At 28.7% G+C, this 57,671-nt stretch carries 63 protein-coding genes and 1 riboswitch; of the genes, 62 read left to right on the top strand and 1 reads right to left on the bottom strand.

The genetic code is table 11. The features are described from left to right. Positions 1 to 546: 546 nt before the first annotated feature. Positions 547 to 792, bottom strand: coding sequence for a nitroreductase family protein (locus tag KGF39_RS04220; protein WP_413927065.1), 246 nt, complete (start codon positions 790 to 792; stop codon positions 547 to 549). A 305-nt stretch (positions 793 to 1,097) separates the two neighbouring features. On the opposite strand from KGF39_RS04220, the gene purE reads away from it, so the two are divergent. The 62 genes from purE (at position 1,098) to KGF39_RS03910 (ending at position 57,572) form a co-directional block, all read left to right on the top strand. Continuing rightward, a complete protein-coding gene (gene purE / locus KGF39_RS04215) occupies positions 1,098 to 1,574 on the top strand; it encodes a 5-(carboxyamino)imidazole ribonucleotide mutase (RefSeq protein WP_003425290.1) in 477 nt (158 codons plus the stop codon). 5 nt (positions 1,575 to 1,579) lie between these two features. Continuing rightward, on the top strand, positions 1,580 to 2,278 hold the full coding sequence (gene purC / locus KGF39_RS04210; RefSeq protein WP_227821322.1) for a phosphoribosylaminoimidazolesuccinocarboxamide synthase: 699 nt from the start codon (positions 1,580 to 1,582) through the stop codon (positions 2,276 to 2,278). Between the two features lie 11 nt (positions 2,279 to 2,289). Further along, the gene (gene purF, locus KGF39_RS04205) at positions 2,290 to 3,657 is read left to right on the top strand and encodes an amidophosphoribosyltransferase (RefSeq protein WP_227821321.1); all 1,368 of its coding nucleotides are present in this window, start codon (positions 2,290 to 2,292) and stop codon (positions 3,655 to 3,657) included. Then, entirely contained in the window at positions 3,651 to 4,727 is a 1,077-nt protein-coding gene (gene purM / locus KGF39_RS04200; protein ID WP_227821320.1) for a phosphoribosylformylglycinamidine cyclo-ligase, read from the top strand. Before purF ends, purM begins: the two co-directional genes overlap by 7 nt. Beyond that, positions 4,721 to 5,314, top strand: a complete 594-nt coding sequence (gene purN, locus KGF39_RS04195) for a phosphoribosylglycinamide formyltransferase (protein ID WP_227821319.1) — start codon at positions 4,721 to 4,723, stop codon at positions 5,312 to 5,314. Before purM ends, purN begins: the two co-directional genes overlap by 7 nt. Then, the gene (gene purH / locus KGF39_RS04190; RefSeq protein ID WP_227821318.1) at positions 5,307 to 6,839 is read left to right on the top strand and encodes a bifunctional phosphoribosylaminoimidazolecarboxamide formyltransferase/IMP cyclohydrolase; all 1,533 of its coding nucleotides are present in this window, start codon (positions 5,307 to 5,309) and stop codon (positions 6,837 to 6,839) included. Before purN ends, purH begins: the two co-directional genes overlap by 8 nt. A 10-nt stretch (positions 6,840 to 6,849) precedes the next feature. Beyond that, on the top strand, positions 6,850 to 8,100 hold the full coding sequence (gene purD, locus KGF39_RS04185; protein ID WP_227821317.1) for a phosphoribosylamine--glycine ligase: 1,251 nt from the start codon (positions 6,850 to 6,852) through the stop codon (positions 8,098 to 8,100). 24 nt (positions 8,101 to 8,124) lie between these two features. Further along, positions 8,125 to 11,931 carry a phosphoribosylformylglycinamidine synthase gene (locus tag KGF39_RS04180; RefSeq protein WP_227821316.1) on the top strand — a complete coding sequence of 1,269 codons (3,807 nt, stop codon included), beginning with the start codon at positions 8,125 to 8,127 and terminating at the stop codon, positions 11,929 to 11,931. Between the two features lie 448 nt (positions 11,932 to 12,379). Further along, positions 12,380 to 13,048 (top strand): transglycosylase SLT domain-containing protein, encoded by a 669-nt coding sequence (locus KGF39_RS04175; protein WP_227821315.1) that lies wholly within the window; start codon positions 12,380 to 12,382, stop codon positions 13,046 to 13,048. A gap of 8 nt (positions 13,049 to 13,056) precedes the next feature. After that, positions 13,057 to 13,485, top strand: coding sequence for a YaaR family protein (locus tag KGF39_RS04170; protein ID WP_227821314.1), 429 nt, complete (start codon positions 13,057 to 13,059; stop codon positions 13,483 to 13,485). A 23-nt stretch (positions 13,486 to 13,508) separates the two neighbouring features. Beyond that, positions 13,509 to 13,823 (top strand): FliM/FliN family flagellar motor switch protein, encoded by a 315-nt coding sequence (locus KGF39_RS04165; RefSeq protein WP_227821313.1) that lies wholly within the window; start codon positions 13,509 to 13,511, stop codon positions 13,821 to 13,823. A 150-nt stretch (positions 13,824 to 13,973) separates the two neighbouring features. Continuing rightward, a complete protein-coding gene (gene flgM, locus KGF39_RS04160; protein ID WP_227821312.1) occupies positions 13,974 to 14,249 on the top strand; it encodes a flagellar biosynthesis anti-sigma factor FlgM in 276 nt (91 codons plus the stop codon). A 4-nt stretch (positions 14,250 to 14,253) separates the two neighbouring features. Further along, complete coding sequence (locus KGF39_RS04155; RefSeq protein WP_227821311.1) at positions 14,254 to 14,670, top strand: flagellar protein FlgN; 417 nt, start codon at positions 14,254 to 14,256, stop codon at positions 14,668 to 14,670. Positions 14,671 to 14,687: 17 nt separating this feature from the next. After that, a complete protein-coding gene (gene flgK / locus KGF39_RS04150; protein WP_227821310.1) occupies positions 14,688 to 15,998 on the top strand; it encodes a flagellar hook-associated protein FlgK in 1,311 nt (436 codons plus the stop codon). A gap of 18 nt (positions 15,999 to 16,016) precedes the next feature. Next, entirely contained in the window at positions 16,017 to 16,949 is a 933-nt protein-coding gene (gene flgL, locus KGF39_RS04145) for a flagellar hook-associated protein FlgL (protein WP_227821309.1), read from the top strand. A gap of 15 nt (positions 16,950 to 16,964) precedes the next feature. Next, a complete protein-coding gene (gene fliW, locus KGF39_RS04140; RefSeq protein WP_227821308.1) occupies positions 16,965 to 17,357 on the top strand; it encodes a flagellar assembly protein FliW in 393 nt (130 codons plus the stop codon). Further along, the gene (gene csrA, locus KGF39_RS04135; RefSeq protein ID WP_227821307.1) at positions 17,351 to 17,563 is read left to right on the top strand and encodes a carbon storage regulator CsrA; all 213 of its coding nucleotides are present in this window, start codon (positions 17,351 to 17,353) and stop codon (positions 17,561 to 17,563) included. The genes fliW and csrA overlap by 7 nt, the downstream gene beginning before the upstream one ends. A 21-nt stretch (positions 17,564 to 17,584) precedes the next feature. Next, the gene (gene fliS / locus KGF39_RS04130; RefSeq protein ID WP_227821306.1) at positions 17,585 to 17,980 is read left to right on the top strand and encodes a flagellar export chaperone FliS; all 396 of its coding nucleotides are present in this window, start codon (positions 17,585 to 17,587) and stop codon (positions 17,978 to 17,980) included. After that, positions 17,980 to 18,330, top strand: coding sequence for a flagellar export chaperone FliS (gene fliS / locus KGF39_RS04125; protein WP_227821305.1), 351 nt, complete (start codon positions 17,980 to 17,982; stop codon positions 18,328 to 18,330). The genes fliS (KGF39_RS04130) and fliS (KGF39_RS04125) overlap by 1 nt, the downstream gene beginning before the upstream one ends. A gap of 27 nt (positions 18,331 to 18,357) precedes the next feature. After that, complete coding sequence (fliD, locus tag KGF39_RS04120; RefSeq protein WP_227821304.1) at positions 18,358 to 19,881, top strand: flagellar filament capping protein FliD; 1,524 nt, start codon at positions 18,358 to 18,360, stop codon at positions 19,879 to 19,881. Positions 19,882 to 19,883: 2 nt separating this feature from the next. After that, a complete protein-coding gene (locus KGF39_RS04115) occupies positions 19,884 to 20,219 on the top strand; it encodes a flagellar protein FliT (protein ID WP_227821303.1) in 336 nt (111 codons plus the stop codon). A 101-nt stretch (positions 20,220 to 20,320) separates the two neighbouring features. Then, positions 20,321 to 21,193 carry a flagellin gene (locus tag KGF39_RS04110; RefSeq protein ID WP_227821302.1) on the top strand — a complete coding sequence of 291 codons (873 nt, stop codon included), beginning with the start codon at positions 20,321 to 20,323 and terminating at the stop codon, positions 21,191 to 21,193. 90 nt (positions 21,194 to 21,283) lie between these two features. Then, complete coding sequence (locus tag KGF39_RS04105; RefSeq protein WP_227821301.1) at positions 21,284 to 23,425, top strand: glycosyltransferase; 2,142 nt, start codon at positions 21,284 to 21,286, stop codon at positions 23,423 to 23,425. A 624-nt stretch (positions 23,426 to 24,049) separates the two neighbouring features. After that, a complete protein-coding gene (locus KGF39_RS04100) occupies positions 24,050 to 24,475 on the top strand; it encodes an HAD-IB family phosphatase (RefSeq protein ID WP_227821300.1) in 426 nt (141 codons plus the stop codon). Continuing rightward, a complete protein-coding gene (locus tag KGF39_RS04095; RefSeq protein ID WP_227821299.1) occupies positions 24,472 to 24,651 on the top strand; it encodes an HAD hydrolase family protein in 180 nt (59 codons plus the stop codon). The genes KGF39_RS04100 and KGF39_RS04095 overlap by 4 nt, the downstream gene beginning before the upstream one ends. After that, complete coding sequence (locus tag KGF39_RS04090) at positions 24,624 to 25,268, top strand: NTP transferase domain-containing protein (RefSeq protein WP_227821298.1); 645 nt, start codon at positions 24,624 to 24,626, stop codon at positions 25,266 to 25,268. The genes KGF39_RS04095 and KGF39_RS04090 overlap by 28 nt, the downstream gene beginning before the upstream one ends. 12 nt (positions 25,269 to 25,280) lie before the next feature. Continuing rightward, positions 25,281 to 26,021 (top strand): class I SAM-dependent methyltransferase, encoded by a 741-nt coding sequence (locus tag KGF39_RS04085; protein WP_227821297.1) that lies wholly within the window; start codon positions 25,281 to 25,283, stop codon positions 26,019 to 26,021. Positions 26,022 to 26,058: 37 nt separating this feature from the next. Next, positions 26,059 to 27,534, top strand: a complete 1,476-nt coding sequence (locus KGF39_RS04080) for a CDP-glycerol glycerophosphotransferase family protein (RefSeq protein WP_227821296.1) — start codon at positions 26,059 to 26,061, stop codon at positions 27,532 to 27,534. Between the two features lie 522 nt (positions 27,535 to 28,056). Further along, positions 28,057 to 28,147, top strand: a riboswitch (cyclic di-GMP riboswitch). Positions 28,148 to 28,553: 406 nt separating this feature from the next. Further along, complete coding sequence (gene flgB / locus KGF39_RS04075; protein ID WP_227821295.1) at positions 28,554 to 28,871, top strand: flagellar basal body rod protein FlgB; 318 nt, start codon at positions 28,554 to 28,556, stop codon at positions 28,869 to 28,871. 7 nt (positions 28,872 to 28,878) lie between these two features. After that, on the top strand, positions 28,879 to 29,283 hold the full coding sequence (gene flgC, locus KGF39_RS04070; RefSeq protein ID WP_227821294.1) for a flagellar basal body rod protein FlgC: 405 nt from the start codon (positions 28,879 to 28,881) through the stop codon (positions 29,281 to 29,283). 9 nt (positions 29,284 to 29,292) lie between these two features. Further along, complete coding sequence (fliE, locus tag KGF39_RS04065) at positions 29,293 to 29,610, top strand: flagellar hook-basal body complex protein FliE (protein ID WP_227821293.1); 318 nt, start codon at positions 29,293 to 29,295, stop codon at positions 29,608 to 29,610. A gap of 24 nt (positions 29,611 to 29,634) precedes the next feature. Continuing rightward, a complete protein-coding gene (fliF, locus tag KGF39_RS04060) occupies positions 29,635 to 31,185 on the top strand; it encodes a flagellar basal-body MS-ring/collar protein FliF (protein WP_227821292.1) in 1,551 nt (516 codons plus the stop codon). Positions 31,186 to 31,197: 12 nt separating this feature from the next. Beyond that, complete coding sequence (gene fliG / locus KGF39_RS04055; protein ID WP_227821291.1) at positions 31,198 to 32,268, top strand: flagellar motor switch protein FliG; 1,071 nt, start codon at positions 31,198 to 31,200, stop codon at positions 32,266 to 32,268. Then, positions 32,252 to 32,992 carry a FliH/SctL family protein gene (locus tag KGF39_RS04050; protein ID WP_227821337.1) on the top strand — a complete coding sequence of 247 codons (741 nt, stop codon included), beginning with the start codon at positions 32,252 to 32,254 and terminating at the stop codon, positions 32,990 to 32,992. The genes fliG and KGF39_RS04050 overlap by 17 nt, the downstream gene beginning before the upstream one ends. Positions 32,993 to 32,995: 3 nt before the next feature. Beyond that, positions 32,996 to 34,318 carry a flagellar protein export ATPase FliI gene (gene fliI, locus KGF39_RS04045; protein ID WP_227821290.1) on the top strand — a complete coding sequence of 441 codons (1,323 nt, stop codon included), beginning with the start codon at positions 32,996 to 32,998 and terminating at the stop codon, positions 34,316 to 34,318. A 28-nt stretch (positions 34,319 to 34,346) separates the two neighbouring features. Further along, entirely contained in the window at positions 34,347 to 34,796 is a 450-nt protein-coding gene (gene fliJ, locus KGF39_RS04040) for a flagellar export protein FliJ (RefSeq protein WP_227821289.1), read from the top strand. Between the two features lie 28 nt (positions 34,797 to 34,824). Continuing rightward, positions 34,825 to 36,021: a flagellar hook-length control protein FliK gene (locus tag KGF39_RS04035; protein WP_227821288.1), complete on the top strand. Its 1,197-nt coding sequence runs from the start codon at positions 34,825 to 34,827 to the stop codon at positions 36,019 to 36,021. Positions 36,022 to 36,039: 18 nt separating this feature from the next. Continuing rightward, the gene (locus KGF39_RS04030; RefSeq protein WP_227821287.1) at positions 36,040 to 36,627 is read left to right on the top strand and encodes a flagellar hook capping FlgD N-terminal domain-containing protein; all 588 of its coding nucleotides are present in this window, start codon (positions 36,040 to 36,042) and stop codon (positions 36,625 to 36,627) included. Between the two features lie 26 nt (positions 36,628 to 36,653). Then, positions 36,654 to 37,634, top strand: a complete 981-nt coding sequence (locus KGF39_RS04025; protein ID WP_227821286.1) for a flagellar hook-basal body complex protein — start codon at positions 36,654 to 36,656, stop codon at positions 37,632 to 37,634. A gap of 12 nt (positions 37,635 to 37,646) precedes the next feature. Next, complete coding sequence (locus tag KGF39_RS04020; protein ID WP_227821285.1) at positions 37,647 to 37,850, top strand: flagellar FlbD family protein; 204 nt, start codon at positions 37,647 to 37,649, stop codon at positions 37,848 to 37,850. After that, positions 37,850 to 38,668, top strand: a complete 819-nt coding sequence (locus tag KGF39_RS04015) for a MotA/TolQ/ExbB proton channel family protein (RefSeq protein WP_227821284.1) — start codon at positions 37,850 to 37,852, stop codon at positions 38,666 to 38,668. Before KGF39_RS04020 ends, KGF39_RS04015 begins: the two co-directional genes overlap by 1 nt. Continuing rightward, entirely contained in the window at positions 38,658 to 39,353 is a 696-nt protein-coding gene (locus KGF39_RS04010) for an OmpA family protein (protein WP_227821283.1), read from the top strand. Before KGF39_RS04015 ends, KGF39_RS04010 begins: the two co-directional genes overlap by 11 nt. Positions 39,354 to 39,364: 11 nt before the next feature. Continuing rightward, positions 39,365 to 39,808: a flagellar basal body-associated protein FliL gene (gene fliL / locus KGF39_RS04005; protein WP_054272265.1), complete on the top strand. Its 444-nt coding sequence runs from the start codon at positions 39,365 to 39,367 to the stop codon at positions 39,806 to 39,808. 14 nt (positions 39,809 to 39,822) lie between these two features. Then, positions 39,823 to 40,197 (top strand): flagellar biosynthetic protein FliO, encoded by a 375-nt coding sequence (locus KGF39_RS04000; RefSeq protein ID WP_227821282.1) that lies wholly within the window; start codon positions 39,823 to 39,825, stop codon positions 40,195 to 40,197. After that, a complete protein-coding gene (gene fliP, locus KGF39_RS03995) occupies positions 40,198 to 40,863 on the top strand; it encodes a flagellar type III secretion system pore protein FliP (protein ID WP_227821281.1) in 666 nt (221 codons plus the stop codon). 12 nt (positions 40,864 to 40,875) lie between these two features. Next, entirely contained in the window at positions 40,876 to 41,145 is a 270-nt protein-coding gene (gene fliQ / locus KGF39_RS03990; RefSeq protein ID WP_054272268.1) for a flagellar biosynthesis protein FliQ, read from the top strand. An 11-nt stretch (positions 41,146 to 41,156) separates the two neighbouring features. Further along, positions 41,157 to 42,971 (top strand): fused FliR family export protein/FlhB family type III secretion system protein, encoded by a 1,815-nt coding sequence (locus KGF39_RS03985; RefSeq protein WP_227821280.1) that lies wholly within the window; start codon positions 41,157 to 41,159, stop codon positions 42,969 to 42,971. Positions 42,972 to 42,979: 8 nt separating this feature from the next. Beyond that, positions 42,980 to 45,055: a flagellar biosynthesis protein FlhA gene (gene flhA, locus KGF39_RS03980; protein WP_227821279.1), complete on the top strand. Its 2,076-nt coding sequence runs from the start codon at positions 42,980 to 42,982 to the stop codon at positions 45,053 to 45,055. Beyond that, positions 45,030 to 46,046 (top strand): flagellar biosynthesis protein FlhF, encoded by a 1,017-nt coding sequence (flhF, locus tag KGF39_RS03975; protein WP_227821278.1) that lies wholly within the window; start codon positions 45,030 to 45,032, stop codon positions 46,044 to 46,046. The genes flhA and flhF overlap by 26 nt, the downstream gene beginning before the upstream one ends. Beyond that, positions 46,043 to 46,921 (top strand): MinD/ParA family protein, encoded by an 879-nt coding sequence (locus KGF39_RS03970; protein ID WP_227821277.1) that lies wholly within the window; start codon positions 46,043 to 46,045, stop codon positions 46,919 to 46,921. The genes flhF and KGF39_RS03970 overlap by 4 nt, the downstream gene beginning before the upstream one ends. 13 nt (positions 46,922 to 46,934) lie before the next feature. Then, complete coding sequence (locus KGF39_RS03965) at positions 46,935 to 47,636, top strand: FliA/WhiG family RNA polymerase sigma factor (protein WP_227821276.1); 702 nt, start codon at positions 46,935 to 46,937, stop codon at positions 47,634 to 47,636. Between the two features lie 15 nt (positions 47,637 to 47,651). After that, the gene (locus KGF39_RS03960) at positions 47,652 to 48,074 is read left to right on the top strand and encodes a flagellar protein (protein ID WP_227821275.1); all 423 of its coding nucleotides are present in this window, start codon (positions 47,652 to 47,654) and stop codon (positions 48,072 to 48,074) included. After that, entirely contained in the window at positions 48,059 to 48,244 is a 186-nt protein-coding gene (locus KGF39_RS03955; protein ID WP_227821274.1) for a flagellar protein, read from the top strand. Before KGF39_RS03960 ends, KGF39_RS03955 begins: the two co-directional genes overlap by 16 nt. A gap of 41 nt (positions 48,245 to 48,285) precedes the next feature. Further along, the gene (locus tag KGF39_RS20115) at positions 48,286 to 49,059 is read left to right on the top strand and encodes a flagellar hook-basal body complex protein (protein ID WP_227821273.1); all 774 of its coding nucleotides are present in this window, start codon (positions 48,286 to 48,288) and stop codon (positions 49,057 to 49,059) included. A gap of 20 nt (positions 49,060 to 49,079) precedes the next feature. Further along, a complete protein-coding gene (locus KGF39_RS03945; protein WP_054272277.1) occupies positions 49,080 to 49,841 on the top strand; it encodes a flagellar hook-basal body complex protein in 762 nt (253 codons plus the stop codon). Positions 49,842 to 49,863: 22 nt separating this feature from the next. Next, a complete protein-coding gene (locus KGF39_RS03940; protein ID WP_227821272.1) occupies positions 49,864 to 50,745 on the top strand; it encodes a FliM/FliN family flagellar motor switch protein in 882 nt (293 codons plus the stop codon). A 2-nt stretch (positions 50,746 to 50,747) separates the two neighbouring features. Then, positions 50,748 to 51,122, top strand: a complete 375-nt coding sequence (locus KGF39_RS03935) for a FliM/FliN family flagellar motor switch protein (protein WP_227821271.1) — start codon at positions 50,748 to 50,750, stop codon at positions 51,120 to 51,122. A gap of 31 nt (positions 51,123 to 51,153) precedes the next feature. Further along, the gene (locus KGF39_RS20035) at positions 51,154 to 52,560 is read left to right on the top strand and encodes a tetratricopeptide repeat protein (protein WP_227821270.1); all 1,407 of its coding nucleotides are present in this window, start codon (positions 51,154 to 51,156) and stop codon (positions 52,558 to 52,560) included. A gap of 114 nt (positions 52,561 to 52,674) precedes the next feature. Next, positions 52,675 to 54,615 (top strand): molecular chaperone HtpG, encoded by a 1,941-nt coding sequence (gene htpG, locus KGF39_RS03925; protein WP_227821269.1) that lies wholly within the window; start codon positions 52,675 to 52,677, stop codon positions 54,613 to 54,615. Between the two features lie 410 nt (positions 54,616 to 55,025). After that, positions 55,026 to 56,048 carry a spore photoproduct lyase gene (gene splB / locus KGF39_RS03920; protein ID WP_227821268.1) on the top strand — a complete coding sequence of 341 codons (1,023 nt, stop codon included), beginning with the start codon at positions 55,026 to 55,028 and terminating at the stop codon, positions 56,046 to 56,048. A 181-nt stretch (positions 56,049 to 56,229) separates the two neighbouring features. Then, positions 56,230 to 57,141 (top strand): helix-turn-helix domain-containing protein, encoded by a 912-nt coding sequence (locus tag KGF39_RS03915; protein WP_227821267.1) that lies wholly within the window; start codon positions 56,230 to 56,232, stop codon positions 57,139 to 57,141. A 14-nt stretch (positions 57,142 to 57,155) separates the two neighbouring features. Then, positions 57,156 to 57,572 (top strand): DUF3788 domain-containing protein, encoded by a 417-nt coding sequence (locus KGF39_RS03910; RefSeq protein WP_227821266.1) that lies wholly within the window; start codon positions 57,156 to 57,158, stop codon positions 57,570 to 57,572. Positions 57,573 to 57,671 lie beyond the last annotated feature (99 nt).

The following is a 57,671-nucleotide window of genomic DNA, read 5'->3' as shown; positions in this document are numbered from 1 at the left end:
TCATCTCCTATATTGTAATTTATGCTTTAATAGTATGTCTTTCTTTTTAACGAAATAACCATAACACTTTTTTACAGTATTTTATATTCTCTTTATATCAAAGTTTAGTTAACTTATATACTAATAAAATTTTGTAGGAGAGTTATCATTAAATATCTATCAGATAAATTATTTAAATATTCATTAAACAAAATTTACTTGTATGTACTTCTTCAAGAGTCAATATGAATTTTTGTACAAAGATTAATTTTAATGATAATCATTAAATGGTATATTTTTCTTTAAGTTTTGACGGGAAGTATTAACTTATTAAAATACTTTAAGGAAAAATGGCTAATTTTAGGATATTATCAACAAATTTAAAATACTTAACTGCTATACTTTCTATATCTTAAATTTTATAGGGAGATAAAATGAATTTTAAAAATAAAACCAAGGTTTTAAGTCTTGTTTAATATCAATTTCAAAATAAAGAAAAGTCCCCTAATACAGCATTAGTAGATACAGGAGATTTTTATGACCCAGATGGTCTATGGAAATAGAACTTTATCTATTTTTATATGCATTTCTATGTATTTTATTTTCATCAAATTGGTCTATAAATTCATTTTTTTCTTCACTATATCCTATAGATATAAGGGCATATGGTATTAATTTTACTGGTAAGTCTAAAGCTTGTCTAACCTTATTTACCACTTTATTTTTAGGAAATACTCCTGCCCAACAAGTAGCTAGACCTTGATTAGTAGCTTCTAACAATAAATTTTGTGTGCAAGCACCTAAATCTTGTATCCATTTACCAGGCTTTAAGAATTTATCTCTATTTCCAAGTACGACTATACATAATGGTGCGAATTCTATATGCTTTGCTCTATGCTGTGATTTTGAGACAGCTCCTTTTTTATTTTTACAAAAAAATATGAATAATGTTCGACAGGTGGCGAATGAAAAAATTACAAGTAATATTTTTTTTAAAAAATTTCAAAAAAGAGTTGATAATATATGTATATTAATATAAAATTTAATATATATAATTCGTATAATTATACGAATGATTTAGAGTGTAAAATAACTTATAAACGGAGAGGGGAAGTCTAATGAAAGTAGCAGTAGTTATGGGTTCAAAATCAGATTATCCAAAATTAGAAGAAGGGATAAAACTGCTTGAAAAATATGGAATAGAAGTTGTAGCAAGAGCATTATCTGCTCATAGAACACCAGAACAACTTTCAATATTCCTAAAAGAAATAGAAGATGATACAGATGTAATAATAGCAGCAGCAGGAAAAGCAGCACACCTTCCAGGTGTAATAGCTTCACAAACATTAATTCCTGTAATAGGATTACCTATTAAATCATCAACTATGGATGGACTAGACTCACTTTTATCAATAGTTCAAATGCCAAAAGGAATACCAGTTGCAACAGTTACAATAGACTTAGGTTTAAACGCAGCTTTATTGGCATTACAAATAATGACTTTAAAATACCCAAAATTAAAAGAGGATTTGAAATCATATAGAGAAGAGATGGCACAAAAGGTGCTAGAAGACGACAAGAATTTAAGGGGGTAACAGAAATGTTATTATATGAAGGAAAAGCAAAACAAGTATATTCTACAGATAATGAAAATGAATATGTTGTTTATTATAAAGATGATGCGACAGCATTTAATGGAGAAAAAAAAGCAGAAATATCTTCAAAAGGTATACTAAATAATAAGATATCAACAATAATCTTTGAAATGTTAAAAGAAAATAATATAAATACACACTTTATAAAAAGTTTATCAGATAGAGAAATGTTAGTTAAAAAGGTAGACATTTTACCATTAGAAGTAATAGTAAGAAATATTGCTGCTGGTTCTATTTGTAAAAGAGTTGGTCTTGAAGAAGGTGTGGTTTTCGACGAGCCAATTTTTGAGATAAGCTACAAAAATGATGCTTATGGTGACCCAATGCTAAATGACGATTATGCAGTAGCAATGAAGTTAGCAACTAGGGAAGAATTAAAATTCTTAAGAGAAGAAACTTTAAAAATAAATGAGTTACTAAAATCATTTTTCTTAAAATTAAACCTAAAGTTAGTTGACTTTAAAATAGAATTTGGTAAAGATTCTCAAGGAAATATAATATTGGCAGATGAAGTATCACCAGACACTTGTAGACTTTGGGATGTAAATACAAATGAAAAGTTAGATAAGGACAGATTTAGAAAAGACCTTGGAGACCTTGTAGAAGGTTATACGGAAGTACTTTCAAGAATGAATAATAAATAGGAGGCAAATGTATGTGTGGAGTTTTAGGGATTTACTCTAATAAAGATGTAACTAAAGAACTGTATTATTCTTTATATTCTATGCAACACAGGGGGCAAGAAAGCTGTGGTTTAGCTCTTTTAGATGATGGAGAAATTAAGTATAAAAAAGATATGGGATTAGTTGGAGATGTTTTTAAGGAAAGTGAATTATCTAAGTTAAAAGGAAATATAGGGATTGGACATGTTAGATATTCAACAGCTGGAGGAAGCCATGTTTCTAACTGTCAACCTTTAGTTGGAAGCTGTAGAAAAAGACAATTAGCCATAGCTCATAATGGAAATCTAGTCAATGCAAATTATTTAAAAGACATGCTAGAAGAAGATGGATATATGTTCCAAACTAATTCAGATACAGAAGTGATTTTATATATACTTGCAAGATATTACAAAGGGGATATAGTAGAAAGCTTAAAAGTGACAATGGATTATATAAAAGGTGCATATGCTCTTGTAATAATGAGTCAAGAAGAATTGGTTGCAGTTAGAGACCCACATGGATTCAGACCTCTTGTACTTGGTAAAAAGGGTGATGAATATATATTTGCATCAGAGAATTGTGCAATAGATATACTTGGCGGAGAAGTTATAAGAGATGTAGAGCCAGGAGAAATAATAGTAATTAAAGATGGAGAATTAAAATCATATTTTTATTCAGAAAATTATAAGCCAGTTAAGAAGAGTTGTATATTTGAACACATATACTTTGCAAGAAATGATGCAACTATAGACAATGTAAATGCGTATGAATTCAGAATTAAATGTGGTGAAAGATTAGCTCAGAATGAAACTGTAAAAGCAGATATGGTAGTTCCAGTTCCAGATTCAGGTTGGCCAGGAGCTATTGGTTATGCAAATGCTAGTGGATTAAAAATAAGTGAAGGCTTAGTTAAAAATAGATATGTAGGAAGAACATTTATAAAACCTACACAAGAAGAAAGAGAAATAGCAGTAAAAATAAAATTAAATCCTCTTTCAACAATAATAAAAGGAAAGTCTATAATTTTAGTAGATGACTCAATTGTAAGAGGAACTACATCTAAACAATTAGTAAAATCTTTAAGAGAAGCAGGAGCAAAAGAAATTCATCTTAGAATAACATCTCCTCCAGTAGCTTACTCTTGTTACTATGGAATAGATACTCCAAATCGCTCTAAGTTAATTGCATCAAGTAACAACGTAGAAGAAATGAGAGAATATATTGGATGTGATAGTTTAAAATTCCTAGATATAGAAGGAATGTTAGATGCAACAGAACATAAGTCTACTTTCTGTAAAGCTTGTTTTGATGGGGAATACCCAGTTAAGAAAATTGATAAGGAGGAACTACTTTCATGTTAACATATAAAGAATCAGGTGTAGATATAGATGAAGGAAATAGAGCAGTAGACCTTATAAAAGGTAAAATAAAAGGAACTTATGATGGAAATGTAGTTGGAGATTTAGGTAACTTCAGTGGGCTATACAGTTTAAAAGATTTTGTAGGTATGAAAGAACCAGTTTTGCTTGCATCTACAGATGGTGTTGGGACTAAATTAAAAATAGCTCAAATGATGGACAAGCATGATACTGTTGGAATAGATTTAGTTGCAATGTGTGTAAATGATTTGATTTGTCAAGGAGCAAAACCATTATTTTTCCTTGATTATATAGCTCTTGGGAAATTAGTTCCTGAGCATATAGAAAAAATAGTTGGTGGAATTGCAGATGGTTGTAAAATATCTGGTTGTGCACTAATTGGTGGAGAAACTGCTGAAATGCCTGGAATGTATGGAGAAGATGACTATGATTTAGCAGGATTCTCTGTAGGAATAGCAGACAAAGAAAAGATTGTTTCTGGAAACAATGTTAAATCAGGAGACGTATTGGTTGGTATATCTTCAAGTGGAGTACACAGTAATGGTTTTTCTTTTATAAGAAAGATATTTTTGGAAACTTACAATTATAAAATGGAACAATATGTTGAAGAACTAGGAATGACAGTTGGAGAAGCACTTTTAACACCAACTAAAATATATGTTAAATTAGCTTTAGATGTACTAGCGAAACATGACATAAAAGCTATAGCTCACATAACTGGTGGAGGGCTTATAGAAAACATAACAAGAGTTATACCTAAAGGGTTAGGATTAGATATCAATAAAAAATCTTGGGAGAAGCCTCCTATATTCAAAATGATAGAAGGTTTTAATGCTGTTGATGAGAGAGAACTTCATAAGAGTTTCAACATGGGTATTGGATTAGTTTTAATAGTAGATAAAGAAAATGCTGACAATGTTGTAAACTTTATAAATAATAGAGAAAATGACAATGCTGCTTATGTAGATAAAAAATACAGTGAATTACTAGAAGATAAAGCTTATATAATTGGTGAAGTAGTAGATAGTCATGAAGGTGTAGAATTATGCTAAATATAGGAGTTTTAATATCTGGTGGAGGAACAAATTTACAAGCAGTTATAGATGGCACTGAGTCTGGAGAAATCAAAGGTCAGGTTAAAGTAGTTATCTCAAGTAAGCAAGATGCTTATGGATTAGAGAGAGCTAAAAATCATAACATAAAGGCAATTTGTGAAACTAATGAAGACAAGATAATAGAAATTCTTAAAGAAAATAAAATAGATTTAGTAGTATTGGCTGGTTATTTAAAAATAATCAGCCCAAAGCTGGTTAATAAGTTTAGAAACAAAATGATAAACATACATCCATCATTAATTCCTTCATTCTGTGGAGCTGGATTCTATGGAGAAAAAGTTCATCAAGGTGTGATAGATTATGGAGCTAAAGTAACTGGTGCTACAGTTCATTTTGTTGATGAAGGTGCTGATACTGGACCAATCATAATGCAAGATGTAGTTAAAGTGAATCAAGATGATGATGCAAAAACACTTGCAAAAAGAGTGTTAGAAGTTGAACATAGGATTTTAAAAGAAAGTATAAGTCTTTTTTGTGAAAATAAATTAAAACTTCAAGGTAGGAGAGTGTTTATAAATGAGTAAGAGAGCTTTAATAAGTGTAACTGACAAGACAGGTGTAGTGGAATTTGCTAAAGAGTTAAATAAGCTAGATTATGAAATTATATCTACAGGAAATACTTTTAAGATATTAAAAGAAAATGGAGTTAATGTAATGCAAGTTGAAGATGTTACAAACTTTCCAGAAATATTAGATGGAAGAGTAAAAACATTAAATCCATATATACATGGTGGTATACTTTATAAAAGAGATAAAGAATCTCATGTAGAAACTGTAAATGAACACAAAATATGTTCAATAGATTTAGTAGCTGTAAATCTATATGATTTTGAAGGAACTTTAAAAGCTGGAAAAAGCCATGATGAAATGATAGAAAATATAGATATTGGTGGACCATCTATGATACGTTCTGCTGCTAAAAACTATAAAGATGTAATAGTAGTAGTAGATATAAAAGATTATGATTCTATAATAGAAAAATTAAAAACAGACACAATGACATTAGAAGACCGAAAAAAATTATCATATAAAGCTTTCTCAACTACAGGAAGATATGATGCGTTAATATCTAGTTATTTTGCTGGAGAAGTTGGAGATACGTATCCTGACATATTAAATTTAACTTTCCAAAAAGAACAAACTTTAAGATATGGAGAAAATCCACATCAAAATGGTTTCTTATATTCACAATCAAATGCAAAAAATCCAATCTTAAATTATGAGCAATTAGGCGGTAAAGAACTTTCTTTTAACAACTTAAACGATTTACATGGATGTTTAGAAGTAATGAGAGAATTTAAAGATAGTGAAGAAGTAGTTTCAGTAGCTATAAAACATGCTAATTCATGTGGAGTAGGGCTAGGAAAAGATGCTTTTGAAGCATATACAAAATGTTATGAAGCAGATAAAGTTTCAATATTTGGTGGAATAGTAGGAATAACTTCTACTATAGATAAAGCTACAGCAGAGAAATTAAATGAAATATTCCTAGAAATAGTAGTAGCATATGATTTTGAACCAGAAGCTTTAGAGATACTTAAGCAAAAGAAAAATCTAAGAATATTAAAATTAGCTAAGATAGAAAATAGTTTACAACCATATGAAATGAAATATTTAGATGGAAAATTATTAATACAAGATAGAAATAATATATTAGCAGAAAAAAGTGAAAATGTAACAAAAGCAAAACCAACAGATGAACAACTTAAGGACATGGAATTTGGTATGAGAGTAGTAAAAAATATGAAATCAAATGCAATTGCAATAGTAAAAAATGGACAAACTCTAGCTTTAGGTTGTGGACAAACATCAAGAATTTGGGCATTAAAAAATGCTCTTGAAAATAACAAAGATAAAGATTTTAAAGGAGCTGTTTTAGCATCAGATGCATTTTTCCCATTTGATGATTGTGTAACATTAGCTCATGAATATGGAATATCAGCAGTAGTTCAACCAGGTGGTTCTATAAAAGATAAAGATTCAATAGAAGCTTGTGATAAGTATGATATGGTTATGGTATTTACAGGAATAAGACACTTCAAACACTAAGGAGGATATTATGAAGATATTGGTTGTAGGCGGTGGCGGAAGAGAGCATGCTATATGTTGGAAACTAAGCAAAGAAAAGAATGTAGAAAAAATTTATTGCGCGCCAGGTAATGCAGGAATTGCAAATGTAGCAGAATGTTTAAATATAGGTGATACTAATATAGAAGAACTTTTAAAATTTGCCAAAGAAAATAAAATAGGTCTGACAATAGTAGGACCAGAAGTACCACTAGTTATGGGAATAGTAGATGAGTTTGAAAAAGAAGGGTTAAGAGTATTTGGACCTAATAAAAAATGTGCTCAACTTGAAGGGAGTAAAGCTTTTTCAAAAGATTTTATGATAAAACATAACATACCTACTGCAAAATATAAAGAATATACAAACTTAGAAGAAGCTATATCAGAAATAGATAGCTTTGGATATCCGGTAGTAATAAAAGCAGACGGATTAGCTGCTGGAAAAGGTGTTGTAATACCTGAAAATAGAGAAGATGCTATAGCAACTTTAAAAGAAATGATGTCAGATAAGAAGTTTGGAACTGCTGGAGATAAAATAGTAATTGAAGAGTTTTTAAAAGGAATAGAAACTTCAATTTTGGCATTTGTAGATAATGATACAATAGTTCCTATGGCAAGTGCAAAAGACCATAAGAAGGTAAACAACTATGAACAAGGGCCAAACACTGGTGGAATGGGGACTTTTTCACCTAGTGAAATATATACAGAAGAATTAGCAAATAAAGTAAAAGAGACAGTATTAGAAAAAACTTTAGAAGGATTCAAAAAAGATGGACTTAACTTTAAAGGTATTTTATTTGTTGGTCTTATGATAACTGAAGATGGAGAAAAAGTACTTGAATATAATGTAAGATTTGGAGACCCTGAGACACAATCTGTTTTATTTAGATTAGAAACAGATTTACATGAGATAATGGAAGCTATATTGGATAATAAATTAAAAGATATAGAAATAAATTATAGTGATGATGAAGCTGTATGTGTTATGCTTACATCAGGAGGGTATCCAGACAGTTATGAAAAAGGGAAAATTATAACTGGTCTTGAAAACTTGGATGATGATATAGTAGTATTCCATAGTGGCACTAAGATGCTTGATGGTAATTTAGTTACCAATGGAGGAAGAGTAATTGGTATAACTGCAAAGTCAGCTACAGTTAAGGATGCAGCAGAAAAAGTTTATGAAAACATAAAGAAGATAAACTTTGAAGGAATGCACTATAGAACAGACATAGGAAGATAATTTTTCTAAAATGGAGGATAAGGTATGTTGAATACTGAAAATAAAGACTCAATGGTTAGAAGAGTACTAGTTGAAAAAAGAGAAGGTTTTGACCTTGAGGCTAAAGCTTTAAAAAAAGACTTGGTGGAAAGTTTACACATAAGTAATATAGAAAATTTAAGAATATTAAATAGATATGATGTAGAAGGAATATCAGAAGAAGTTTATGAAAATGCAGCAAAGACAATATTCTCTGAACCAAATCTAGATGTAGTATATTATGAAGAAATACCAGAATTAAATGGTGAAAGAGTGTTTGCAATAGAATTTCTTCCTGGTCAATATGACCAAAGAGGTGACTGGGCAGCTCAATGTGTCCAAATCGTAAATCAAGGGATAAGACCTGCCATTAATACAGCAAAAGTCTATATATTATCAGGTAAAATAACTGATGAAGAGTTTTCTAAAATAAAAGATTACTGTATAAATCCAGTAGATAGTAGAGAAGCATCTTTAGAAAAACCAGAAACATTAAAAATGGAAACGGAGATACCAACAACAGTTGAAGTATTAGATGGATTTATAGATTTAGATGAAGATGGATTAAGAACATTTGTAAGTGAAAAAGGGTTAGCAATGACTTTAGGAGATTTACAACACGTTCAAAAATATTTTAAAGATACAGAAAAGAGAAATCCAACTATAACAGAAATAAAAGTTCTAGATACTTATTGGTCTGATCATTGTAGACATACTACTTTTATGACTGAAATAGAAAATGTAAAAATAGAAGATGGTAAATTTAATAATATAGTAAAAGAAGCGTATCAAATGTATCTTAACTCAAGAGACAATGTATATGTAAATAGACACAAAGATATATGTTTAATGGATATAGCTACAGTTGCAGTAAAAGAATTAAAGAAAAACGGAAAATTAAATGACCTAGATGAAAGTGAAGAAATAAATGCATGTAGTATAAATGTAGATGTTGAAGTTGATGGTAAGATGGAAAAATATTTAGTAATGTTTAAAAATGAAACTCACAACCATCCAACTGAAATAGAGCCATTTGGTGGGGCAGCTACTTGTTTAGGTGGAGCTATAAGAGACCCACTATCAGGAAGAAGTTATGTTTATCAAGCAATGCGTGTTACAGGAAGTGCTGACCCAAGAACAACTTTAGAGGATACTTTGCCTGGAAAACTTATGCAAAGAAAAATAACTACAGAAGCTGCTCATGGATATAGTTCATATGGTAACCAAATAGGTCTTACAACTGGGCAAGTTGCAGAAGTATATGATGAAAACTTTGTTGCAAAGAGAATGGAAATAGGTGCTGTTATAGCAGCAGCGCCAAAAGAGAATGTAGTAAGAGAAAGACCTGAAGCAGGAGATGTAATAATTCTTCTTGGTGGAAAAACAGGAAGAGATGGTTGTGGAGGAGCAACTGGTTCATCTAAAGAACATAGTGAAGAATCAATCTTAACTTGTAGTGCAGAAGTTCAAAAAGGAGATGCTCCTAACGAAAGAAAAATACAAAGATTCTTTAGAAATAAAGAAGTTGCTCAAATGATAAAGAGATGTAATGATTTTGGAGCAGGTGGAGTTTGTGTTGCTATAGGAGAGATTGCTGATAGTTTAGATATAAACTTAGATTTAGTGCCTAAAAAATATGATGGACTTGATGGAACTGAACTTGCAATTTCAGAGTCACAAGAGCGTATGGCAGTAGCTATAAAAAAAGAAGATAAAGATAAATTTATACAATTAGCAGTAGAAGAAAACTTAGAAGCTACACATGTAGCTACAGTAACAGATACGGGATATTTAAGAATGTTCTGGAATGGAAAAGCAATTGTAGATATAAATAGAGAGTTCTTGGATACAAATGGAGTAAAACAAACTACTGATGTTCATGTTACTAAAGTAGATGAAGAAAATACATTCTTTAATTCTAATGAAATAATAAAAGATGTTAAGTGTGCAAGTATGAAAGACAAGTTTACAAAAGTATTATCTGACCTTAATGTTTGTTCTCAAAAAGGATTAGTTGAGATGTTCGATAATACAATTGGTGGTAATACAGTGCTTATGCCATTTGGAGGAAAGTATCAAGCTACTCCAACTCAAGGTATGGTTGCTAAGATACCAGTACTTGGAGGAGAAACTAATACTTCTACAATAATGACTTATGGATACAATCCAAAGGTAGGAAAATGGAGCCCATTCCATGGTGCTTTATATGCAGTAGTAGAATCTGTGTGTAAATTGGTTGCTATTGGAGGAAATTATAGTACAACAAGACTTACATTCCAAGAGTATTTTGAGAAACTTGGTAACAATCCAGAAAAATGGGGTAAACCATTCTCAGCACTTTTAGGGGCGTTCTATGTACAAAGTAAATTTGAGATACCTGCTATAGGTGGAAAAGACAGTATGTCTGGTACATTTAAAGATATTGAAGTTCCACCAACACTAGTTTCATTTGCTGTTGATACAGTAGATGCTAAGAAAGTAGTATCTCCAGAATTTAAAAAAGTAGATTCAAAAGTAGTAATGTTATGTGTAAACAAGGCAGAAAATGATGTTATAGATTTTGAAGAATTAAAGAGAAACTTAGACAAAGTAAGAGAACTTATACATGGAAACAAAGTTTTATCAACATACGCATTGGGATTTGCAGGTGTAGGTGAAGCAATAAGTAAAATGGCTTTTGGTAATAAAATAGGATTTAAGTTTAGTGAAGAAGCTGAAAAAGTATTTACAGATGATAAATTATTTGAGGCTAGTTATGGAAATATAGTACTTGAATTAGCAAATGATGATTTGAGTATACTAGATGGATATAATTACATAGTGCTTGGAAGTACAGTTAAAGAAGCTAGTATATTCATCAAAGGTGAAGAACTTTCACTAGATGAATTATATAAAGCACATTGTAGTACTTTAGAGCCTATATTCCCAACTAAAACAGAAGATGTAAAATCAAAGATAGAGACTATAAGTTATATATCACAAGGAGAGGCTAAAAAATCATCATTAAGTATAGCTACTCCAAGAGTGTTTATACCAGCATTCCCTGGAACAAACTGTGAATATGACTCTGCAAGAGCATTTGAAAGAGCAGGAGCTAGTGCAAATATAAGAGTATTTAAGAATTTAACTTATAAAGACATAGAAGATTCTATAGATACAATAGTAAATGAAATAAAATCTTCTCAAATAATAATGTTACCAGGTGGATTTAGTGCTGGTGATGAGCCAGATGGTTCTGGTAAATTTATAGCTACTGTATTTAGAAATCCTAGAGTACAAGAAGCTATAAATGAGTTTTTAACTCAAAAAGATGGTCTAATGCTAGGTATCTGTAATGGATTCCAAGTACTAATTAAATTAGGATTAGTTCCATATGGAGAAATAAGAGTTCCAAGCGAAAATGCACCAACACTTACTTACAACAATATTGGTCGTCATCAAGCTAAGATTGCTAGAACTAGAATTTCATCTAATAAATCTCCTTGGTTAGCTCAAACTAATGTTGGAGATATTCACAATATAGCAATTTCTCATGGAGAAGGTAAATTTGTTGCTAGTGAAGATGTTATGAGAGAATTAATTGCCAATGGGCAAGTAGCAACTCAGTATGTTGATTTTAATAATGAGGCTACTTATGATATTGAGTTTAATCCAAATGGTTCATTCTATGCTGTTGAAGGTATAACTAGTGCTGATGGTAGAGTGTTTGGTAAAATGGGACATTCTGAGAGAATCGGAGAGGAAGTATTTAAGAATATCATAGGTGAAAAAGACCAAGAGATATTTGAATCTGGAGTTAAGTATTTTAGATAAAGCTCTGATGATTAACTGTTAGTTACAATATATATTTTAGATATTTAGATTTGAAGAGATGTAATAATATGATGATAATCATTTAATATTACATCTCTTTTTATTTATGTAAGAAATAATAAGTTCAACTTAAGTTAAAATACAAGCTGTGTTATAATTAATTAAAATTGATTGTTTATTAGTAGTAATTATAATAAAGGAAAGTATTAATAAAAAGAGTCTAGTAGTCAATTAAAAAAATAATTAGTAAATAATTTAAGTATAAATATTTTTTTTATTTATCCGATAATCATAATGTAGTGAAACTAAATTTAGAGTTTTAATGAATATAAAAGAAATTAATTTAACAAAGGAGTCTATAACAAGAAGACTTTATAGGAACTCAAGTATCTTGAATTATATAAGGACAACTTTAAAGTTTATAAAATTTAGAAAGGGGAGTTTTATTTTGAACGAAATAAGTTCACTAATAAATATATTGGCATTGACACAATTATCTGGTAGTAATACCACAAATCAATGCAACTGTGGATATAATAATTCGTCTGGATTTGACATGATTATGATGACATTGTTGAAAGCATTATCACAAAATAATCAACAAACCTCTAATGGATATAATTTATCATCTAATTCTGAAAAACTGTTTAATGAACTTGATAGTGTAGTAAATAATACAGTTGGTAAGTTTATTGAAGTTGATACAAAAGATAAAAGTGTAAAGTCGAGAATTGAAAATGCTGTAGAGCAAGCATCAAAGAAATATAATGTAGATGCAAATCTTATAAAGGCAATAATTAAAGTTGAATCAGATTTTAACCCAAATACTGTATCTTCTGCTGGGGCCAAGGGTCTTATGCAACTTATGCCAGAAAATTGCAGAGATTTAGGAGTAACAGACCCTTTTAACATAGAACAAAATATAGATGCTGGGACTAGACATATTAAGGAGTATATAGATATGTTTGGAGGTAGTATAGAAATGGGATTGATGGCATATAATGGTGGACCTGGTAGAATGAGAAGTAGAGGCGTAGAATCAATTTCGGACTTGTATAAAATGCCAAAAGAGACACAAAATTATATACCTAAGGTTATGAAATATTATAGAGGGTAGAATTTATTATGGGTATAAATATAGACAAGCTAAATATAAGTCCAAGTAGAAGTATAGAAGTTAAAAAAACAAAGGAAAATAACAAGTTTTCTGATAGCTTAAACTTTGTAAAACAATCTTCTTCACTAGAAGATATAAAAAAGAATTTAGATAGTGTAAAAAAGGCTGGGGAAAGGCTTGTACTTACACAAAATTATGGTGATATTAGTAGATATAAAAATGCAGTAAAAGAATACCTAAAATCTGTTGTAGATAATATGTATTCACTTGATAAAAGTGGTGGTTTCTGGGAGCATCAATATTATAAGAATGTAAAGATTATTGATAACAAACTTGAGAATATGACTAGTAAACTACTTAGTGAAGAAAAAGAAAATATAGATATTGTTTCTACTGTTGATATGATACAAGGTTTATTGATAGATATGTATAGATAAGATTACACAAGGAGAAAATTTTTATGAATAGCAAAAAAGAAGATATATATGAATTGAATTTTGGTCAATTAATAGAAGAAAAGACTGGGATTATAGAGGAAAATCAAAATGTTTTTAATGCGAAAGTAAATGTGGCTGTTTCCATAGGAAACACAACAGAAACAATAAAAAAAATATTAGATTTAAAAGAAGGTTCTATAATAAAACTAAATAAGAATGTAGATGAAAAATTAGACATATATGCAAATGACAGGTTGTTTGCTTATGGAGAAAGTATTATTACAAATGAAACATTATATGTAAGATTATCTAAAATAGAAGATTCAGACATAAATTAATACTTTAAAAAATATCCCCTTAGATTATTCTATATTAGTTTAATCAAGGGGTATTTTTATAAAAAATTTAAAATCTATTTGAATCATATAAATATTTTTCTTTTTTGAGCGATAATTAAAATATAAGGATGTAATTTTGGAGGTGAGGTTATGAATATTAAAAGTGTAAGTTCAAATATTGTAGTAAATAATTATCTAAAGAATAAATCGGATGTAAAAAAGGTGCAACAAGTTCAAAAAGCTGATAAAACAGACAAGATAGAACTATCTAAATTTGCAAAGGAAATGTCAAGTGTATCAAATATGAGCGATGAAGCGACTAGAAATAAAAAAATAGAAGAAATAAAAAGTGCGTTAGAAAATGGAACTTACAAAATTAAACCAGAAGAAATTGCTAAAAAAATGATAGAGGAGATGCGAGGATAAAGTCATGATTGCAGACTTAAAAGTCATAATATATGAAGAAAAAAAGATAATTAGTAATATGATGGAATTACTAAAAGAACAATTTGATTATATAATTGAAAAAGACTTAGAAAATTTAAATAGGTTGAATCCTAAACTAGAGGATATTAGTAGAGAACTTGCATCTATAGAAATAAAAAGAAGACAACTTTTGGGGGATGATGTTTCAATGAGTGAAGTTGTTGAAAACAGTCATGATGAATATTTAAAAGAAATATATATAGACTTAAAGCATATTATTGTTTTAGCTAAAAATCAACAAGAATCAAATGATTCTTTAATGAAGAAAGAACTTATTTTCACGAAAAAAATGATTAATTTCATAAAACCAGCTGATAAACAAATTACAACTTATAATTCTTATGGAAATATTAGAAAATAGATATTGGGAGGAGAAATATGGCAGGATTATTTTCCATTTTAAATACAGCTAATTCAGGAATGAATGCGCACCAAAAATCAATACAGACAATTTCTCATAATATAAGTAATCTAGATACAGACGGTTATTCTAGGCAAAGGACCGATTTTGCTACAAATAGTCCAATGTATATGCCTAGTTTGAGCAATTCAATTGGAAGAGGACAATTAGGTACTGGAGTACATGTAACAGATGTAACAAGAGCTAGAAATAGTTTTTATGATTACCAATTTAGAGCAGAAGCTCATAAGTATGGGAATACAGTTTCAAAATATGATTATTATAATACTATAGAAACTATACTAAATGAACCGTCAGATTATGGAATATCTGCAGGTATAGATGATTTTTTTAAAGGATGGGAATCATTATCAAAGGATATAAATAGTGAAAGTAGAAAAAGTCTAGTGGTAGAAAATGCATCTAATTTAGCAACTTTAATAAGCGAAAGTTATAAGAAGCTTGATAAGTTAAAAGGAGATATAGATTCTAATATAGATACTGAGATAAAACAAATAAATGACATGTTAAAAAGTCTTGAAGACTTAAATAAATCTATTGATATTATCTCTGGTTCTGGTTCTACGCCAAATGATTTGCTTGATGAAAGAGATAGAATATTAGATAACTTGAGTTTTAAGTTAGATCTTGAAAATAGCGATGTTAAAAATATGCTTTCAGATGGTAAATTGGAACTTAATGAGTTGAAAAATGCAGATGGAACTTGGAAAACAGGTATATCAGGAACTTTACAAGGTTTGTTTGAAATGCATGGTAAAATTGATACATATAAAAGCGACTTAAAAGATGTATCTGATGGATTAGCCAAACAGATAAATGATGCTTATAATGCATCTGTTGGAATAACTGTAAGAGATTTTTTTGTAACCTCAAATGTAGCTGGTGAAGATATTATAAAAGTAAATCCAGCGATAAAAAGTAATCCAAATGAATTAAAGCTTACTACTCAAGAAGCTTCAAAGATTGCTAAGTTAAAGGATGAAAAAATAGATATTGGGCCAGTTGGTGGAAAAGTAAGCACAATAAGTGACCACTATAAGGCTTTTGTAGAATCGGTAGGTTTAGATTCTCAAAAAGTTAATCAAGATGAAGTGAATCAACGTAAAATTATAAATAATGTTGATAATTCACGAATGAGTGTTTCAGGTGTATCTTTAGATGAAGAAATGGCAGAACTCATGAAAGTACAACGTTCCTATCAAGCTAGTGCAAAAGTTATGTCAACAGCAGTACAACTATTGGATGTTGTAATAAATGGAATAATCTAATAAAAGGAGGATTTTATAATGAGAGTTAGTACAGGTATGATGTCTAGTGGTTATCTAAATTCATTGCAAGATAATTTACAAAGATTAGACAAGGTCAATAGACAAGTTAACACGACGAAAGAAATAAATAAACTATCAGATAACCCATATAAGGCAATAAAGATATTGAACTCAAAAAGTGAAATAAAAACTATGGAAACTTATATTGAAAATTGTAAAGATACAGCAGATTGGTTAGAAATGACAGATACTTCATTAGGCCAACTTGGTAATTTATTAGCAGATATAAAGAAGGGGTTGGTATCAAGTGGTAATGGTTCATATTCAGATGACGAAATAAAAACTATTAGTAATTCAATCAATGAAAAAATGAAAGAAATAGCAAATGCTTTAAATGCAACACATGAAGGTAAGTACATATTTTCAGGCTCGGATACGGGCACACCACCTGTTGAGTGTGTAGATAATGCTGATGGATCAGTAAGCTTAAAGTTTAATTCTAGTATAAATCTTAATAAATTAAATGATTCTTTGAGTGTGGATGTAGCTCAAGGAATCAGTGTAGATTATAATGTTAAGTTGAGTAGTCTTGGATTTGATCCAACAAAACCTGACCCTTTTGAAAAGTTAAATAATATATCAAAGAAACTAGCAAATCCAAGTGATGCGAATATAAAAGATTTGACAACAACTTGTTTAGGTGATATGGAGAATCTAATAAATAATACAGTAAATGTTAGGTCTATATATGGTACAAAGGCAAATACGGTGGATACTATGAAAGAAAAAAATGATGAAAGTTTGATACAGTTAAAGGATATTTTATCGCAAAATAATGAGATAGATTACGGGGAAAAGCTTGTTCAATTAAAGGCTGCAGAATTAACTTATCAAGCTTCACTACAAACAGGAGGAAAGTTATTTAATGTATCTATATTAGATTATATATAGTAAAATAACGCAGTCATGATGAAGGTTACATTAAAAAAAGGAATACTAGGATTTGAAAACTTAAAAGAATATGAGCTTTTGGATATAGAAAATGAAGATATTTTAAAAGAATTTAATTCTACTGAAGAAGATTGTATAGGATTTATTGTTGTATCACCATTTAAAATTATTAAGGAATATGAAATAGTCCTAAATCAAGAAACAATAGAAAAACTTGAAGTAAAATCTCCAAATGATATTATATTGCTTAATATAATCACTATTGGTCAAACACTTGAAGAATCAACTGTGAATATGAAAGCACCTATAGTAATAAATGTAAGAAATAATTGCGGAATGCAAATAATTTTACAGGATGAGGAATATTCAATATGGCATCCATTATTAAGAGGTGATGGTGGATGCTAGTAATTTCGAGAAAAAAAGATGAAGCAGTGCTTATAGGAGATAACATAGAAGTAAAAGTTGTAGGCGTAGATGGAAATAACATAAAATTAGCCATATCTGCTCCTAATAATATAAGTATCTTAAGAAAAGAAATATATGAAAAAATAAAAAATGAAAATATAAAAGCCACAAATAAAAATCTTGAAATCTTAAAATCATTAAAATAAAACACTTGGAGGAAGTAATATATGTATGGAGAAAATCCTTATAATTCTTATAAGCAAAATGCTATTTTTATGGCATCAAAAGAACAATTATTGCTTATGCTTGTTGATGGTGCCTTAAAATATACAAAAATGGCCAGAGGAGCTATTATAGATAAAAATACACGAAAAGCACATAGAGAGCTTATAAGAGTTCAAGATATATTTACAGAGCTAATGGTTACATTAGACCAAAATGCAGGTCAATGGGCGAAAGATATGTATAGAGTTTATGATTTTGTAAGATATGAACTTTCAAGGGCAAATATCAGAAAAGATATACAAATAATAGATAATGTATTACCTGTAATAGAGCAAATTAAAGATACATGGCATGAAGCTGATAAAAAAAGTAAAGAAGAAAGAAGTAGGTATAAATAATGGAGTTAAATTTAACTGAATTAAATGGCTTATCAAAAGAAGAATTACTATTGATACTTGTAGATGGTACAGTCAAATATACTAATATATCGAAAGTTGCACTTTTAAATAAGGACTATTTAAAAGCACATAATGAACTCGTTAGAGTTCAAAATATATTTGCAGAATTAATGGTTACATTAGACCAAAGTGCAGGACAATGGGCAAAGGATATGTATAAAGTTTATGAATTCATAAAACACGAATTAGCAAAGGCTGATATAAAGAAAGATATTAAAGTAATTGATGATATATTGCCAATAGTAGAACAAATAAGAGATACATGGCATGAAGTATATAATAAACTATAAATATAATCATGATGGGGGGATAAATATATGTCAAGTATAAGTCCAATAAGAGTTACAGGTCTTTCAGGAAATTTTGATATGGAAGGCATAATAGAAGCTAGTATGATTAGAGATAAGGAGAAAGTTAATAAAGCAAAACAAGCGCAACAAATCGTTAAATGGAAGCAAGAAATATACAGAGACATTATAAAAGAATCAAAGAATCTTTATGATAAGTATCTAAATATAGCCTCTCCTAATAGTATAATAAGTAAAAATGCATACTCTGCTACAAGAATCACTAGTTCTGATGAAAGCATTATAGTAGCAAAAGGCTCGGCTGGTGCAGAAAAAATAAATTATCAATTTGCAGTTTCTCAAATTGCTGAACCAGCAAAAGTAACTATTAAATTGAATTCAAGTGACCCTATTGTTCAACAGTTTCCTCCAAATGCTAGTGGAGCAAGTTCTTTAAATATAGGTGGTGTAAATATACCAATATCTGGACAAGATACTACAAGTACTATTGTAAGTAAGATAAACTCACTTTGTGCAGATAATGATATAAAGGCTTCTTATAGCGAGATGACAGGTGAATTGATTATTTCGAGAAAAAAGACTGGTTCGTCATCAGACATTGATTTAAAAGTAATTGGAAATAACAATTTAGCTCAGCAAATTGCTAATGATAATGGTATTACATTTGCAACTGATGCTAGTGGGAACCAAGTGGCAACTGTATATGGAAAAAATCTAGAAGCTGATGTAACTGATGAACATGGAAGAGTAACGCATATAAGTAAAGAAGAGAATTCATTTAATATAGATAATATTGAGTATAATGTAAATTCAAAAGGAACTGCAAAGCTGACTTCTGTTACTGATACTGAAGAGGCTGTTAAAAATATGAAGGCATTTGTGGATGATTATAATAAATTGATGGACAAGGTCTATGGTTTAGTTACTACTAAAAAACCAAAAGGTTATCCACCTCTTACAGATGAGCAAAAAGAAGAGATGACAACTGAAGAAATAGAAAAGTGGGAAAAGAAAGCTAAAGAAGGTATACTTAGAAATGATGATGAGTTAAGAGCTTTTTTTGAAGATATTCAGTCTGCATTTTTTGGAGATGGAAAAAATATTGTTACATTAAGAAAACTAGGTATCAATGAAAGTGAAAATTACAATAAAAAAGGTCAAATATCATTTAATGCAGATGTTTTTTCAAAGGCTCTTATAGATGATAGTGATAAAGTATACAAAACACTAGCAGGTTATTCTTCAAATCATGATGATAAGGGGATGTTTGAAAAGTTAAAAGATATTGTATATGAATATTCTGGAAGTTCAATTTCTAAACTTGCTAAAAAAGCAGGTATAGAAAAGACTGCTTCTGCCAGTGAAAATGTATATTCAAAACAAATTGCAGAGCAAGAAAGAAATATAAGTAGGCTAGTTGAAAAAATGAATGATAAAGAGAAAAGACTTTATGCTAAATATTCGGCTTTGGAATCTTTGTTGAATCAGTATTCTTCCCAAATGAACTACTTCTCACAAGCACAAGGTAATTAGTTATGGATAAATTAAAAGAAAAACTAAATTTATATAAAGACATATCTTTACAAATTATAAATTTGATTGAAAAAGAAGAATATATAAAGATAAGTAGTAAATTAGGTGAAAGACAAGAGATTATAAATAGTGTAAGTGAAATTGATAGAAATGATTTTATACAGTTTTATAATAGAATGGAATTAATTGAAATTGATGATAGAATAAGAGATATTTTACAAGAACAATTATTAGGAGTAAAAAAAGAATTACATGAGTATAAACTTACTAAAGAAGTGAACACAATGTATTATAGCTTAAATAGAGAAAAAGTAAATATTTTTAATAAAAAAGTATAAAGTTATATATTAGCTTGTCCGATTATATAAGTGAAAGATTAATAAAAAATGTAAAAAGTAGAAATGACAAGGATGTCAACTATACTAAGGAGGGTAAAATAATGAGAGTTAATACAAATGTAAGTGCTTTGATAGCAAATAACCAAATGGGTAGAAATGTAAGTGCACAAAGTAAATCTATGGAGAAGCTATCTTCTGGGATTAGGATAAAGAGAGCTTCTGATGATGCTGCTGGGCTTGCTATATCTGAGAAAATGAGATCTCAAATAAAAGGTTTAGACCAAGCAGGAAGAAACGTTCAAGATGGTATATCTGTTGTACAAACAGCAGAAGGTGCATTAGAAGAAACTGGTAACATACTACAGAGAATGAGGACTTTATCAGTACAATCTGCAAATGAGACTAATACTGCTGAAGAAAGAGAAAAGATAGCTGATGAATTGTTACAACTAAAAGATGAAGTTGAAAGAATATCAAGTTCAATTGAGTTTAATGGTAAGAAGCTACTTGATGGAAGCTCTTCAACAATAAGATTACAAGTTGGAGCAAATTATGGAACTAATGTTGCAGGTACATCTTATAATAATAATGAGATAAGAATTCAATTAGTAAATACTGCAAGTATAATGTCTGGAGCTGGTATAACAACTACTACAATAGCAAGTCTGAAGACTGGTGGAACTACAGGAACAGATGCAGCTAAAGCTATGGTATCTAGCTTAGATGGAGCTCTTAAGAGTTTAAACTCATCAAGAGCAAAATTAGGTGCACAACAAAACAGACTAGAATCAACTCAAAACAATTTAAATAATACTTTAGAGAATGTTACGGCAGCAGAATCAAGAATAAGAGATACAGATGTTGCTTCAGAAATGGTTAACTTATCTAAAATGAATATATTAGTTCAAGCATCACAATCAATGCTTGCTCAAGCTAATCAACAACCACAAGGGGTTTTACAATTATTAGGATAGAATATTAGTATATTGAATAAAAAAGAAAGGATAAGGCTTTGCTTTATTCCTTTCTTTTTTTAGAAATATGATTTTGAAAGGAAAATATATATGTTACTTAGTATAGTTATGATGGTCAAAAACGAAGAAAAGATACTTGAAAAAACTTTAAAATCATTAGCCACATTGAGAAATTCAATAGAGAGTGAACTTATAATAGTTGATACAGGTTCTACAGATGACACTATAAGAATAGCAAAACAATATACAGAAAAAGTGTACTTTCATAATTGGAATGGTGATTTCTCTAGTATGAGAAATATATCTATATCATACGCTAAGGGTGAATGGTTACTTATATTGGATGCAGATGAAGTATTAATTGATTCTTCAAATATTATAAAATTTTTTGAAGATGCTCTTGATAAAAAATTTAATTCTGCATCAGTAAGACTAAAAAATCTTTATTCATTTGATAAAAAATTATATGGATATTGTTCAGTTTTGAGATTTTTCAAGAACGTTGATTTTAAATACTGTGGTAAAATTCATGAACAACCAATGTATAAAAATCCTATATTTAATAATATTGCTGATTTTGAACATTATGGATACTTGTTTGAAGATGAAGAGATAAGAATAAATAAAGTAAAAAGAAATGAAAAGCTGTTACTTGAGGAATTAAAAGAAGATGAGAAGTCACCATATACAAATTATCAAATAGGGAAAAATCTTATTATATTAGGAAAATATCAAGAAGCTTTAGATTATCTAGAAAAGTCTTATAAATTATACTCAAAATTAGAAATAGTACCTGGATACTTGATAACAAATCTTGCAAAAGTATATTTATATTTAGGAAAGGCTAAAAAGTGCGAAAAATTATGCTTAAAATATATTAATAAGGACAGAAATAACATTGATGTATATTATCATATTGCACAAGCACAAGTTGATTTAGGAAAGTATGAGAATAGTATAAATTCATATAAAAGATATATTTATTTGCTAGATAATTACGAAATGAGTACACAAGCAAATAGTTTGCTTTCAGATACTGATGCTGTAGGATTTAGAGACGAGGCTATAATTACATTGATAAAAATTTATTATAAGCTTGAGAAATATGATTTAGTAATTTCAGAGTATGATAATATTGAAGCTGTGGAAAAAAAGAAGAATGTGTACTTTAGCTTATTTATGTCCTTATATAAATTAAATAGATTTGAAGACATAAAAAACTATTATAGAGAGATTCAAAATTCGAAGGTTGAAAGAGATAGTTTTTATAGAAGTATGGAAGACTTTATAAATAGTATAAAAGATGATGAGAAAGAGTTCATATATAAAAGCCTTTGTGATATTGAAGGTAATTATGGTCTTTTGAATAAAATAAGAATAAACAAACATGTATCATTAGATACATGTAGAAAAATACTAAATGAAGAAAAAGATATAGTTTATGCAAGTGTTATAAAAATAGCTTTTGAAGAAAAAGTTGACTTATTAGACATTTTTTACAATATGGAATACGTTTGGATAGAGAAATACTTAAGGTATATTTTAGCCTTAGAAAGAAGTTTTAATGTATCAATATATAAATATATAATTAGTTGTCCTAATACATCAGAAATAGAAAAGATAAGAATTTATAAAGTTATATCTAAAGTTCTTTTAGAAAATGTTAATTTAAGTGATAAAAAATATAAAGAACTTTTTTATATTTATATGATGTACTCTTATAAATACATAAAATACATATATAGCAATTTAAATGATTGTGAATTAATAAAGTTTGTTTGTAATGATATAGATAAATTTACTTTAGAATTTAAGCATCTACTTGATGGTAAAAGGAAGATAAATAGTCCTAATGAAAAATTAGAATATCTACATAATATGAGAAGATTATTAAATGAATACCCTTTTTACAATAGAATAATAAAAATCTTTATGAGTGAATTAGAAGAAAGTATAACAGAAAGTGAAGAATTTAAATTATTAAAAGATAATTTTATTATTCGTATAGAAAATATGATTGAGAATGGAAAAATAAATGATGCAAAATTATTGATTGAAGACTACTCAAAAACATTTACAGATGATGTAAAGATTTTAAATATAAAGGCAATTTTGTTTATGTGTGAAGCTAAATTTGAGGAAGCTGATTTTGCATTAAAAAAGGCATTATCACTAGACTTAGAAAATGAGGATACTATATATAATATAGAGTACTTAAAAAGTTTAAAATAAATTCAAAACTAGGTTATTTAGAAAATAAGAATATCAATAACAGTTAATGAAAAATCTAATAAAAGATTGAATACATACATATAAAAATAATGATATAAAATTTACTAGTACAACAATATATATCGATATTGACATGAAATAAAATAGAATATACTCAATGATTTTAGTATATAGATGATTTGATTCAAGGGAAGCTAATTTTATCATATTTACTTATAATAATAGAATAGACAAGCATGTTAAAAAAATAATATCCTAAAAACGAAGATTTTGCACATTAAGACAATTTTTTAGCAATTTCAATGATTTTAGTGTTTTAAAATAATTGAATTAACTCGACATAAAACAGCAGTATTTGTAACAATTGAATTTTTATCAAGTTATTTTAATACTTAAAAACCATTTATAGAGTATTTTTGTTAGTTAAGAACGCAAGATTTCTTTATTTTGATAAGATTTAGTTTTTAGCTTTTTTGATTGAGCTATATATTGTTTTATAATAAAAATTAAAATTATATTATAAAATTATGAACTCTGTAAATTTATTGAAATTTCTAACTCAATATTGTTTGATGTACTTATTACTCAAAAATAGGATTTTATGTTTCAATGAAAGGGGATGAAATGAAAATTTATAAATTTGTTTTTGATTTAGATTCAACATTAACTAAACAAGAAATACTTCCTGAGATTTCTAAGTGTATAAATAAATATGAACTTATGCAAAATCTTACAAATGAAACTATGCTAGGAAATTTATCTTTTGAGGAAAGTTTTAAGAAAAGAGTTGATTTATTAAAATATATTCCTATTTCTAAAGTTAAAAGTATAGTTACTAAGATTAATCTTAATGAAAAAATTGTAAAGTTTATAAAAGAAAATCCAGATAGATGTACTGTCGTAACAAATAATTTAGATCTTTGGATTTGTGATTTAATGAAAGAGCTTTCTTTAGAAAATAAATATTATTCATCTATAGCTCATTCAAATGGTGATTTCATTGATAAAATTAAAGTTATAATAAAAAAAGAAGATATTATAAAAAAATGAAAGGTCCTATAGTTGCAGTTGGTGATGGTAGTAATGATATAAAAATGATAGAGAATGCTGATATTGGAATTGGATTTGGAGGGGTAAGACCTATAGCTCCTGGAATATTGAAAGTATGTGATTATGCATTTTATGAGGAAGAAAGTTTATGCAAACTACTAAAACAATTGTTGTAAACTGTGCAGGTAGAGGAAGTAGGCTAGGATTAAATTCAAATAAGTCGTTAATAGATATAGATGGAAAGCCATTAATAATAAGACAATTAGAGTGTCTTGATGATTATGATGACATACGTATTGTAGTAGGCTTTCAAGCAGAAAAATTAATTGAAGTTGTATGTTCTTATCGTAAAGATATAATGTTTGTATTTAATCATGATTACTTAAATACTAAGACTGCTGCAAGTTTATCTTTAGGCAAAAAATATTCTAGAGATACTGTTATATCACTAGATGGTGATATACTTTTTTTCAAAGAAGATTTCGATAATTTTGTTAACACAGATGGAGAAATTATTGGTGTATGTCAACCCTATACTAAAGACCCTGTCTATGTTAAAACAGACTTTATTAATGGTGGAGAGTTTGCTACAGAGTTCTCAAGGACAAATGGAGATTATGAGTGGACAGGTATGTTTAAAATATATTCTAAAAATTTAAGCTCTGGTACAAATCATGTATATAAAATGATTTCACCCAACTTACCACTTAAAATAGCACATGTTGAATTAAGGGAAATTGATACACCTGAAGAATATAATGAAGCTTTAAAATGGTATAGGAACAAAAAATAAAGGAGATTTTATATGGATAATTCAACGAGAATTTATGAAAAACATGTAGATATAAAAAAAGACACGGTACAAAACTTTTGGAATAAACGAGCTAAAAAATATATTCCAGATAATCCTTATGTTTCAGTGAAATGTAATGATCAAAATCCTGATTATGCTAACACTTTAGACAAATATGAAAAAGAAATAATAATTCCTAAACTAAATATAACTAGAAATTCAAATATATTGGATATAGGTTGTGGGGTAGGTAGGTTAGCTGATGATATAGTTCCTATATGTAACTATTACCTTGGGACAGATTTTGCTGAAGACTTAATAGCTATTGCTAAAAAAAGATTTCCTGATAATGACTGTGATTTTCAAGTATGTGATTTTACCAATACTCCATATGATACAAAAATTAAATCCAAAATGCCATTTAATACGATTCTATTGGCAGGAGTAGCAATGTACATTAATGATGATGAATTAAAAATAGCATTGAAAAATTTATTAGAAATATTAGATGAAAAAGCAATAATATATATGTCTGGACCTATTGGTATAAATAAAAGATTAACTTTAAAAGAATTTTATTCAAAAGAATTAAATTCAGAATATAATGTTATATATAGAACTATAGAAGAATATGAAGAAATTTTAAAACCATTACTAGAGGAAGGATTTGAAATTGTTGAAAACAAAAGCTTCTTAACAAATATAAATCAATACTCTGATACAGAAAGGCATTATTTTATACTAAAGCGATAGTTTTAATATAAATAAAATTAAAATTGAGGTGAATCTGATGAACTATAATAAAAAAAATGAAGTTTTAAATCTTATACAAATACTTATAGAGGGTATTGATTACATAAAAAATAATAATTTAAGTGAATCAATAGTTAATTCATCTCTAGAAGCTATTAATTATATGAAAAAATATATAAATAACTCTGGAAGAAGCAACAAAAACTTGTTGAATTTAATTGATGAAACTTATGTAAAAATTTTAAGACTTTCCATGTATAAAAATATAAGACTTATTGAGGATTATGAACTTATCATAAGTAATTTAAACTATTTATCAAATATAATAGAAAATAGTCTAAATAAAAAAACTAAAATTGTATTTATGCCTTATAATGCTAAAATGTGGAATAGCTTAGAAAGTATCTGGAAATCTGCGGTTTTGGATGAGAAGTGTGACTGCTATGTAGTTCCCATACCTTATTACAAGTTAATTGATACGCCTAATGGTATAACTCAAATATATACATATGAAGGTAATGATTTTCCTGAAGATGTTCCAATAATACATTATGATGATTTTGATTTATCTAAGGAAAAGCCTGATATAATATATGTTCATAATCAATATGATGATTGTAACAATGCGACTATGGTAGATAGTAATTATTTTTCTTATAACTTGAAACGATATACTAATATGCTTGTATATGTTGCTTATGGAATATCTGGAACTTATCCTGTTAGTTTTTACTTAAATGTTTATGGATTTATAGCATCTAGAAATTTCGATAAGGTTATTGTGCAATCTCCTGCATTTGAAATTATAGCAGAATGTAGTGGCATAAATAAAAATAAAATATTAACAATGGGGTCTCCGAAATTTGATTCTTTAATTTACAATTTAAAACAGAATAATATAAATAAAGAAAATGAATCTAAATTAAAGGGTAAAATCATTTTATTATGGACAACTAATCTAATGAAAATACCTAATGGTAAAGATGGTGTTATTGATGAGATTGAAAATGTGTTTGATATTATTGAAAATAGCCAAGAGTATGGTCTTATATATAGACCACATCCCTTAGAACTTGAGTATGTAAAATCTAAAGTTCCAGAATGTTTTAATAGATACAAAGCTTTGTTAGATTCAATATCTACAAAAAATAATATTATTTTAGATGACTCTGTATCTTACTATGAATCATTCAACTTATCTCATGCTTTAATAACAGATAGGTCTTCTGTATTAATAGAATATATTCAAACAAAGAAACCTATATTAATTTATGATATAAATATGGAACATGAATATTATGATTCAAGAATCTTTGATATATTTTCAAATTATGTAGTGGGAGAAGATGGAATGGATTTAATGAAATTTATGAACTTAGTAAAAAACAATAATGACTATAAGCTAAATCAAAGATTAAATTCTTTAAGTAGTGTACTATCAAATACAGACGGCAGTTGTGGTGAAAAAATACATACTAATATACTAGAATATGTTTTAAATAATCATATTTAATTAAAATCAATTCATAAGTAGGTAAATTTAGGTTTGGAAAATAGTTAAAAACCTATCAATTTCGATAAATATAAAATGATAAAAGGGCAAATTAATTAAAGTTTGACCCTTTATTGTTTTATTCTGTTAGCTTATATGACATTTTAAATTGTATTCATATATAATAAGTCTAAAATAAAATTTATCAAAAGTAGTGAAAAAATACAAGTTTTTTAACAACGAAAGAGGGAATAGAAAGAAAAATTTAAAAGAAATATGAATGCTTAAACATTAAATTGGAAAATAATGTTAGAATAGATTATTTTAATAAGATTGGAATAAAAGGTGAACTTAGAATAAATTTATTTTATATTGTAAATTTTTGTATATTTTTAATATATATATACATTATATAAGTTAAATGTTATAAATATAAGTATATTAAAAATAATATTGATATTAGAAATTAAATTAAAAAATTATATAGAAAAAATATTTAAAAAAATATTTAAAAAATTTGTTATTTATTGTATACTTAAGTTAAAACTAAATAGGCAAATCTGGAGAAATCTAGTGACGCAAAGCTATAGGGACTAAGGTTTGTATACACAAGCTATGTCAGCCAGTTGCCAAAAAGAGTCCTAAGTATATTGTATACGTAGGAGGAGTCTGGAATGACTGCCTTTTTGGCAGTCATTTTGTTATGGGAAAGTTATTTTATTGCAGTAGAAAGTACATATAATAACATATTTTACCAATTATAACTTGAAATAAAGATAAATTATCTTAAAAAGTTACTATTTTACAAAAAAAGGCAACTTTCTGAAGAAATATTTAAATACATATTAAAATTTTTTTATATTTTCAATGAGATTCACTGGAAAGATATTAGTTTTCTTACTAAATGTATATATTACCGTATTAATCTAGTGGAAATGGATTTAATTTAGATAAATAAAGAAGTTATTTTTTGTAATATAGCAACTTCATTTTTTATTAATAAATAAAATAGATAAAATATATTTTGAGGAGGAGTGAGTGTGAATACATATGACATTATAAAAATGGGATTAGATGCAACTAACCTAAGAAGCCAGACAATAGCAAATAATGTAGCAAATATAAATACTGAAGGTTATAAAAGACACTATGTAACTTTTGAAGAAACATTAAATGATACCATGCCCAAAATAGAAGAAAAAACAGATAATTCTAAAGGATTAAGAGTAGATGGTAATAATGTAGACATAGAAGAGGAAAAAGTAAATCAAGCAATGGCAACATTACAATATAATGCTTTGATAAGTTTTGCAAATGGAAAAATAGCAATGACCAAATCAATAATAAGTGGGAGGTAATTAGAAGATGAGTGTGTTCAGTGGAATGAGAATTTCTGCTAGTGGATTAACAGCAGAAAGTTTGAAAATGGATATTATATCATCCAATGTAGCTAATATAAATGCTACAAGAGGTCCAAATGGAGAAGCATATAGAAGAAAAGTCGTTTCATTTGAAGAAAATTATGATAATAAATTAGGTATGCTAGGAGTTAAAGTCACATCTGTTGAAGATGATAAATCACCTCTTAAAGAAGTATATGACCCATCTCATCCAGATGCAAAGCCAAATGGATATGTAGAATATCCAAATGTAAATATATTGGTTGAAATGACAGATTTAATAACAGCTTCACGAGCATATGATTCTAACATAGATACATTGAATGCTCAGAAATCTATGATATCGAAAGCTTTGGAAATCGGAAAGTAGGGATAAATTATGCCAATTACACAAATTAACAATTTAATGCAAGGTGCAAAGTTAGATAACTTGATTGGAGAAACAAAACCGTTAAATCTTAATAATGAAGAAGAAAAGAAGAACTTTGAAGATGTAATAATAGATACTATAGATAAAGTTAATTTTCAACAAGTAACAGCAGACAATATGAAAGAAAAATTTATAAAAGGCGAAGATGTTTCTATGCATGAAGTTATGTTAATAGGTCAAGAAGCACAGCTATCTATGCAATATTTAATAGAAGTTAGAAATAAGATTCATGATGCATATCAAGAAATGAATAAAGTACAAATTTAGCCTTTTGAACAGGAGTAATAATCAATGATAGCCAGTTTTAAAAATAAGATTAAGGAGCAAGTTGCTAAATCTAGGACAAAGATAAGTTCTCTAAAAAAGGGAACTAAGATAGCATTAGGTATAGGGATTATTGCTATATGTTTAGCGCTAGTATTTACAGCAATATCTGCAAGTAAAAATAAGTATGCAGTCTTATTTTCAGAACTAGATGTTCAAGATGCTGCAGATATATCAGCAGAGTTAGAATCTAGAAAGATAGATACTAAGGTAAAGGGAAGTACAATCTATGTACCTAGAACAGAAGTTGATAAGTTAAGACTGGAGTTAGCACCAAGTCTTACAGGTGGTTCTAAAGGATTTGCACTAATGGATGATAGTTCATCAATAGGGCTTACTGATGAAGAGTTTCAAATTAAGAAACAAAGAATGATGCAAGGTGAAATAGAAAAAACAATCAAGAGTTTTCCACAAGTGGAAGATACTAGAGTACATATAACATTTGGAGAGTCATCAGTATTTGAGAAGGAGGCTGTTCCAGGAAGTGCAGCAGTTTATTTGATGTTAAAGCCAGGAACAACTTTAGAGAAAAATCAAATAAAATCGGTTATGGCGCTTATATCAGGAAGTGTTACAAATATACCAGAGAAAAATGTTCAGGTCATTGATAACAAAATGAATTTATTATCTGAAGGTATTTTAGATGATGAAGAAGTTGATGCAAATAATCAACCAATAAATAGTGGTATTAGTATTGATAAAAATAAGGCGTCTGAACAAGCATTAAATAAACAGCTGGAAAAATCTATTTTAGAAATGCTAGAGCCAATATTTGGCACAGGAAAAGTAAAAGTCACAGTAAATGCTGATTTAAGTTTTGATACAGCTGAAAAAACTGAAATAAAAATTGACCCTGATAAAGTTGCTATAAAGGAAACTAGGTCGAAAAATTCATCTAAATCTGCTACAAATAATGTTCAAGGTGTAGATGCTAACATGAATAACCAAGGAAATAACAATGGTACTAATACAGAAGATAGTTTAGATGAGAGTTTTGAGTATGAAACAGGTAAGATTGAAACTCATACTATAGTTGCACCTGGAGAACTTAACAGATTGACAGCTTCTGTTGCGATAGATGGAAAAATAGCTAAAGGTGTTCAAGCTGACGTAGAAGATATTGTTAATAATGCTATAGGTATGGATGAAGCGAGGGGAGATACTCTTAGCGTTGTTTCAATGGTATTTGACCCAGAAGGGAAGGCAGAAGCTAAACAAGAGCTGGAAGAGATTAAGAAAGAAGGATTTAAAAAGAACATAATAAAAGCAGTTATTGGAGTAGTGGCAGTGATAGCAGTTGGTGCTATTGGATACTTAATATATAAGAAGAGAAGTGAACAAGAAGATATGGATTATGAAGATGAAGAGCATAGTTCAAAATCTGATTCTATTGATAGGAAAGATAATCCTCTATTAGGAGATGACCCAGAACTGACATTAGAGGAAGCTGTTAAAATGTATGCAGAAGAAAAACCAGACCAAGTAACAGAGATAATAAAGACTTGGTTAAATGAGTAAGGGGGATAGAACGTGTCCACGGAAATTACAAATGTTAATGCGTTTGACTTGAGTGATATAAATGAAAGTGATAAGGATGAGAAGGTAGAAGGTGAGGGTTTAAAAAAAGCTGCTGTACTATTAATGACATTAGGTCCAACTGTGTCTAGTGATATAATAAAAAGTCTACCTGATAAACAAGTTCAAAAAATAGGTTTGGAAATTGCAAATATTTCTTCAATAGCTTCAAAAGAAAGAAGAGAAATTTTAAAAGAGTTTGTAGAAATAAATAGAGCAAAAGATTATGTTATAGAAGGTGGGCTTGAATATGCAAGAGAGTTGTTAAGTAATGCTTTGGGAAATTCTAAAGCAAATAAATTACTTGAAGGTGTATCAATAAATACAAGTACAAAGCCTTTTAAACATATTATAAAACTAGATGTAAAGAAAATATTAGAAATACTTAGAAATGAAAGTGCACAAACTATAGCCGTTTTACTTGCACATATGGAGCCAGAAAATGGAGCAGAAGTTTTATCATATTTAGATTTTGATTTACAAAATGAAGTAGCTATGAGAATAAGTTCAATGGGTTCAATATCTCCAGAAGTGATAAAAGTAATTGAAAGTTCATTAGAAGATAAATTACATTCAATAAGTGGTGATGATTTTAAAGATTATGGAGGAGTATCTACTTTAGTCCAAATATTGATTAACTCTGATAGAAAAACAGAAAAGAATATTTTGGGAACTATTGAAGAACAAGACCCAGCTTTAGCAGCTCAAATTAAATCTCACATATTTGTCTTTGAAGACATTGTTAAGCTGGATGATATAAGTATACAAAAAGTGTTAAAAGAAGTAACTATGAAGGATTTAGTGTATGCCTTAAAAGGTGTGGATGATGAGATTTCAAATGCTATATATAGAAATCAATCCTCTAGGGCAGCAGATGCACTTAAAGAAGAAATGGAAATGGTTGGTGTCATAAAGGTTACACAGGTTGAGGCTGCTCAACAAAAGATAGTAAATAGTGTAAGAAAACTTGAAAGAGAAGGTGCTATAGCTATTGTAAGGAATTTTGGTGATGACTTTGTTGAGTAATAAGATTATTAAAAATAAAAAAGCATCATATAAAGGAGTGCTAGATTTAACCATAATAGATAAAGCTAGAGTGGGAGAATCAAACATAAATAAAGAAAAAGATTGTAGATTTAGGGACGAGGTAATAAAAGAAACTATAGAATCTGCTGAGATAAAAAAGAATGAGATATTAGAAGAAGCAAGAACAAATGCACAAAATATAGAAAAACAAGCATATGAAAAAGGGTATAGTCAAGGTCAAAAAAATGGATATGAGGATGGATATAAAGAGTCATATGATGAATATACCCAAAAAGCTAAAGATGAAGCAGATTTTATAAAAAATCAGGCAAATTTAATCTTATTACAAGCTAATGAGAAGATGACTGAGTACATAAAAGAAAAAAATAAAGAGATTATAAGGCTTGCTATTAATATGGTTAGTTCTGTTTTAAAAAAGCACTTTGAAGATGAAGAATCTATGAGTGATTTGTTAAAGCAAATTATTCAAGATTATGAAGGAAGTAGTTCATTTATAGTAAGATGTAATTCTTTCTATAAAGATAATGTAGAGAAAGAACTTGAATTATTTAAGGAAGAAACATCATTAAAATCAAGTGTATTTGTTATTGCAGATGATAGCATAGATAAAGGAAATGCTATTATACAAAAGGAAAATGGAAGAATAATAGTTGGTATCGATTGTGCTATAGAAAAACTAAAAGAAGAATTGCTTGGTGAATAAAGTATGTATAAAGCTGATATATTTATAGATTTTGACAAAATAAATAAGAAAATAGAAAACTTAAAACTCACTATATCGGAAGGTAGAGTTAAGAAAATAATAGGACTTACTGTAGAAGTTGAAGGCATAAAAGCTTTTGTTGGAGAGTTATGTGTTATATATAATCAAGTCAATAAACCAGTGAATTGTGAAGTAGTAGGTTTTAAAGATAAAGAAGTAATAATATTAATGGCATTAGGAGAGTTAACATTGATAGCACCTGGTTGTAAAGTTATTTCTAAGGGGATACCTTTAAGTGTTATGTGTAGTGATAATTTACTAGGTAAAGTACTTGATGGTCTTGGAAATCCTATAGATAACTCAGAAGTTGTTTTAGGAGATAGATACAACTTGAATAATGAACCTCCTGACCCAATGAAGAGAAAAAAGATACGAAATATAATGGAAACAGGTGTAAGAGCAATAGATGCATTTACTACTTGTGGTGAAGGGCAGAGAATAGGAATATTTGCAGGAAGTGGAGTCGGTAAGAGTACAACTCTAGGTATGATTGCTAGAAATGCAAAAGCAGATGTAAATGTAATTGCCCTTGTTGGAGAAAGAGGGAGAGAAGTACTAGATTTTATTGATAAAGATTTAGGTGAAGAGGGAATGAAAAAATCTGTTGTTGTATGTGCAACATCAGATAAAGCCCCTTTGGTTAGATTAAAAGGTGCTCTTACTGCTACTGCAATAGCAGAGTATTTCAGAGATCAGGGCAAAAAAGTAATACTTATGATGGATTCAGTAACTAGATTTGCTATGGCACAAAGAGAGGTTGGTATAGCAATAGGAGAGCCACCAGCTCAAAAAGGATATACACCATCTGTATTTGCCCTTTTGCCAAAACTTATGGAGAGAACAGGGACATCAGATAAAGGTTCTATAACTGCATTTTATACAGTATTAGTTGATGGAGATGACTTTAATGAGCCAATAGCAGATACCACAAGAGGGATACTTGATGGTCATATAGTTTTATCTAGAGATTTGGCAAATAAGAATCATTATCCTTCTATAGACGTATTGAATAGTTTGAGCAGACTTATGAATGAGATTGCTTCAAAAGAAGATATAAAAATAGCATCATTTGCAAGAGATATGCTTTCTGAGTATAGAGAAGCAGAAGATTTGATAAATATAGGTGCATATGCTTCAGGTACAAATAAAAAAATAGATGAAGCAATCTATTATCATGAGCATATTATTAATTTTTTAAAACAAGGGATAAATGAAAAGAGTTCTTTTAATGAAACTATAAGTAATTTGAGAAGAATCTTTGAATAAATAATTTAAAAAAATATTTGAATAGGTTGTGATTGAATTGGATAAAAATTTTAAGTTTAGATTACAGAAAGTTTTAGACTTAAAAATGAAAGATGAAGAAGAAATAAAAATGGAATTTGCTAAGATTCAACAAAAAAAAATAGATATAGAGACTAATTTAGAAAACTTAGAAAGTAATTATAGCAAATATTCGATAAGTAAAAATAACGATAGTATTCAAAATCAAAAAATAACTATTAACTATTTGTTAGCTTTAAACAACTCTATAATGGATTTATCAGAAGAGTTGGATAAGTCAACAAATGAACTTGAAAAAGCTAGAAAGCAGCTTATAAACAAACAGATAGAAAGAAAATCATTAGAAAAATTAAAAGAAAAAAAGTATGGACAGTATTATAAAGAAGAAAATTTAAAAGAACAAAACACTAATGATGAGTTTGCAAGTATGAGTTATTTGAGAAATAGACAAGTTCTATAAGAATAGTAGGAAGTGAGGATATTATTGTATGAAGATACAAGCAGATTCTTATAATATTATTAAAGATATTGAGGATAAAAAAAGTTCATCTAAGAATAAAAATATAAAAAATAATAAATTTGAAGATAATCTATATAAGGCAACAGGCAATAAACAAGTTAAAGATAGAAAAGAAGTAAGCAAGCAAAATGTAAGTTCAAATAAACCAGAAAATGATGATAATGAGTGTCATTTAGATGAGGATAAAAGTAATCACTTAGAATATGAAAGTACGTATGAAAAAGATTGCAGTAATGAGGTTTTACAACAATTATTGAATCTTTTAAATAATGATAAAAAAGGTAAAGATATAAACTCTATATTGAATAATATAGAAAAACTAAATATACCACATGAATTAAAACAAGAACTTAAACTTAATAAAGATATATTGAATAAGATTTCAAATCAAAATTCGAAACTAAACAAGGCTAATACAAATAACTCTGATGATATGCAAAATTTAGACCTAATGAAATTAACAGAGCTTTTAGATAATAATGATAGTGAAAATTTTGCAGTAATTAGTAAAACTACAGAAGATGATACTAAAAGTATAGACTTGTATAATTTTGATAGTAATAGAATCGGCAATCTTAACTCAAATAAGCAAAGAGATGATAGTTCTGATATTTTGGAAAAACTAGCAGGAATCAATGGAAATAAGAGCAGGAATTTTGGTCAAGTAATAAATAAAAGCGTTGATATGAATAAAGTTAAAAGTGATAATATCAATTTAAAACAGATAGAATCAAATGTAATGGACGATTCTATAAAAGCTATTAAGCATATGAAAACAAATGATATACAAGAATTAACAATTAAATTGAGACCAAAAGAATTAGGAGATATGAACATACAATTGCTAAAAGATGGTGAAAGTATGAGAGCTGTTGTGACTGTTTTCAATAAAGATGTCTTTGACTCAATAAATAAAAATATAACAGATTTAAAGCAACATCTTGAACTTACAAATGTAAATATAAAAGATGTATCAGTGCAAATGCATAGTGATAATAGAAATACATCAGACACTTTTGATAAAGCATTTGAACAACAGAATAGACAAAATAACCAAGAAAACATGAGTAAGCGGAATGCAAACAATAAGCGTAACAATGTAGTCATAGAAGATGAGATTAAAGAAAATATTATTGATGATGATAGAGTAGATTTACTAGCTTAGTAAGGGGGGAAGTATTGTATGTACGGAATAGCAACGGCTTTGACAGGAACTCTGGGAAATTATAGGTCAAATAATTTAAGCCAACTTGAAAGAAATATTAATGATATTGCCAATAAACAAGTTAGAAGTAAAGGAAATCAGACAGTAACAGATAATGGGACTCCAATTATAGGACAAGGTGATGATGCTGATAAAGACTTGTTTATGAAGATACTTGTAGCACAGATGGGTAATCAAGACCCAATGAATCCACAAGACCCAACGGAGTATGTATCACAATTAGCGCAGTTTGCAACTTTAGAAAAAATGTCAGCTATGAATGATAAGCTAGATATACTTTTAGCCTTAAGTAACTCTACTCTAATAAACTCTGCGTTGGGCATGGCAACATCATTAATTGGTAAAGAAGTAGAAGTATCTGGAGAAGAGAAAGAAGATGAAAACATTATAGGTGTAGTAAAGTCCACATATATAAAAGATGGAGAAGTATACTTAGAATTAAAGGTAGAAGGTAGTGACAAAACTGTAGATGTTAAATATGAAAAATTACTTAAAATAGGGGAAGCAAATTCAGATGAAGAAGAAAGCTCTCCAGAAGAAGCATAATATTAAATAGGAAAAGAGGTAAAGTCATGATAAAAGCAATGTATTCAGGTGTAAGTGGAATGAAAGCAAATCAAACAAAACTAGATGTAATAGGTAACAACGTAGCCAATGCTGGGACTACTTCATTTAAGAAAAGTTCAGCTAGAATGTCAGATTCATTTTATCAAACGGTACTATATGCAAGTGCTCCAACAGCGGCACTAGGAGGGACAAACTTAGGACAAGTAGGTGTAGGTAGTAAGATATCAAGTATAAATAAAGATATGACACAAGGAAATGTACAGACAACTAATAGACGATCAGATTTAATGATAGATGGAGATGGATATTTTCCAGTAGTAAGACAAGGTATAATTATGTATACAAGAGATGGTTCTTTTAACTTAGATACAGGATTTAAGGCAATAGCAGGATCTTTGGCAGGTGTTAAAGGAGGAAGACTTGTAAATGGTGAAGGGTATATGTTACAAGGCGAAGTTTATAAGGGTACATATAATGCTGATACTGGTGAATTTACTAAAAATGCTGCTGCAGAAGGAAAGGAGCCTATTGTAATACCACTTCAAAGTGTAAGCCCTAAAGATGGTACAGTTCAAAATGTATTAGAGTATAACATATCCAAGGATGGAACAGTAGAATTTTTGTTGAGTGATGGTCAAAGAACTCAGTTTGTGTATGATATTCCTGCTGGTAAAAAAGTAGGAGATCCATCTGGCTTAAATATTAATGATGGTAAAATACAAAAAGTACAAACTTATGCATTCCAAAATCCAGCAGGGCTAGATGCAGCTGGAGGAAACTTATTTAAACCATCAGCAAACTCAGGAGACGCACAAATAGCAGGTGCTACAGGAACAATAATACAAGGAGCAATAGAAGCTTCAAATGTAGATATAGCAGAAGAGTTTACGGAAATGATAGTAGCAAGTAGGTCTTTCCAAGCAAACAGTAAAATAATATCAACATCAGATGAGATACTTCAAGAAATAATAAATCTTAAGAGATAGTAGGTACATATTATGATAAGATTAACGGATTTAAACGGAAGAATATACATATTAAATTCAGACCTTATAGTGAGAATTGACTCCGTTCCAGAAAGTAGAATTCTTCTTACAACAGGAGAAAAAAATCTTGTAAAAGAGTCAGTAGATGAGATAGTAGATAAAGTAATAAAGTATAAAAGAAAAATAAATGTAGGTTATATTAGGAGCGAAAAATAATGAAAAAAACAGATTCACTGACATTTATTGGACTAATAGTATCTACAGCATTAGTTTTAGTTGGTGCCGCAAAAGGAAGTAGTTCAGGGTTAAAGAATTTTTTTGATTTTTCATCAATATTAATCACAGTGCTTGGGTCATTTGGAGCTCTAATGATTACATTTACTATAGATGATATAAAGCTTATAAAAAATGCATTACAGTACTCATTTAAAACAATGAGTGTATCAAAATTAGATTTACTAGAACAATTTAAAACACTTTCTAAAAAAGCTAGAAAAGAAGGTCTTTTATCAATAGAAAGCGATATAATGGAAATACAAGACCCATTTATGAAGAAGGGATTAGAGCTATGCATTGATGGTCTGGAAATAAATGAGATAAGGTCTATCTTAGAACTAGAGATAGACTCTGTTGAAGATACAAATAACAGATATTCAAAACTATTTAAAACTTGGGGGACTTTCTCACCTGCATTTGGGATGTTGGGGACACTAATAGGTCTTATACAAATGCTAGCTGACCTTACATCTCCAGATTTAATAGCATCTGGTATGGGAAAGGCATTAATTACGACATTTTATGGTTCTTTACTTGCCAATATCGCTTTGAACCCAATTGCATATAATATAGATGAGAAGACTGAAAAAGAAATTTATGTAAAAGAAATGATGCTGGAAGGTATAATAAGTATACAATCTGGAGAAAGCAGTATAGTTGTTGAGGAACGTTTAGCGGCATACCTTTCAAACAATGAGAAGTTACAGGTTATGAAATCTACTAAAAATAAAGAAAGAGCAATGAGCGATGGCGCGTAAAAAAAATAAGAAAAAGGATGAGATAAATCCAGATGCATGGTTAGCTACTTATGCAGATACAATAACACTGATTCTTACATTTTTCGTATTATTGTATGCCACATCAGTTGTAGATATGGAAAAATTCAAAAATATAGCAGATGCGTTAAAAGGTCAGTTTTCTGGGACAAGTATATTTAGCACAGGTTCAAGTACAAGTGAGAAATCTCCAATAGATAGTGTTTTAGTCAATAAAAATGATAAATCAAACTTAGAACAGGATTTAAAAGATAAAGTTAATAATTCTAACTTACAAAATAGTGTAACAGTTAAAGATGATAGTAGAGGGATTTTACTAGAGTTAGATGATTCAATTTTATTTGACTCTGGAATTTCTGAATTAAAATTAGATAGTAAAGCTACTCTCAATAAAGTATATGACATGATAAAAATGATGAAAAATAAGATAGTTATAGAAGGCCATACTGATAATGTACCTGTAAAATCAAGTACACATGAATCCAATTGGGATTTATCTTCTAGTAGAGCAGTAAGTGTTGTAAGATACTTTGTAGAAGAAAAGGGCATGGACCCTAGACTATTTTCGGCAACAGGATGTGGAGAGTATCAACCTTTGGTGTCAAATGAAACAGCAAAGGGAAGGGCTGAGAATAGAAGAGTTAATATACTTATAACTATTGACTAGGAGGAAGAGGTTTGTTCAAAAATAAAAAAATTATTCTAATTATTTTGATACTGATTATTTTCTCAGCAGGAGCAGGTTTTTTTATATTAGGTGAAGGTGGAAATAAACAAGTTGACAAGATTATAGGTTTGTTTATTCCAACAGGAAAAAGTAAGGATGAAGTAAAGACAGAAAATCTTGACTTAGAAGAAATGGTATTGAAGCTAGCTGATGAAGGTGTAAGATATCTAAAAGTATCAATAACTGTATCTTATGATTCTTCATATAAAGATATAGAAAAAAATACACCTTTAATTAGGGATAATATTATAAATTGCCTTATGGCAAAAAGAGCAGATGATTTTACTGCTGAGAATTTAAATAACATAAAAGAAGAAATAAAAAATACATTAAATATACAACTAGGTGAAAATGTAATTCAAAATATATATTTCACAAACATAGTAGTGCAGTAAAAGGATGGTAAGACATGATACTTTATTTATTAAAGATATTAATATGTATCCCAATAATTTTAATATTGATAGTCTTATCTTTAAAAATTAGCCAAGGAACCTTATTAAAAAAATACAATGATAAATATGTAAAAATATTAGATATTGTAAATATAAGTAAAAACAATAGCATAATAATTTTAAAAATAGGTGAAGAAGGATGCATTATGGCATCTTCTTCCTCTAGTATGAATAAAATAAAAGATTTGACCAAGGAAGAAATATTAAAAATAGAAGATGACCTTAAAGAAAGAAATTTTAAAATTCAACATTTTAAAATGGAAAGAATCAAAAAGAAATATGATTTCAGTAGATATATTGGAAAATTTACAAAAAAGGAAGATAAGTAAATGGAGCTATTATCAAAATTACCTTTGGCTGATGTACCATATACAAGTTCAATGCAATTGTTTTTATTTCTAACTGCATTAATGTTTTTACCATTTGTAATGTTCATGATGACAAGCTTTGTCAGAATAGTTATAAGTTTATCATTTTTGAAATCAGCATTAGGAGCACAGCAAGCAATTCCAAGTCAAGTTTTGATAGGGCTTGCAATAGTATTGACAATATTTATAATGAGACCAGTATTAAATGAGATAAACGAAAAAGCATTACAACCGTATATGAAAGAAGAAGTTACTATGGAAGAAGCTATGAAGGAAGCAGAAGAACCTATCAAAGAGTTTTTATTGAAGCAAACTAGACAAACGGATTTAGATTTATTTGTAGAACAAGCTGGTTTAAAAGAAAAGAAATTAACTCGTGAAAATATACCATTATCTGTTGTAGTTCCAGCATTTGCTATAAGTGAGCTAAAAACTGCTTTTCAAATAGGTTTTTTAATATACATACCATTTTTGATAATAGACCTTGTCGTGGCAAGTGTTTTGATGTCTATGGGTATGTTTATGTTGCCTCCAGTTATGATATCATTGCCATTTAAGCTATTGTTATTTGTAATGGTGGATGGATGGAACTTGATAGTAAAAACATTGATATTGGGATTTGGATAGGAGAAAAATAATATGAGTGAATTTATGATAATGAGTGTTCTTAAAAATGGTATGTTTACAGGGGCTATGATTGCAGCTCCAGTACTCATTGTTTCTCTTGTAGTTGGGCTTTTAATAAGTGTATTTCAAGCTACAACTCAAATCCAAGAGCAAACATTGACCTTTGTACCAAAACTAATAGCGATTCTTTTAGTAGTAGCTATTGGTGGAAGCTGGATGTTACATACTCTTACTAGTTTTACTTCTGAGATATTCAATATGATATCTCTTATAACTAGATAAATAGGATACATATGATTTTTGTATTTATTAGAATAGTAGCTTTCTTTGGAACACTAAGAATACTATTTCCAGCTGGTACACCTGCTTTATTTAAGTCACTCTTTGCAATTGTTATATCAATACTGATTTCAAGTACTATGCAAATTGAATATGCGGCAAATGTAGATAACATTGTGTTATTTACATTATATGGTATAAATGAGACTATAACAGGAATTATGCTTGGATATATAACCAATCTATGTTTTTATAGTATCAGAATGGCAGGTTCTATGATGGATCAACAGATGGGATTATCAATGATTAATATGTTTGACCCAAATTCAATGACGCAAACGACTTTAATTGATAATCTTATGAATTGGACAGCACTTATGATATTTTTTAACATGGATGGTCATCATGTTTTAATTCGAGGTATAAGATATAGTTTTGAGTTAATTCCAATAGGAAAATCATTTGTAGATAATAATATAGATTATATAATAAACATATTTATACAGTGCTTTATAACTGGATTCAAAATAGCAATACCTATTGTACTTTGTCTGCTTATGGCAGATTTTATCTTGGGGCTTATATCAAGAAGTGTGCCTCAATTAAATGTAATGATAGTTGGTATGCCATTAAAAATATTGGTTGGGATTGCATTATTTATAATATCAATACCTTTAATTGTAAACCAAATAAGTCATTTATTAAGTCAAATACCAAAGATGTATGAGGGAACTTTTGCATTAGCTCCTATGTTTTTTATGGGTTCAGCAGATAAAACAGAAGAAGCTACTTCAAAGAAAAAGGGAGAACAAAGAAAGAAAGGTAATATAGCAAAGAGTAAAGAATTATCCGTTGCAATGACTCTATTTGCATTTACCTTATTAGTACCTACATTATTTTCATATGTAGTGGATACACTTAAATCTTCACTTAATTATTTTTTGAGTCTGGATTTTTATATGAATATAAATTATTCAAATCTAGAGAAATTAGTTATAGTAGGATTAATGGATTTTTTTAAGATATTTTTGCCAATAGCTATTCCATTCTTAGTTTTAGGTATAGCAGCTAACCTATTTCAAGTGGGAATATTGTTTACTGGTGAAACTTTAAAACCAAATCTATCAAAATTAAATCCAGTTAGCGGATTCAAAAACATGTTTTCTATGAGAAGTTTATCAACTTTAATAAAGGATACAGCGATTATATCTGTTTTAGCTTACATAGGATATAAATTCTTTCAAGATAATTATTTAGATATATTAAAGTTAGGTAATATATATCTACCAACCTTAATGTACACAATTAAAGATTTAGTATATTCCATATTAAGTAAAATTTGTATAGCTATGATAGTTATAGCAGTTGCAGATTATTTTTATCAAAGATATAGCCATAAAAAGCAACTGAGAATGACAAAGCAAGAAGTTAAAGATGAATATAAAAACTCAGAAGGAGACCCAGAAATAAAAGCTAAGATAAAGCAAAAACAAAGACAAATTTCATCTCAAAGAACCATGCAAGCAGTACCAAGTGCTACTGTAATAGTAACCAATCCAACTCACTTGTCTATAGCAGTAAGATATGAAAAAGGGGAGGATCAAGCTCCAGTAGTAGTGGCGAAAGGTGCAGATTATTTAGCTTTTAAAATAAGGGAAATTGCAAAGGGAAATAATATCCCTATAATAGAAAATAAACCTATTGCTAGGTTGTTATACAAGCAAGTAGAAATAGACCAAGAAATTCCAGAGGACATGTATCAAGCTTTTGCAGAGATACTAGTAGCAGTATATAAAATCAAAAATAGATACAAAGTCCCCAAAAGGTAGGATAAGTAATGAATAAGTTTAATTTAAAGGAAAATATGGACGTAGTAGTGGCTTTTGGTGTTGTAGGGATTGTTCTTATGATGATAGTGCCACTACCTACATTTATATTAGATATTTTACTGGCAATTAACATAAGTTTATCTGTGCTAATTTTACTAATGACATTATTTACAACAAGTGTACTTGATTTATCTATATTTCCAACAGTGTTACTTGTAACAACACTATTTAGATTGGGATTAAATATTTCATCAACTAGATTGATTCTAACTCAAGGATATGCAGGTGAAGTTATAGAGGCATTTGGAAGTTTTGTTGTAGGTGGAAATTACGTAGTAGGAATAATTATATTCCTAATTATATTAATTGTTCAATTTGTTGTTATAACCAATGGTTCTGGAAGAGTATCTGAAGTAACAGCTAGATTTACGTTAGATGCCATGCCAGGTAAGCAGATGAGTATAGATGCAGATTTAAATGCAGGCGTTATAGATGACAAAACTGCTAGAAAAAGAAGAAAAGAACTTCAACAAGAAGCAGACTTTTATGGTTCTATGGATGGAGCAAATAAGTTTGTAAAAGGAGATGCTATAGCAGGTCTTATAGTAACAGCAATAAATATAATAGGTGGAATTGTAATAGGAGCTGTAATGCTAAATATGACTCTTATGGGTGCAGCACAGACATATGTAAGACTTACTATAGGGGATGGGCTTGTAAGCCAGATACCGGCTCTATTAATCTCTACATCAGCAGGTATAATCGTAACAAGAGCTTCCACTGATGAAAATTTTGGTGGATTAGTAGGTAAGCAATTAACAGCAATACCAAAAGCAATAATGATGACTGGATGTGTTTTAATTGTACTTGGTATGATGCCTGGATTACCTAAACCAGCGTTTTTTTCACTGGGTATAGGTGCAATAGCAGCAGGTTACTTTTTAGGAAGAGAAAAGAAAGATACTTTAGAAGATTTAGAGTTTGAAAAACCTGATATGGTAAATCCAGATAAAAATGAAGTAGAAGATGTAACAAATTTAATAAATGTAGAAGCTATAGAAGTAGAAATTGGATATGGTTTAATATCTTTAGCGGATGAATCAACAGGAGGAGATTTACTTCAGAGAATAGCATCAATAAGAAGACAATGTGCAATAGACATGGGTATAGTTGTACAACCTATAAGAATAAGAGATAATTTACAATTAAATCCAAACCAATACAATATAAAGATAAAAGGTAATGTAGTTGGTGGGTATGAGATAATGCCTAATATGGTTTTATGTATGGATCCTATGAATCAAGGATTTAATATATTTGGAATAAAGACAATCGAGCCTACTTTTGGAATAGAGGCACTTTGGATAGAAAGTGACAAGGTAGAAGATGCAGAGTTAAAAGGTTATACAGTTGTAGATTCATCAACAATACTTATAACCCACTTACTAGATATAATAAAATCCAATGCACATGAATTACTGGGAAGACAAGAAGTTAAGACTATTATAGATGCAGCAAGAGAAAATTATAGTGCTGTAGTAGATGAATTGATACCAGATTTAATGACACTTGGTGAAGTTCAAAAAGTACTTAAAAATCTGTTAAGAGAAAAAGTGAATATAAAGGATAGGGTTACAATTCTTGAAACACTTGCAGACCAGTCTAGAAACACAAAAGATATAGAGTTACTTACTGAATATGTAAGAATAGCTTTGGCTAGAAGTATTTGTACTAATTTAGTAGATGAAGATAAAGTAATTGTAGTGGCAACATTATCTCCAGAAACTGAGGAATTGCTCTCTAATAATTTACAAAGGTCTGTAAATGGAACATATCCAGCTGTTGACCCAGAAAACACAAACAAAATATTTGAGAGTATACAAGATGTAATAAGTAATGTATATTTCAATCATAATATACCAGTAATAGTAGTATCACCAAAGATAAGAGCGCCATTTAGAAAACTAGTTGAGATTGTATATCCTAATTTGACTGTATTATCATTAAATGAAATACCTAACGATGTTAAAATCAAAGCAGAAGGTGTGGTGAGTATATATGATGACGAAAAAGTATACAGCTAATACAATTCAAGATGCTATGAATCTAGCCAAAATGGAATTGGGTGACAACATTACATTAATAGATAAAAAAGAAGTAAGAAAATCTGGAATACAAGGTATTTTTACAAAGAAAGATATCGAACTAACGATTGGATGGGAAAAGAAAGAAAATATAGAACAAAAAGATTTAAAACGAGAGATAGAACAATTAAAGTCAATTATAAGTAATATGGGGTTTGATAATAAGAACGATAATGATATAGATAAAATATGTAAGAATCTATTAAGTCTAGAATTAAATGAAGAGATTGTAGAATCTATAAGAACCGATTTGCAAGAAATGAAGTTCAATGGAATTGATACAAGTAAAAATTTAGTAGAAAGTTTAAAGAAAAAGATTAAAATAGAAAATCAAACTATAAATGGTAAAGTCGCTCTAGTTGGCCCACCAGGAGTAGGTAAAACAACCACAATAGCAAAGCTAGCTGCAAAATTGGTATTTGAGGAAAATAAAAAAGTGGGAGTAATAACTATAGATACCTATAGGATTGGTGCTGTAGAACAGTTAAAGATATATACAGAAATAATGAATATTCCTTTTAAGGGAGTAATAAACCCTGATGACATGGAGTTGGCACTTGATGAGATGAAAGATTGTGATGTTGTATTAATAGATACAACGGGTAGAGGGTATAAAAATTCTATGCAAATATTAGAAATCAAAAATCTCATAGATAAAGCTGAAACTGATAATATACATTTAGTTTTGAATTGTACAACAAGAGAAAGTGATACAAAAGCAATTATAGATTCATATACAAATGTGAATTTTAAAAGCCTAATAATTACAAAACTAGATGAAACAAGCACATATGGTTCAATATTTAACATAATAAATTATTCACAAAAACCAATATCATATATTACAACAGGACAAAATGTTCCTGATGATATTATAAAACCTAATGAAGATAAAATTATAAGACTACTATTAGGAGTTGAAAGTATATGATAGACCAAGCTCAAATCTTGAGAAAAATGGCAATAGAGAAAAGAGGACTTGATGAATTTATAGTAGATAATGAGAATACACCTAAGATAATTACGATAGCTTCTGGCAAAGGAGGAGTTGGGAAGAGCAATCTCGCTACAAATTTGTCTATATGCTTGAGCAAACTTAATAAAAAAGTTCTTATATTAGATGCAGATATAGGAATGTCTAATATAGATATAATAATGGGAGTGAATATAAAAGGGACTATAATTGATGTAATTAATGGCGAAAAAAATATAGAAGATATAATTTCACAGACTAAGTATGGAGTAAATATAATCTCTGGAGGTTCTGCCCTTAATCATATAGAAGACTTTACAGAAGCTCAAAGAAATAAGTTTATACATAGCATAGAACAGATTCATGATGTGGATTTTATAATAATTGATACAGGAGCTGGTATGAGCAAAAGCCTATTGTCATTTATATATTGTAGTACTGAATTTTTCTTAATAACAACCCCAGAACCGACGGCATTGACTGATGCATATAGCTTATTAAAGGCTATAAGTAATTTTGGTATAAAGAGAAGTGCAAATATAATAATCAATAGGGTAATTAGTTTAGAAGAGGCAAAATCTACATATAACAGAATAAAGATGGTTGTGGATAAATTTTTAAACCTTAATTTAGAATTGTATGGATATATAATAGATGATAAAAAAGTGGGTGTATGTGTAAAAAAACAGATACCATTTATTTTAGAATATCCTACAAGTGTTGCATCAAAATGTATTATAGCTATAGCAAAGAGAATGGTAAGTCAGTCAAAAGAAGATATTATTGATAATAAAGGTTTACTAGGAAAGATATTTAGTATATTTAAAAGCTAAGGAGGCGTAGTTAATGAATAGAGAAGAGTTAATAAAAGAGAATATGCCTCTTGTGAAGAGTATAGCAAGAAAATTTTTTATACCAGGGAAAGGCTTTGAGTATCAAGATTTAGTAAATAGTGGAGTCATTGGGTTGATTGATGCAATAAATAAATTTGATAGTGAAAAAGGAGCAAAATTTTCTAGTTATTCTTATATAAAGATAAAATCTGCCATATTAGATGAAATCAGAAATCAAAGTCCAATTTCTAAACATAACTTAACTAAAGTAAATAAGTATAATAGAGTGGTAGAAAAATTGCAATCTGAACTATTAAGAGAGCCAACTTCGCATGAAATTGCAAATAAATTAAATATTTCAGAAAAAGAGCTTCATGATATCGAAAGTAATATAGATATGATAAACATTGTGTCATTAAACCATGTAATCTTTGAGGATACAAATGAAACTGTACAAGATGTAATAAGTGACAGAGAAGAAGAGCTTCCAGCAAATGTAATAGAAGAAGAAGAAAAGCTAGAGATTCTATCTAAAGCAATTAGTAATTTAAAGGAAAAGGAAAAATTAATACTTTCACTGTACTATTATGAAGATTTAAATTTAAAGGAGATAGGGAAAGTACTAGGTGTTTCAGAATCGAGAGTTTCACAACTCCACAGAAAGTCAATAAGAAACCTAAGAAACAAAATAAAAGAACTTAAATATTCTATATAGATGGTGATTGGTGTGATGATACAAATTATATTAATAATAGTGTCTATTTTAATAATAGTAACTATAGTTGCAAATTTACATAAAGAATCAAGAAATAAGGATAACAGCTACTTTGATAAGATATTTGAACAGGAATATGAAGCAAATGATAGATTGATAGTTGCGGAAAAAAGAAGGTTTTTTTTGGATAAAGTGCTTACTGAAATAAGAAGTAATGATAATGTAAAAGTTTATGAAAATTATAACTTAATAAAGACTAATGAAGAAAAAAAAGAAAATATCTTTATAGAATCAAAAAAGGAAGTAAAACAAGAAAATGAGCTATCTCTTAAAGTGAAACATCTTATAAATTCAGGTTATGATGATGTAGAAATATGCAATATGCTAGGTATTGGAAAGGGGGAGCTGTCATTAATAAGGAGTTGTTACAAAATATAAGAATATTATTATTTGATAAAAAAGTACTCTTAGGAATAGGGATTGGTATATTAATATCAACTTTATGTATGATGCTTTTTAGTAATAATGATATGAGTAAAGCAGAGATAGAAAAAAAGGCTAGAGCGTTAGGTATGAAATATGCAAGTGAGATGAAAGTTTTAGAATAGATAATATTGTCTAAGAATTTACAAAAGAAGGAGGTCATAATGTGATAAGAGGATTATATACAGCAGTTTCTGCTATGATAACGAATCAACAAAAGCAAAATGTTGTTGTCAATAACTTAGCTAATATGGATACAAATGGCTATAAAAGCAAACAACTTCTGACTAAAAGTTTTGATGAATTAAAGTTAGAAGGTTACAATAATTATGCAAATGGAACCAAACAAAAGCAAGCTATAGGTAATATAAGTCTAGGTATTTCTATGGATGAAGCTATCACTAATTTTAATCAAGGGCCTATAAAAACTACTGATAATAAAATGGATGTAGCTATTCAAGGCAAGGGATTTTTTCTAGTTAGTGATGTAGCAGGAAATCAATTTTATACTAGAAATGGGAACTTTAGAACAGATAATCAAGGTGACCTTATAACAAGTGAAGGATATTATGTACTTGGGACAAACACTGCAACTGGTGCTGTAGGCCATATAAATGTAGGCAATCAAAAATTTGAAGTAGCAAAAGATAATACAATATCATTGGACGGAAATGCTATGTACAAATTTAATATTGTAGATTTTAATGACTATAATAAGTTAAAAAAAGAAGGAGATAACTTGTATTCTGGAGGAGGAGCTGTAAAAGTAAATGATGCACTTACAATACAAAGTGCTATAGAGTCTTCTAATGTAGATATGGTATCTGAAATTAATAATATGATGACAATATCGAGAGAATATGAGGCAAACCAAAAAATAATTCAAGCTATGGATTCTAAATTAGCAAAAATAGCAAGTGAAATTGGTTCAGTAAGATAGGCAATAGGAGGTGAATTTTTATGTACACAATGTTTTATACTAGTAAAACAGCTTTATCAGCAAATCAAAGTAAACTGGATATAATATCTAACAATATAGCTAATACTGATTCAACAGGATACAAAAAAATAAATATGGGGTATTCTGATTTAGTGGATGAAGTACTAAACAGACCATCATATCCTACAAATGGTAATGATATATCGACTGGAACAGGAGCTAAGGCATCAGCTCCCATGAGAATTTATGAACAAGGTGCATTGGCTCCTACAGATAGTAAGAGTGATTTGGCTATAGATGGAGAAGGATTCTTTAGAGTGATAAGAAAAGATGGTACATACGCATATACAAGAAATGGTGGATTTAATGTAGATGCTTTAGGTAAGATTGTAGATGATAATGGAAATACATTAGATGTTCAATTTGACGCAGGATATAACTATAATAATACGAATATAGATAACACAAATTTAACCGTTTCAAGAAATGGAGATTTGTTCGTAGATAATAAGAAAATAGGCAAAATCAATTTATATCAACCTATAGGAACTCAAAATTTTATATCTGAAGGAGATAGTCTATTTGTTGCAACTGATGCAGCACAGATTAAACAAGTTGCAAAAGTAGATATAGTTCAAGGCTATAGGGAGAGGTCAAATGTTTCTTTGCAAGAAGAATTCGTTGACTTAATAGCCACTCAAAGAGCATTTCAAATGAATTCAAAAGGGATAAAGACAGCAGATGAAATGTGGCAAATAGCTAATAATTTAAGAGCTAAATAATTATGTAAGGTGAGGAATATTCATGTATGATATGAAAGAGTATGATTTCGGCAAACCTCAGAGTTATTCAAGAGAAAATTTAACTTGTTTAAATTTTTTATTAGATGAATTCTGTAAAAAGTATAAAAATTATATAGTTTATGAACTTAAGTGTAATTCTAGTATGGTTGTTGATAGTATAGACCAAGTAAATTATCAAACTTTTTTAGATAAAGTGACGTCTTCATGTGTAGTAGTACAAAATTCAATGGAACCTATTATGAAAAACTTTTCTTTTAGAATAGATAGAAGTGTAGCTGATATGTGGATTGATGTAACAGCTGGAGGGAGTGGAGTTGTAAGAGATAATGATAGAGAGTTTACAGAACTTGACAAGAAAGTGCTTTTACATCTTATGGAAGATTTGGTAAGAAATATGCATTTATTTGAGGGTTTTGAAAACATACAAGTATTAGATACACATACGCATATTAATCTGCCACAATTGTGTTCTCCAACTGCTCCCGTATGTATTGTAGATTTAAAAGTGATGAATGATAATAAGCATGTTGGTAATGTTTCTCTTTGTTTCCCATACAATGGTTTGGAGGCTATGCTAGAAAGTATCTCTGTTGTAGAATTTTTAGATAGTGATGTAGGAGACGATTCAGAAGAATTTGCACAAACAATCTACAATAGCGTATCTAATATAGAATTATCAGTTATTGCAGAGATAGGTAAAGTATCAATTAATGTTGAAGATTTACTTAAACTAGAGGTTGGAGATGTAATAGTAACCAATAAAAAAATAAATGATTATATAGATGTATTTGTAGAAAATTCAAAATCATATACAGCAACGCCAGGGTTTATATCAAGTAAAAAAGGTGTAAAAATAAATGATGCTGTCGGAAAAGAGGTGTAATTATGGACAATAGTAATCTTATTTCAGATGAAGAAGCAAAGATGTTGTTAAATGATAAAGTTGGAAGTGAAATTGATGGAGATGACGAATTAGCTTTAGATGTCTCTGAAGCTAACCGAAATAATATACAGAGGATACTTGACCTTAAGTTGGAGTTATCTGTAGTTATAGGAAGAACTAAGATGAGTTTGAGAGATATTTTGAATCTACATAAAGGTTCTCTTATTGAACTGGATACTTTAGCAGAACAAGATGTAGAGATACTAATAGACAATAAAGTGTTGGCTTATGGAAAAGTAGTGGTAGTAGATTTAAACTTTGGTGTAAAAGTAACAAGTATAGTAAGTGAAGAAGATATGGTAAACTCTCTTGTTTAGAAATAACATTAATTAATACTTAAGGCATGAGGTGGTATTTATTTTAAACTTAAATGATATAAAAAAAGATATATTAAAATTCAATAAAAAAGACTCATGTTCTCTATATAATGAATCTATTAATAATATAAATAATAATTGTATATCAAGTGGATTGAAGTTTTTAAAAGAAGCAAGAGATTTAAATCCAGATGATGTTGATATATTAAATCTTACAGGTCTTGTAAACTTACTAAAATGTAATTTTGATGAGGCTGTAGAAAGTTTCTACAAGAGTTTAATTTGTGAAAAAACTGCTCTGTGTGAAAAGTATATAAACATGCTTACATCTGATGAGTTTTTAATTTTCTTTGAAAGGTACAATCAATTTATAAGGTTAATAAACAAAGGAATGTATAAAGAAGCTATACAAGGTTTTAAGCTTATAACTGAGCAATATTGTGATTTAATAGAACCTTATGAGCTTCTTGCTTTACTTTATGATAAGGAAGAAGAATATATAAAATTTGATGAATGTCTAGAAATATTGAAGACTATTGATAAAGAAAATTATTTATTAAATCAAGAACATAGTGCATTAGATATATATAATAGTGCTAATATACAAATTAAAAGCAATGCAAATGTAGATAATTATAAGAATGAGTTTTTACACAAAAGTAGTAATAGTTCTAAAATTGATGGAACTAAGAACCTGCCTAAAGAAAAGAGTACAGGTAAAAATCAGAAAAGTTCAGGTTCTAATGATAAAAAAAGTCTTAAAAAAAGTCTTAAAAAAAATAAGTACCTATATATAGCAATAATATTAGGTGTATTATTAATAGGACAAAATATATATAGTTCTTATAAGATGAATAATTCAACAAATAAAATATCTGAAAATAATGAACCTAAAGGCGAAGAAGCAATAGGTTCTAGTTTGAATAACAAAAAAAACAATAAAGAAGAAAATGAGAATGTTGATAAGACTTCTAATATTGACAAGAGTAATAAAAACATTAATAAAGAAGATGTAAAATCTAAAAAAAATATTGTAGAAAGTGATGAAGATTTTGATTTATTTACAGAGGATGAACTGATGTCTAAAGCGAATACTTTAAAATCAGAAAAGAAAACAAAGTCTTCCATACAACTGTATAAGAAAGTTGCAGATATAGGTGAAAATAAAGGAAATACTTCAGAAGCAACTTATCAAGTTGCTGTTCTTAGTGAAAGGTTAAAAGACTATGAAACTGCTGAAGAATATTATAAAATGTATGTAGAAAATTACTCAGAAAAAGATTCTTACTTTGATGAATCTTACTATAACTTAGGTATGATGTATTATAATAAAGGTGATGTAAAAAGCTCTAAATTGACATTAAAAAAATTAGTTAATAAGGTGCCTAATAGCATGTATAATAACTCAAAAGTGAAAGAAATTTTAAAAGAAGAATAATTAAATTAGATAAGAAAAATAAATTATTTTATTTTAAAATAATATGCTTATAATATATTGACATACTATTTTAAAAAAATTAAAATAGTAATTATAAAATGAGGAGGGATAAAAATGGAGTTTGAAAAAGGGAGTATTTCAATTCATACAGAAAATATTTTTCCTATAATTAAAAAATGGTTATATTCTGATAAAGACATATTTATAAGAGAGCTTATAAGTAATGGATGTGATGCAGTAAGCAAACATAAAAGACTTGTATCATTAGGAGAAATATCAGAAGATGAGTCATCAGATTATAAAATTGCAGTATCTGTAAATAAAGGAGAAGGTACACTTAAATTTATCGATAATGGAATTGGTATGACTGAAGAAGAGATAAAAAAATACATAAATCAAGTTGCTTTTTCAGGTGCTGAAGATTTCTTTAATAAATATAAGGATAAGATGGAAGAATCAAATGACATAATAGGTCACTTTGGACTAGGATTTTATTCTGCATTTATGGTGTCTAAAAAGGTTCAAATAGATACACTTTCATATACAGAAGGGGCAACTCCTGTAAGATGGATATCTGAAGGTGGTACAGAATATGAAATATCTGAATCAGATACTAGACAGGAGAGAGGAACCACTATAACACTATTTATTGATGATGATAGTAAGGAGTTTTTAGATGAATTTACTGTAAGGGGGATAATAGATAAATACTGTTCTTTCCTACCAGTAGAAATATATTTAGAAGATGTTGAAAGATTAGAAAGAGAAGCTAAGGAAGCAGAAGAAAAAGCTAAAAAACAAAAGGAAGATGGAAAAGAAGAAGAAGTTGTAGATGCAAAGGTAATTGAGCCTTTAAATGACACTAATCCTCTATGGTTAAAATCTCCAAAAGACTGTACTGATGAGGAATATAAAGAGTTTTATAGAAAAGTGTTCCATGTATTTGATGAACCTTTATTCTGGATACATCTAAATGTAGATTATCCTTTTAATCTAAAGGGTATACTTTACTTCCCTAAATTAAAAAATGAGTTTGAATTGACTGAAGGAAAAGTAAAATTATACAACAATCAAGTGTTTGTGGCTGACAATATAAAAGAAGTTATACCAGAATTTTTACTTTTATTAAAAGGTGTTATAGACTGCCCAGATTTACCATTAAATGTATCTAGAAGTTTCTTACAAAATGATAGAGATGTAAGTAAAATTTCTAAACATATAATTAAAAAAGTAGCAGATAAGTTAAAATCTCTTTGTAAAAATGAAAGAGAAGAATACAATAAGTTCTGGGATGACATACAAATATTTATTAAATATGGTTGCTTAAAAGATGAAAGTTTCTACGAAAAAGTAAAGGAATGTATATTATTTAAAACTATTGATGATGAGTATATAACATTACAAGATTATCTAGAAAAATGTAAGGACAAACATGAAAATAAAGTGTTCTATGTAAGTGATAAGGAACAGCAATCACAATACGTTAAATTATTTAAAGAATATGACTTAAATGCTGTTGTGTTAAACTCATCAATAGATACTCATTTTATTTCCTTTATGGAATATAAAGAAAATGGTGTTAAGTTTAATAGAATAGATGCAGACCTTTCTGATGTATTAAAAGATAAAAATGAAAACAAAGATAGTGAAGAGAATAAAGAAGAGGTAGCTAAGATAGAAGGTTTATTTAAAGAAGTTGTTGGAGAAAGAGTGAAGAATTATTCTGTAGAAGGATTAAAAAATGAAGATACTCCAGCTATGGTGTTAGTATCTGAACAATCTATTAGAATGGCAGAAATGCAGTCAAGATTTGCTGGAATGGATTTAGGAATGAACTTCGAGGAAGAAAAGACTCTTGTGATAAATGAAAACAGCCCAATCATTAAAAAATTAGTTTCTCTTAAAGATAATGAGGAAAAGAAAGATAAAGTTGCACTTATTTGTAATCAGATAGCAGACTTAGCTTTACTTTCTAATAAAGAATTAAAACCAGATGAGTTAGATTCATTTGTTCAAAGAAGTAATAAACTTATGAGTATGTTGATAGAATTATAAGTCTAAATTTGAATGTATTGAAGTAAATTTGTAAAAAGTATTTAATATCAATGATAAAAATGAGGTGTCTCAAAATGAACTTTTTAGTTCATGAGGCACTCTTTTTGTATGAAATCAAATATATCTTCATCATTAGAGATATCCAAAGTATTTTAATAAGGAACAAATAAAGTACCATAAGTCTATATAGTTTCACTTTACATTTAATTTTAGATAAAAATTATTTCTTAATGATAAAAAACTTATAAATAATTAATAGTAAAAAATTTATGAATAGTAGTATACATAAAACTTGTCTTAAACTTTTATTTTACTTTCTAATAAATAAAGGGGTTTAAAAAAGGGAAGATTAATTAAGTAATATTTTATAAAAATCTTCGATTTAAAAACTTTAAGTAGAGGTGAAATAAATGTTTAATCCTAAAAGAATAATATTCGAAAAAGGAACTTTAGACACTGATGTAGGTAAAAATATATACGATAAATTTAAAGACAATAAAGATGTAGAGATAATTAAGATATCATCAAATAGAATTAAGGAATATATTCCAGGTGAAAATCTATATGAACAATATAGGAGTGGAAAACAAACTATGGTAGTTGGGATTAGAAAAAGTCTAAAGTTTCAAACATGTAAACCTTCTGCTAATTATCAATTACCACTTGTTAGTGGATGTATGGGAAGATGTGAATATTGTTATTTAAATACACAATTAGGTGATAAACCATTTATAAGAGTGTTTGTAAATATAGATGAAATACTTGAACAAACAAAGAAATATATTGAAGATAGAAAGCCACAAATAACTATATTTGAAGGTGCGGCTACATCAGATCCAGTTCCCGTAGAACCATATACTAATTCGTTGAAAAAAACAATAGAGTTTTTTGGAAGAGAAGAAAAAGGAAGATTTAGATTTGTTACTAAATACAGTGATATAGATAGCTTATTGGACGCTGAACATAATAATCATACGGAAATACGATTTAGTATAAACACACCTAGAATTATAGATGGACATGAGCATTATACAGCCTCTGCCAAGAAAAGAATAGAATCAGCTGTAAAACTTGCTAAAGCTGGATATCAGATTGGTTTTATAATAGCACCTGTATTTTTATATGAAGGTTGGAAAGAAGAATATAAAAGTTTGATTAAAAGTATAAAAGAAGCTTTACCAAAGGATTTTGATAAAAAAATTATATTTGAAGTTATATCTCATAGATATACAACTAAAGCAAAGAATAGAATATTAGAAATTTATCCAGATACATTATTACCAATGGAAAATGAGGCTAGGAAGTTTAAATATGGTCAATTTGGATATGGTAAGTATGTATATGATAAAGAACAATTAGATGATATGAAAGAGTTCTTTCATAAGGAAATCAATGAAGTATTTAAAAATAGTTTAATAAAATATATAATATAGCAAATCTTATTTAAAGATTTGCTATATTTTATGTTTATATATTTTATGTTTATAATAAAGCGATGAGATTTAGTACTATCATATAAGAAAATTAAAAAGGGCACTATCTATCAAGAACATTTTTTCTAGTTTTGATACTATAAAGGATAAGAGTAACAAAAATATCAGGAGGAGTTATAATATGCATGCATGGGAGTCTATTCAAATTACATTGGATTTAATAGAAGCAAATTTATCAGAAGAAATATCAATTAATGAATTAGCAAATAAAGCAAATTTATCACCATTTTACTATCAGAGACTATTTAAAAGATTGGTAAATAAGACTGTAATGGAGTATATAAAGCTTCGTCGTCTTGCAAGAGCTTCTGAATACTTAGCAGAACATAAGAATCGTATACTTGATGTAGCTTTAAATTTTGGATTTGCTAGTCATGAGACATTTACACGTTCCTTTAAAAAAGCATACGGATTAACTCCAGAAAAATATAGAGCGAATCCAGTAAAACTCAATCACTTTATTAAGCCAGAATTAATCTTAAATTATGCTATGGTTGATGAAGGTGTTCCACTGATTGCAGATGATATAGTGATTGAAGTCACTCGTAAGACATTGAGTAATCCAAGGATGTTTGTTGGAATAGAAATAGAAGTACCTATTTGTCAGTTGGTGGGTGGTGAAACAACTGGCATTGCAATAGTAGAGGAATTATGGATGAAACTTGGAAGTCAAAAACACAATATACCAAATCAAATTCCAGGTGGAAATGAATTTGCTGCTCTTTATATGGGAAATGCAAAAGAAGGAAATTGTATGTATATGGCAGGCGTAGAGGTAGAGCCGGGTACATCAGTAGAAGGATATAGTACTTTTGAGTTGCCAGCTAAAGAGTATTTAGTATGTGGGTTTGAAGCAGAAAATTTTAATGAATTAGTTGATTCAGCTGTTTTTAAAGCGGATAAATTTATGGAAAGATGGATGAAGAAGCATAATTTAACAACTACTGATTTTGCAATCGAGATGTATTACCCTACTACACCAGAAGTGGCATATCTGGAGCATTGGATTGTTCCAGTTCCTATTGAACAATAGAAAGGATGATGAATATGAATTGGCAAGATGCGTTTTTTCAAGATACTAAACCGACGTTTGAACAAATTAATGAATTTATTAATAATCTATTATGGGACAAGTTAAATAAAACTTTGGTTTCTACTTATAATGTAGAACCTAAGCTTGAATATAGTAAGTGTTCAATGCAAAGAGGTTGGAATGTAAAATACAAAAAAAGAGGGAAATCATTGTGTACTTTATATCCACAAGAGGGTTCTTTTAAAGCTTTGGTTATTGTAAATGAGAGTAATAGAGTAGAGGTTGATTTATTTATTAATACTTGTTGTGATTATATCAAACAAATATATAATGAAGTAAATTTTTTTAATGGAAGTAAATGGTTAATGATTCAAATAGATAGTTTATTGGTATTAAATGATACGCTTGAACTAATTAAATTTAGAGCTTAACATATAAAAGGGGCTGTTGCACTAGAAAATAGTGCTATTCCCTGTTTTTGTATAAAAAAATAAATACCAAGTTCAAAAGAGCTTGGGATTCTTGTATAA

Source organism: Clostridioides sp. ZZV14-6345, assembly GCF_020657775.1.
GTDB lineage: Bacteria > Bacillota > Clostridia > Peptostreptococcales > Peptostreptococcaceae > Clostridioides > Clostridioides difficile_D.
This window is presented reverse-complemented; position numbering and strand designations above follow the sequence as displayed.

Coding starts and splice junctions, on each gene's coding strand:
- purE (WP_003425290.1), top strand. CDS start 1,098: ATGAAAGTAGCAGTAGTTATGGGTTCAAAATCAGATTATCCAAAATTA.
- purC (WP_227821322.1), top strand. CDS start 1,580: ATGTTATTATATGAAGGAAAAGCAAAACAAGTATATTCTACAGATAAT.
- purF (WP_227821321.1), top strand. CDS start 2,290: ATGTGTGGAGTTTTAGGGATTTACTCTAATAAAGATGTAACTAAAGAA.
- purM (WP_227821320.1), top strand. CDS start 3,651: ATGTTAACATATAAAGAATCAGGTGTAGATATAGATGAAGGAAATAGA.
- purN (WP_227821319.1), top strand. CDS start 4,721: ATGCTAAATATAGGAGTTTTAATATCTGGTGGAGGAACAAATTTACAA.
- purH (WP_227821318.1), top strand. CDS start 5,307: ATGAGTAAGAGAGCTTTAATAAGTGTAACTGACAAGACAGGTGTAGTG.
- purD (WP_227821317.1), top strand. CDS start 6,850: ATGAAGATATTGGTTGTAGGCGGTGGCGGAAGAGAGCATGCTATATGT.
- KGF39_RS04180 (WP_227821316.1), top strand. CDS start 8,125: ATGTTGAATACTGAAAATAAAGACTCAATGGTTAGAAGAGTACTAGTT.
- KGF39_RS04170 (WP_227821314.1), top strand. CDS start 13,057: ATGGGTATAAATATAGACAAGCTAAATATAAGTCCAAGTAGAAGTATA.
- KGF39_RS04165 (WP_227821313.1), top strand. CDS start 13,509: ATGAATAGCAAAAAAGAAGATATATATGAATTGAATTTTGGTCAATTA.
- flgM (WP_227821312.1), top strand. CDS start 13,974: ATGAATATTAAAAGTGTAAGTTCAAATATTGTAGTAAATAATTATCTA.
- KGF39_RS04155 (WP_227821311.1), top strand. CDS start 14,254: ATGATTGCAGACTTAAAAGTCATAATATATGAAGAAAAAAAGATAATT.
- flgK (WP_227821310.1), top strand. CDS start 14,688: ATGGCAGGATTATTTTCCATTTTAAATACAGCTAATTCAGGAATGAAT.
- flgL (WP_227821309.1), top strand. CDS start 16,017: ATGAGAGTTAGTACAGGTATGATGTCTAGTGGTTATCTAAATTCATTG.
- fliW (WP_227821308.1), top strand. CDS start 16,965: ATGATGAAGGTTACATTAAAAAAAGGAATACTAGGATTTGAAAACTTA.
- csrA (WP_227821307.1), top strand. CDS start 17,351: ATGCTAGTAATTTCGAGAAAAAAAGATGAAGCAGTGCTTATAGGAGAT.
- fliS (WP_227821306.1), top strand. CDS start 17,585: ATGTATGGAGAAAATCCTTATAATTCTTATAAGCAAAATGCTATTTTT.
- fliS (WP_227821305.1), top strand. CDS start 17,980: ATGGAGTTAAATTTAACTGAATTAAATGGCTTATCAAAAGAAGAATTA.
- fliD (WP_227821304.1), top strand. CDS start 18,358: ATGTCAAGTATAAGTCCAATAAGAGTTACAGGTCTTTCAGGAAATTTT.
- KGF39_RS04115 (WP_227821303.1), top strand. CDS start 19,884: ATGGATAAATTAAAAGAAAAACTAAATTTATATAAAGACATATCTTTA.
- KGF39_RS04110 (WP_227821302.1), top strand. CDS start 20,321: ATGAGAGTTAATACAAATGTAAGTGCTTTGATAGCAAATAACCAAATG.
- KGF39_RS04105 (WP_227821301.1), top strand. CDS start 21,284: ATGTTACTTAGTATAGTTATGATGGTCAAAAACGAAGAAAAGATACTT.
- KGF39_RS04100 (WP_227821300.1), top strand. CDS start 24,050: ATGAAAATTTATAAATTTGTTTTTGATTTAGATTCAACATTAACTAAA.
- KGF39_RS04095 (WP_227821299.1), top strand. CDS start 24,472: ATGAAAGGTCCTATAGTTGCAGTTGGTGATGGTAGTAATGATATAAAA.
- KGF39_RS04090 (WP_227821298.1), top strand. CDS start 24,624: ATGCAAACTACTAAAACAATTGTTGTAAACTGTGCAGGTAGAGGAAGT.
- KGF39_RS04085 (WP_227821297.1), top strand. CDS start 25,281: ATGGATAATTCAACGAGAATTTATGAAAAACATGTAGATATAAAAAAA.
- KGF39_RS04080 (WP_227821296.1), top strand. CDS start 26,059: ATGAACTATAATAAAAAAAATGAAGTTTTAAATCTTATACAAATACTT.
- flgC (WP_227821294.1), top strand. CDS start 28,879: ATGAGTGTGTTCAGTGGAATGAGAATTTCTGCTAGTGGATTAACAGCA.
- fliE (WP_227821293.1), top strand. CDS start 29,293: ATGCCAATTACACAAATTAACAATTTAATGCAAGGTGCAAAGTTAGAT.
- fliF (WP_227821292.1), top strand. CDS start 29,635: ATGATAGCCAGTTTTAAAAATAAGATTAAGGAGCAAGTTGCTAAATCT.
- KGF39_RS04050 (WP_227821337.1), top strand. CDS start 32,252: ATGACTTTGTTGAGTAATAAGATTATTAAAAATAAAAAAGCATCATAT.
- fliI (WP_227821290.1), top strand. CDS start 32,996: ATGTATAAAGCTGATATATTTATAGATTTTGACAAAATAAATAAGAAA.
- KGF39_RS04035 (WP_227821288.1), top strand. CDS start 34,825: ATGAAGATACAAGCAGATTCTTATAATATTATTAAAGATATTGAGGAT.
- KGF39_RS04030 (WP_227821287.1), top strand. CDS start 36,040: ATGTACGGAATAGCAACGGCTTTGACAGGAACTCTGGGAAATTATAGG.
- KGF39_RS04025 (WP_227821286.1), top strand. CDS start 36,654: ATGATAAAAGCAATGTATTCAGGTGTAAGTGGAATGAAAGCAAATCAA.
- KGF39_RS04020 (WP_227821285.1), top strand. CDS start 37,647: ATGATAAGATTAACGGATTTAAACGGAAGAATATACATATTAAATTCA.
- KGF39_RS04015 (WP_227821284.1), top strand. CDS start 37,850: ATGAAAAAAACAGATTCACTGACATTTATTGGACTAATAGTATCTACA.
- KGF39_RS04010 (WP_227821283.1), top strand. CDS start 38,658: ATGGCGCGTAAAAAAAATAAGAAAAAGGATGAGATAAATCCAGATGCA.
- KGF39_RS04000 (WP_227821282.1), top strand. CDS start 39,823: ATGATACTTTATTTATTAAAGATATTAATATGTATCCCAATAATTTTA.
- fliP (WP_227821281.1), top strand. CDS start 40,198: ATGGAGCTATTATCAAAATTACCTTTGGCTGATGTACCATATACAAGT.
- fliQ (WP_054272268.1), top strand. CDS start 40,876: ATGAGTGAATTTATGATAATGAGTGTTCTTAAAAATGGTATGTTTACA.
- KGF39_RS03985 (WP_227821280.1), top strand. CDS start 41,157: ATGATTTTTGTATTTATTAGAATAGTAGCTTTCTTTGGAACACTAAGA.
- flhA (WP_227821279.1), top strand. CDS start 42,980: ATGAATAAGTTTAATTTAAAGGAAAATATGGACGTAGTAGTGGCTTTT.
- flhF (WP_227821278.1), top strand. CDS start 45,030: ATGATGACGAAAAAGTATACAGCTAATACAATTCAAGATGCTATGAAT.
- KGF39_RS03970 (WP_227821277.1), top strand. CDS start 46,043: ATGATAGACCAAGCTCAAATCTTGAGAAAAATGGCAATAGAGAAAAGA.
- KGF39_RS03965 (WP_227821276.1), top strand. CDS start 46,935: ATGAATAGAGAAGAGTTAATAAAAGAGAATATGCCTCTTGTGAAGAGT.
- KGF39_RS03960 (WP_227821275.1), top strand. CDS start 47,652: ATGATACAAATTATATTAATAATAGTGTCTATTTTAATAATAGTAACT.
- KGF39_RS03945 (WP_054272277.1), top strand. CDS start 49,080: ATGTACACAATGTTTTATACTAGTAAAACAGCTTTATCAGCAAATCAA.
- KGF39_RS03940 (WP_227821272.1), top strand. CDS start 49,864: ATGTATGATATGAAAGAGTATGATTTCGGCAAACCTCAGAGTTATTCA.
- KGF39_RS03935 (WP_227821271.1), top strand. CDS start 50,748: ATGGACAATAGTAATCTTATTTCAGATGAAGAAGCAAAGATGTTGTTA.
- htpG (WP_227821269.1), top strand. CDS start 52,675: ATGGAGTTTGAAAAAGGGAGTATTTCAATTCATACAGAAAATATTTTT.
- splB (WP_227821268.1), top strand. CDS start 55,026: ATGTTTAATCCTAAAAGAATAATATTCGAAAAAGGAACTTTAGACACT.
- KGF39_RS03915 (WP_227821267.1), top strand. CDS start 56,230: ATGCATGCATGGGAGTCTATTCAAATTACATTGGATTTAATAGAAGCA.
- KGF39_RS03910 (WP_227821266.1), top strand. CDS start 57,156: ATGAATTGGCAAGATGCGTTTTTTCAAGATACTAAACCGACGTTTGAA.